The 57,671-nt window shown below is 65.1% G+C and carries 52 protein-coding genes; 16 read left to right on the forward strand and 36 right to left on the reverse strand.

Annotation, left to right across the window (positions count from 1 at the left end; genetic code table 11):
* The first annotated feature begins 87 nt into the window (after nt 1-87).
* On the forward strand, nt 88-984 hold the full coding sequence (locus C722_RS0102650) for a DMT family transporter (protein WP_017639014.1): 897 nt from the start codon (nt 88-90) through the stop codon (nt 982-984).
* Here C722_RS0102650 and C722_RS0102655 read toward each other — a convergent pair.
* Nucleotides 981-1,715: a tRNA-uridine aminocarboxypropyltransferase gene (locus C722_RS0102655; RefSeq protein ID WP_017639015.1), complete on the reverse strand. Its 735-nt coding sequence runs from the start codon at nt 1,713-1,715 to the stop codon at nt 981-983. The two genes, C722_RS0102650 and C722_RS0102655, sit on opposite strands and share 4 nt — an antisense overlap.
* A 141-nt stretch (nt 1,716-1,856) precedes the next feature.
* Here C722_RS0102655 and C722_RS0102660 point away from each other — a divergent pair, with 141 nt between their 5' ends.
* Nucleotides 1,857-2,264 (forward strand): quorum-sensing-regulated virulence factor family protein, encoded by a 408-nt coding sequence (locus tag C722_RS0102660; RefSeq protein WP_017639016.1) that lies wholly within the window; start codon nt 1,857-1,859, stop codon nt 2,262-2,264.
* Nucleotides 2,265-2,279: 15 nt separating this feature from the next.
* Complete coding sequence (locus C722_RS0102665) at nt 2,280-3,359, forward strand: TIGR00730 family Rossman fold protein (RefSeq protein WP_017639017.1); 1,080 nt, start codon at nt 2,280-2,282, stop codon at nt 3,357-3,359.
* Between the two features lie 450 nt (nt 3,360-3,809).
* Here the strand turns inward: C722_RS0102665 and recX are convergent, their stop codons facing one another.
* From recX to C722_RS0102680, 3 genes are all read right to left on the reverse strand, one after another.
* Entirely contained in the window at nt 3,810-4,262 is a 453-nt protein-coding gene (gene recX, locus C722_RS0102670) for a recombination regulator RecX (protein ID WP_017639018.1), read from the reverse strand.
* A gap of 64 nt (nt 4,263-4,326) precedes the next feature.
* Entirely contained in the window at nt 4,327-5,370 is a 1,044-nt protein-coding gene (gene recA, locus C722_RS0102675; protein WP_017639019.1) for a recombinase RecA, read from the reverse strand.
* A gap of 86 nt (nt 5,371-5,456) precedes the next feature.
* Nucleotides 5,457-5,957, reverse strand: a complete 501-nt coding sequence (locus C722_RS0102680) for a CinA family protein (protein ID WP_017639020.1) — start codon at nt 5,955-5,957, stop codon at nt 5,457-5,459.
* A 165-nt stretch (nt 5,958-6,122) separates the two neighbouring features.
* On the opposite strand from C722_RS0102680, the gene C722_RS0102685 reads away from it, so the two are divergent.
* The 9 genes from C722_RS0102685 (at nt 6,123) to fdxA (ending at nt 16,588) form a co-directional block, all read left to right on the forward strand.
* Nucleotides 6,123-7,160, forward strand: coding sequence for a LacI family DNA-binding transcriptional regulator (locus C722_RS0102685; RefSeq protein ID WP_017639021.1), 1,038 nt, complete (start codon nt 6,123-6,125; stop codon nt 7,158-7,160).
* A 57-nt stretch (nt 7,161-7,217) separates the two neighbouring features.
* A complete protein-coding gene (locus C722_RS0102690; protein ID WP_017639022.1) occupies nt 7,218-8,000 on the forward strand; it encodes a sugar phosphate isomerase/epimerase in 783 nt (260 codons plus the stop codon).
* Complete coding sequence (locus C722_RS0102695; protein ID WP_017639023.1) at nt 7,993-8,922, forward strand: sugar kinase; 930 nt, start codon at nt 7,993-7,995, stop codon at nt 8,920-8,922. Before C722_RS0102690 ends, C722_RS0102695 begins: the two co-directional genes overlap by 8 nt.
* A 37-nt stretch (nt 8,923-8,959) precedes the next feature.
* Complete coding sequence (locus C722_RS0102700; protein WP_026083602.1) at nt 8,960-10,243, forward strand: MFS transporter; 1,284 nt, start codon at nt 8,960-8,962, stop codon at nt 10,241-10,243.
* Between the two features lie 14 nt (nt 10,244-10,257).
* A complete protein-coding gene (locus tag C722_RS0102705) occupies nt 10,258-11,241 on the forward strand; it encodes a bifunctional glyoxylate/hydroxypyruvate reductase B (protein WP_017639025.1) in 984 nt (327 codons plus the stop codon).
* Between the two features lie 53 nt (nt 11,242-11,294).
* Entirely contained in the window at nt 11,295-11,501 is a 207-nt protein-coding gene (locus C722_RS0102710) for a hypothetical protein (RefSeq protein ID WP_007159388.1), read from the forward strand.
* A gap of 76 nt (nt 11,502-11,577) precedes the next feature.
* On the forward strand, nt 11,578-13,527 hold the full coding sequence (locus C722_RS0102715) for an ATP-binding protein (protein ID WP_017639026.1): 1,950 nt from the start codon (nt 11,578-11,580) through the stop codon (nt 13,525-13,527).
* 92 nt (nt 13,528-13,619) lie between these two features.
* Complete coding sequence (mutS, locus tag C722_RS0102720) at nt 13,620-16,196, forward strand: DNA mismatch repair protein MutS (RefSeq protein ID WP_017639027.1); 2,577 nt, start codon at nt 13,620-13,622, stop codon at nt 16,194-16,196.
* 68 nt (nt 16,197-16,264) lie between these two features.
* Nucleotides 16,265-16,588 carry a ferredoxin FdxA gene (fdxA, locus tag C722_RS0102725; protein ID WP_017639028.1) on the forward strand — a complete coding sequence of 108 codons (324 nt, stop codon included), beginning with the start codon at nt 16,265-16,267 and terminating at the stop codon, nt 16,586-16,588.
* A 407-nt stretch (nt 16,589-16,995) separates the two neighbouring features.
* Here fdxA and rpoS read toward each other — a convergent pair whose 3' ends face one another.
* The 8 genes from rpoS to C722_RS0102765 form a co-directional block, all read right to left on the reverse strand.
* Nucleotides 16,996-17,988 carry an RNA polymerase sigma factor RpoS gene (rpoS, locus tag C722_RS0102730; protein WP_017639029.1) on the reverse strand — a complete coding sequence of 331 codons (993 nt, stop codon included), beginning with the start codon at nt 17,986-17,988 and terminating at the stop codon, nt 16,996-16,998.
* Nucleotides 17,989-18,098: 110 nt separating this feature from the next.
* On the reverse strand, nt 18,099-18,935 hold the full coding sequence (locus C722_RS0102735) for a peptidoglycan DD-metalloendopeptidase family protein (protein WP_017639030.1): 837 nt from the start codon (nt 18,933-18,935) through the stop codon (nt 18,099-18,101).
* Nucleotides 18,936-19,105: 170 nt separating this feature from the next.
* Nucleotides 19,106-19,744: a protein-L-isoaspartate(D-aspartate) O-methyltransferase gene (locus C722_RS0102740; RefSeq protein WP_160923793.1), complete on the reverse strand. Its 639-nt coding sequence runs from the start codon at nt 19,742-19,744 to the stop codon at nt 19,106-19,108.
* Nucleotides 19,745-19,782: 38 nt separating this feature from the next.
* The gene (gene surE, locus C722_RS0102745; protein WP_017639032.1) at nt 19,783-20,538 is read right to left on the reverse strand and encodes a 5'/3'-nucleotidase SurE; all 756 of its coding nucleotides are present in this window, start codon (nt 20,536-20,538) and stop codon (nt 19,783-19,785) included.
* On the reverse strand, nt 20,526-21,584 hold the full coding sequence (truD, locus tag C722_RS0102750) for a tRNA pseudouridine(13) synthase TruD (RefSeq protein ID WP_017639033.1): 1,059 nt from the start codon (nt 21,582-21,584) through the stop codon (nt 20,526-20,528). Before truD ends, surE begins: the two co-directional genes overlap by 13 nt.
* Nucleotides 21,581-22,054, reverse strand: coding sequence for a 2-C-methyl-D-erythritol 2,4-cyclodiphosphate synthase (ispF, locus tag C722_RS0102755; RefSeq protein ID WP_017639034.1), 474 nt, complete (start codon nt 22,052-22,054; stop codon nt 21,581-21,583). The genes truD and ispF overlap by 4 nt, the downstream gene beginning before the upstream one ends.
* A 209-nt stretch (nt 22,055-22,263) precedes the next feature.
* Nucleotides 22,264-23,118 carry an S-formylglutathione hydrolase gene (gene fghA / locus C722_RS0102760; protein WP_173150493.1) on the reverse strand — a complete coding sequence of 285 codons (855 nt, stop codon included), beginning with the start codon at nt 23,116-23,118 and terminating at the stop codon, nt 22,264-22,266.
* Between the two features lie 41 nt (nt 23,119-23,159).
* On the reverse strand, nt 23,160-24,272 hold the full coding sequence (locus tag C722_RS0102765; RefSeq protein WP_017639036.1) for an S-(hydroxymethyl)glutathione dehydrogenase/class III alcohol dehydrogenase: 1,113 nt from the start codon (nt 24,270-24,272) through the stop codon (nt 23,160-23,162).
* Nucleotides 24,273-24,376: 104 nt separating this feature from the next.
* Between C722_RS0102765 and C722_RS0102770 the strand changes: the two genes are divergently transcribed.
* Nucleotides 24,377-25,276, forward strand: coding sequence for a LysR substrate-binding domain-containing protein (locus C722_RS0102770; RefSeq protein WP_017639037.1), 900 nt, complete (start codon nt 24,377-24,379; stop codon nt 25,274-25,276).
* A gap of 48 nt (nt 25,277-25,324) precedes the next feature.
* Here the strand turns inward: C722_RS0102770 and ispD are convergent, their stop codons facing one another.
* The 23 genes from ispD to rpsB form a co-directional block, all read right to left on the reverse strand.
* Nucleotides 25,325-26,026, reverse strand: a complete 702-nt coding sequence (gene ispD, locus C722_RS0102775; protein WP_017639038.1) for a 2-C-methyl-D-erythritol 4-phosphate cytidylyltransferase — start codon at nt 26,024-26,026, stop codon at nt 25,325-25,327.
* Nucleotides 26,026-26,304: a septum formation initiator family protein gene (locus C722_RS0102780; RefSeq protein ID WP_007159473.1), complete on the reverse strand. Its 279-nt coding sequence runs from the start codon at nt 26,302-26,304 to the stop codon at nt 26,026-26,028. Before C722_RS0102780 ends, ispD begins: the two co-directional genes overlap by 1 nt.
* Nucleotides 26,305-26,469: 165 nt before the next feature.
* Entirely contained in the window at nt 26,470-27,759 is a 1,290-nt protein-coding gene (eno, locus tag C722_RS0102785; RefSeq protein WP_007159474.1) for a phosphopyruvate hydratase, read from the reverse strand.
* A gap of 79 nt (nt 27,760-27,838) precedes the next feature.
* On the reverse strand, nt 27,839-28,687 hold the full coding sequence (kdsA, locus tag C722_RS0102790) for a 3-deoxy-8-phosphooctulonate synthase (protein WP_017639039.1): 849 nt from the start codon (nt 28,685-28,687) through the stop codon (nt 27,839-27,841).
* A gap of 2 nt (nt 28,688-28,689) precedes the next feature.
* A complete protein-coding gene (locus C722_RS0102795) occupies nt 28,690-30,318 on the reverse strand; it encodes a CTP synthase (protein ID WP_026083605.1) in 1,629 nt (542 codons plus the stop codon).
* Nucleotides 30,319-30,460: 142 nt separating this feature from the next.
* Nucleotides 30,461-31,777, reverse strand: a complete 1,317-nt coding sequence (gene tilS / locus C722_RS0102800; RefSeq protein WP_017639041.1) for a tRNA lysidine(34) synthetase TilS — start codon at nt 31,775-31,777, stop codon at nt 30,461-30,463.
* A gap of 10 nt (nt 31,778-31,787) precedes the next feature.
* Entirely contained in the window at nt 31,788-32,738 is a 951-nt protein-coding gene (locus C722_RS0102805) for an acetyl-CoA carboxylase carboxyltransferase subunit alpha (RefSeq protein WP_017639042.1), read from the reverse strand.
* 140 nt (nt 32,739-32,878) lie between these two features.
* Nucleotides 32,879-36,400, reverse strand: a complete 3,522-nt coding sequence (gene dnaE, locus C722_RS0102810) for a DNA polymerase III subunit alpha (protein WP_017639043.1) — start codon at nt 36,398-36,400, stop codon at nt 32,879-32,881.
* Nucleotides 36,401-36,476: 76 nt separating this feature from the next.
* On the reverse strand, nt 36,477-37,112 hold the full coding sequence (gene rnhB / locus C722_RS0102815; RefSeq protein WP_017639044.1) for a ribonuclease HII: 636 nt from the start codon (nt 37,110-37,112) through the stop codon (nt 36,477-36,479).
* Nucleotides 37,112-38,239: a lipid-A-disaccharide synthase gene (lpxB, locus tag C722_RS0102820; protein WP_177323648.1), complete on the reverse strand. Its 1,128-nt coding sequence runs from the start codon at nt 38,237-38,239 to the stop codon at nt 37,112-37,114. The genes rnhB and lpxB overlap by 1 nt, the downstream gene beginning before the upstream one ends.
* A 16-nt stretch (nt 38,240-38,255) precedes the next feature.
* A complete protein-coding gene (gene lpxA, locus C722_RS0102825) occupies nt 38,256-39,032 on the reverse strand; it encodes an acyl-ACP--UDP-N-acetylglucosamine O-acyltransferase (RefSeq protein WP_017639046.1) in 777 nt (258 codons plus the stop codon).
* Entirely contained in the window at nt 39,029-39,469 is a 441-nt protein-coding gene (gene fabZ / locus C722_RS0102830; protein ID WP_007159483.1) for a 3-hydroxyacyl-ACP dehydratase FabZ, read from the reverse strand. Before fabZ ends, lpxA begins: the two co-directional genes overlap by 4 nt.
* Before the next feature lie 45 nt (nt 39,470-39,514).
* A complete protein-coding gene (gene lpxD, locus C722_RS0102835; RefSeq protein WP_017639047.1) occupies nt 39,515-40,588 on the reverse strand; it encodes a UDP-3-O-(3-hydroxymyristoyl)glucosamine N-acyltransferase in 1,074 nt (357 codons plus the stop codon).
* The gene (locus C722_RS0102840) at nt 40,588-41,091 is read right to left on the reverse strand and encodes an OmpH family outer membrane protein (RefSeq protein ID WP_017639048.1); all 504 of its coding nucleotides are present in this window, start codon (nt 41,089-41,091) and stop codon (nt 40,588-40,590) included. The genes lpxD and C722_RS0102840 overlap by 1 nt, the downstream gene beginning before the upstream one ends.
* Before the next feature lie 38 nt (nt 41,092-41,129).
* The gene (bamA, locus tag C722_RS0102845) at nt 41,130-43,517 is read right to left on the reverse strand and encodes an outer membrane protein assembly factor BamA (RefSeq protein WP_026083607.1); all 2,388 of its coding nucleotides are present in this window, start codon (nt 43,515-43,517) and stop codon (nt 41,130-41,132) included.
* 73 nt (nt 43,518-43,590) lie between these two features.
* Nucleotides 43,591-44,943 carry an RIP metalloprotease RseP gene (rseP, locus tag C722_RS0102850; protein ID WP_017639050.1) on the reverse strand — a complete coding sequence of 451 codons (1,353 nt, stop codon included), beginning with the start codon at nt 44,941-44,943 and terminating at the stop codon, nt 43,591-43,593.
* 66 nt (nt 44,944-45,009) lie between these two features.
* Nucleotides 45,010-46,191 (reverse strand): 1-deoxy-D-xylulose-5-phosphate reductoisomerase, encoded by a 1,182-nt coding sequence (ispC, locus tag C722_RS0102855; RefSeq protein WP_037062975.1) that lies wholly within the window; start codon nt 46,189-46,191, stop codon nt 45,010-45,012.
* Nucleotides 46,188-47,003, reverse strand: a complete 816-nt coding sequence (locus C722_RS0102860) for a phosphatidate cytidylyltransferase (protein ID WP_017639052.1) — start codon at nt 47,001-47,003, stop codon at nt 46,188-46,190. The genes ispC and C722_RS0102860 overlap by 4 nt, the downstream gene beginning before the upstream one ends.
* Nucleotides 47,003-47,752, reverse strand: a complete 750-nt coding sequence (gene uppS / locus C722_RS0102865; protein ID WP_017639053.1) for a polyprenyl diphosphate synthase — start codon at nt 47,750-47,752, stop codon at nt 47,003-47,005. Before uppS ends, C722_RS0102860 begins: the two co-directional genes overlap by 1 nt.
* An 18-nt stretch (nt 47,753-47,770) precedes the next feature.
* On the reverse strand, nt 47,771-48,328 hold the full coding sequence (gene frr / locus C722_RS0102870; RefSeq protein WP_007159491.1) for a ribosome recycling factor: 558 nt from the start codon (nt 48,326-48,328) through the stop codon (nt 47,771-47,773).
* A complete protein-coding gene (gene pyrH / locus C722_RS0102875) occupies nt 48,325-49,068 on the reverse strand; it encodes a UMP kinase (protein WP_017639054.1) in 744 nt (247 codons plus the stop codon). The genes frr and pyrH overlap by 4 nt, the downstream gene beginning before the upstream one ends.
* A gap of 191 nt (nt 49,069-49,259) precedes the next feature.
* Complete coding sequence (gene tsf / locus C722_RS0102880) at nt 49,260-50,129, reverse strand: translation elongation factor Ts (protein ID WP_017639055.1); 870 nt, start codon at nt 50,127-50,129, stop codon at nt 49,260-49,262.
* Between the two features lie 131 nt (nt 50,130-50,260).
* The gene (gene rpsB, locus C722_RS0102885) at nt 50,261-50,998 is read right to left on the reverse strand and encodes a 30S ribosomal protein S2 (RefSeq protein WP_017639056.1); all 738 of its coding nucleotides are present in this window, start codon (nt 50,996-50,998) and stop codon (nt 50,261-50,263) included.
* 287 nt (nt 50,999-51,285) lie between these two features.
* On the opposite strand from rpsB, the gene map reads away from it, so the two are divergent.
* Genes map through dapC form a run of 3 tightly spaced genes read left to right on the forward strand, consistent with a single transcriptional unit; the run spans nt 51,286 to nt 56,011 of the window.
* The gene (map, locus tag C722_RS0102890; RefSeq protein ID WP_017639057.1) at nt 51,286-52,068 is read left to right on the forward strand and encodes a type I methionyl aminopeptidase; all 783 of its coding nucleotides are present in this window, start codon (nt 51,286-51,288) and stop codon (nt 52,066-52,068) included.
* A gap of 10 nt (nt 52,069-52,078) precedes the next feature.
* Nucleotides 52,079-54,778 (forward strand): [protein-PII] uridylyltransferase, encoded by a 2,700-nt coding sequence (locus tag C722_RS0102895; protein WP_017639058.1) that lies wholly within the window; start codon nt 52,079-52,081, stop codon nt 54,776-54,778.
* A 39-nt stretch (nt 54,779-54,817) separates the two neighbouring features.
* Nucleotides 54,818-56,011: a succinyldiaminopimelate transaminase gene (gene dapC / locus C722_RS0102900; protein WP_017639059.1), complete on the forward strand. Its 1,194-nt coding sequence runs from the start codon at nt 54,818-54,820 to the stop codon at nt 56,009-56,011.
* Here the strand turns inward: dapC and C722_RS0102905 are convergent.
* Nucleotides 56,008-57,642, reverse strand: a complete 1,635-nt coding sequence (locus C722_RS0102905; protein WP_017639060.1) for a Na+/H+ antiporter — start codon at nt 57,640-57,642, stop codon at nt 56,008-56,010. The genes dapC and C722_RS0102905 overlap by 4 nt on opposite strands.
* Nucleotides 57,643-57,671 lie beyond the last annotated feature (29 nt).

A 57,671-nucleotide genomic window follows, 5' to 3' on the forward strand; every position in this document is an offset into this window, starting at 1 on the left:
GGACGGGAGCAAGGCCGGGCGGACCGCGGACGGTAGGCAAGACCCGGCGGTTTGCGGCACAGTTGCCGTTTTGCCCAAGAGACGCCCATGCCCAGCGCCGCCCTGCGTGCCGATCTGCTCATGCTGCTCACCGCCCTCATCTGGGGCAGCGCCTTCATCGCCCAGACCGGCGGCATGGAGCACATCGGCCCCTTTCTCTATACCGGCCTGAGATTCGCCCTGGGTGCCCTCACCCTTCTTCCGCTGCTGCTGTACCTGCGCCGCCATGGCCGCCAGCGGCGCCTGACCCGCGACACCTTCAAGGGCGGCCTGTTGATGGGCCTGGTGCTGACCCTGGGGATCAATCTGCAGCAGGTCGGCCTGCTGTTCACCAGCGTGACCAACTCCGGCTTCATCACCGGTCTCTATGTCATCGTGGTGCCGCTGCTGGGACTGCTGCTCGGCCAGCGCAGCCATCTGGGCACCTGGATCGGCGCCAGTCTGGCGGTGGTGGGCATGGGGTTGCTGAGCATCGGCGACAACTTCCAAGTGGCGTCCGGCGATCTGCTGCAACTGGCCGGCGCCCTGGCCTGGGGCGTCCATGTGCTGCTGGTGGGACACTATTCCAGTCGTCACGACGCCACGGTGCTATCGATCCTGCAGTTCGGGGTCTGCACGATCCTCAGCCTGGCGTTGGCGTTGGCCTTCGAGCCGATCCAGTCGACCGGGATCGTCCTCGCCCTACCCGAGTTGCTCTATGGCGGCGTGATCGCTGCCGGCATCGGCTACACCCTGCAGGTGTTCGCCCAGCGCGGCGCCATCGCCTCCCATGCGGCGGTGATCTTTTCCCTGGAGGCGGTATTCGCCGCCTTCTTCGGCGCCTGGCTGCTGGGCGAGGCCCTCAGCGGTCGTGGCTACCTCGGCTGCATGCTGATGTTCGCCGGCATGCTGGCCGCCCAGCTCTGGCCGCGCCAGGCGCCGGTGGAGATCAAGCCGGTCAACTAATCCCGCAGGGCCTTCAGTTGCCTACTGGCTGGGCTGTCCGCCGCCAGCGGCAGATGATGCTTGGCGTCCAGGTAGCGCTCGCTGAACACGTCCAGATAGGCCTCCAGCAGCCGCCCGGCCGGCGCCTCGCCAGCCAGTTCCAGGCACAGGGCGGCGACCTCGGCGGTGCAGAGGTGCTCGCCGCGGGTGGAGCGCCGCAGGCGATAGCGCGACAGAGCAGTGGGCTGGAAACTCAACACCGGCAGGCGGTCCAGGTAGGGACTCTTGCGAAACATCTTGCGCGCTTCGGTCCAGGTGGCATCCAGCAAGACGAACAGCGGTCGCTGGCCGGGTGCCAGCGGCAGGGTCTCGACCACCCGCTCGGGGGCCGTGTATTCGCCAGGAAACACCAGCAGCGGTTGCCATTCTGGCTGCGCCAGCAGCTCCGGCAGCCCCGGGTCCACCGTCGTGCGACTCCAGCCGAAGGCGTGGGTATCGGCCACCACGTCGGCGATCAGCCAACCGGTGTTGCTCGGTTTGAGCGGCTCGACATCGTGCATCAGCAGGCACATGCCGGCGTGGGTCTGGCGCAGGGGGCGCAGGTCGCAGAGGCAATGACTGGGGGCCAGGCGGCAATTCGGGCAGCGCGCCATGCGCGAGCCCCGGGCGATGAAGGGCTTGATGCTGCGCGCCAGGCGCTCCTGGCGCAGACGGGCCACGGCATGCAGAGGGGTATCGCTGATCGGGGTCATGCCGGGCTCGCGGGTAAAAGCGCAGTTTACCAGAGCGATCGGGATGCCCGCGGCGGCCAGGCAGGTTACCCTGCGTAGACGCCTTGCGAACCCCCGCCCGCGACCACGGTCGAAACGGGCTCCTCTACGCTGGAGAACACGATGCCTCGTTTTGCTTTGCTCGCCCTGACCCTCGCCCTGCCCTTCACCGTCCAGGCGGCCGAGTCGCTCAAGGACCACGAGCTCAACCAGATGCTGCGCAAGGTAGCCACCGAGAGCAGCCAGGGCACGCCACGCGCCATCAACGAGGACATCCTCGACCGCGGCTACACCGTGCAGGGCAAGCAGCTGGTCAACAACCTCAGCGTGCGCCCGGCGCATGCCGCGCGCATGCGCGAGAATCCGGCCACGGTGCGGGTGCAGCTCGCCGAGAGCGTCTGCCAGAACAACGGCTATCGCCAGTTGCTGGCCCGTGGCGCCACCCTGGTCTATGACTTCACCGAATACCAGACCAACAAGCCGGTCATGGTCGAGCGCTTCCAGGCTGCCGACTGCGGCCTGGGCAAGTAAGCGGAGGGTCGCGGCATGACCGAGGACAACGACGACAGCTACCTGGCCCGCCATGTGGAGCCCAGCGCCGCCGATCTCGGTCAGCGCATCGACGAATTGCTGGAGCACGCCCTGCCGGGCGGCAGCCCCAACCTGGGTCTCTATCGCGAAATGCTGGTGACGGTGGTGCGCATGGCGCAGACCAATCCGGCGCGCTGGGACGCCAAGATCATGCTGCAGACCCTTAAGGAGCTGGAGCAGGCCTTCCGTACCCTGGAGCGCTTTCGCCGGCGGCGCAAGGTCACGGTATTCGGCTCGGCGCGGACCCGCATCGACCACGGTCTCTACACCCTCGCCCGCGAACTGGGCAGCGCCCTGGCCCGCCGCGACATGATGGTCATCACCGGCGGCGGCGCCGGCATCATGGGCGCCGCCCACGAGGGCGCCGGGCCCGAGGCCAGCCTGGGCTTCAACATCACCCTGCCCTTCGAACAGCGCGCCAATCCCACCATCGAAGGCACGGATCACCTGCTGTCCTTCCACTTCTTCTACGTGCGCAAGCTGTTCTTCCTCAAGGAGGCGGACGCCCTGGTGCTCTGCCCCGGCGGCTTCGGCACCCTGGACGAGACCTTCGAGGTGCTCACCCTGATCCAGACCGGCAAGAGCCCGCTGGTACCGCTGGTGTTGCTGGATACCCCCGACGGCCACTTCTGGGACGATACCCTGGCCTATCTAGAGCGCAATCTGCTGGACGAAGGCTACATCCTGCCCGCCGATCTCAAGCTGGTCCGGCTGGTACGCTCACCGGAGGCCGCCGCGGCCGAGATCGAGCGCTTCTATGGCAACTACCACTCCACCCGCCGACGCGACGGCCTGCTCCATATCCGTCTCAAGCACGCCGTGACCCCGGCCTGCCTGGAGCAATTGGGCAGGGATTTCGGCGACCTTTGCCGCACCCCGGGCTTCACCCAGCTGGCCCCGGGCGAAGGCCAGGCCGACGAAGCGGAATTCGCCCACCTGACGCGCCTCACCTTCGACTTCCATGGCCGCCACTACGGCCGCCTGCGCGAACTGGTGGACGAACTCAATCGCCCGGAGCATTGGTTATCCACGTAGGTTGGCGCTGAGCACAGCGAAGCCCAACGCATCCAGACCCTGGAATCCCTGTTGGGCTTCGACGATGGAGCCGTCTCAACCCAACCTACCCAACTGCCCCGTAGGTTGGCGCTGAGCGCAGCGAAGCCCAACGCATCCAGACCTCGGAGTCTCTGTTGGGCTTCGACGATAGAGACGTCTCAACCCAACCTACGCAGCTGCCCCGTAGATTGGCGCTGAGCGCAGCGAAGCCCAACGCATCCAGACCCTGGAGTCCCTGTTGGGCTTCGACGATAGAGCCGTCTCAACCCAACCTACCCCAGTTGCCCGTAGGTTGGCGCTGAGCACAGCGAAGCCCAACAGACCCTGGAGCCCGTGTTGGGCTTCGACGATAAAACCGTCTCAACCCAACCTACCCAACTGCCCCGCAGGTTGGCGCTGAGCACAGCGAAGGCCAACAGAACAGGCTGCCTACCCCCGACTCAGCACCCGGTTGATCCCATCCATGGCATAGCCCCGATAGGCCAGGAAGCGACCCTGCTTGGCGCGTTCCTTGGCATCAGCTGGGGGCGTACCGAATTTCCTGCGCCAGACATCTTCGAGGTGCGCCTGCCAGTCCACGTCCGCTTCACGCAGTGCGGCTTCCACCTGATCCCGCTGCAAGCCGCGCTGACCCAGTTCTTCGCGAATGCGCATGGGCCCGTAACCGGAACGGGCACGGCTGGCGATGTAGCTTTCCAGATAGCGACTCTCGTCGAGCAGGCCATCCTCGACCAGGCGATCCAGCACCGGGCCGAGCAGGCTTTCCTCGGCCCCGCGCCGCCGCAGTTTGCGCGATAGCTCCTCGCGACCATGTTCGCGACGGGCCAGCAGATCCATGGCGGCGAAACGAATGGCAGCGGTGGTATCCAGTGGATTGCCCAAGGGTGATCCTCCTTATGCAAAAACCCCCGCACGAGGCGGGGGTTGTGTCAAACGTGGCACCCGATCACAGATCGATGTCAGCGTCTTCTTCGGCGGCCACTTCGGCCTTCTGATTGGTCGGCTGACTCAGCAGCTTCTCGCGAATCGCCTTGTCCACGGCACCCTTGATCTCGGGATTGTCTTCCAGGAACTTGGCGGCATTGCCCTTGCCCTGGCCGATCTTGCTGCCCTGGTAGCTGTACCAGGCACCCGACTTCTCGATCAGACCCAGCTGCACGCCCAGATCGATGATCTCGCCGTTCAGGTAGATGCCCTTGCCGTAAAGAATCTGGAACTCGGCCTGGCGGAACGGCGGGGCCACCTTGTTCTTGACCACCTTAACGCGGGTTTCGCTGCCGATCACCTCGTCGCCTTCCTTCACCGCGCCGATGCGACGGATGTCGAGACGGACCGAGGAGTAGAACTTCAGGGCGTTACCGCCGGTGGTGGTCTCGGGGTTGCCGAACATCACGCCGATCTTCATGCGGATCTGGTTGATGAAGATGACCAGGCAGTTGGCGTTCTTGATGTTGCCGGTGATCTTGCGCAGCGCCTGGGACATCAGACGCGCCTGCAGACCCACGTGCATGTCACCCATCTCGCCTTCGATCTCGGCCTTGGGCACCAGGGCCGCTACCGAGTCGACGATGATGACGTCGACCGCGTTGGAGCGCACCAGCATGTCGGTGATTTCCAGGGCCTGTTCGCCGGTATCCGGCTGGGACACCAGCAGGTCGTCGACGTTGACGCCCAGCTTGCCGGCGTAGTCCGGATCGAGCGCGTGCTCGGCGTCGACGAAGGCGCAGGTGGCGCCCTGCTTCTGCGCCTGAGCGATGACCGACAGGGTCAGGGTGGTCTTACCCGAGGATTCGGGACCGTAGATTTCGACGATCCGGCCCTTGGGCAGACCACCGATGCCGAGGGCGATGTCCAGACCTAGGGAGCCGGTGGAAATCGCTGGAATGGCCTGGCGCTCGTGATCGCCCATGCGCATCACGGTGCCCTTGCCGAATTGCTTTTCGATCTGTCCCAAGGCCGCGGCCAGGGCACGCTTTTTGTTGTCGTCCATTAGATTCCTCTCGGAGAAAGAAGGGCCAGACGGCCGTGGATACCTGTATAAGTGAACAGTATTAAACCATAGTCGCCCTCTGGTTGCTACACCCGAGGGCCTTTTTCCTCGGCCAGCAAGGCCAATAAAACCTGCAGGGCACGGACCTGGGTCTGCTGGCGGACCGCGGCGCGATCGCCGGCAAAGACCTGCCGTTCGGTGCGCAAATTTTCTCCATCGCGCCAGGCTAGCCAGACCGTGCCGACCGGCTTGCCCGGCACCGCGCCACCCGGCCCGGCGATACCGCTCACCGCGACCGCAAAGCGAGCACCGGCGCGCTGTTGCGCACCCAGCGCCATGGCCGTTACCACCTCTTCGCTGACCGCGCCGACCTGCTCGAACAGCGCCTCGGGTACGTCCAGCTGCAGGGTCTTCTGCCGGTTGGAATAGGTGACGAAGCCGGCCTCGAACCAGGCCGAGCTGCCGGCGACGCGGGTGATCGCCTCGGCGATGCCGCCGCCGGTGCAGGATTCGGCGGTGGTCACCTGGGCACCCGCCGCCTGCAGGGCGTCGCCCAACCGCTGGGCGAGACTATCGAGGGAATCCATCGAGACCTTCCTGTGCGAAAGAGAACATAAGAGGTGACCGCGGCAAGCGAGCGCCTGCAGCGACCACTGGTCGGCCTGCACCTTAGACCGGCTTGCCGGCCCGCGTAAGAAAAGATTTACTGAAACCGGTTTCAGGCACCTACAAAATCCTAACAGCGGTACGCCATGAACGATGTCTTCATCCCCGGTCCGCGCGCCACCCGTGCGACCATCGCCGAAGTGGCCGCCGTCGCCGGCGTGTCCAAGGCCAGCGTGTCCCGCTATATCAGCGGCGATCGTCGCCTGCTGTCAGACGCCCTCGCCACGCGCATCGAGCAGGCCGTGGTCGCCCTCGATTTCCAGCCCAACCAGATGGCCCGTGGCCTCAAGCGTGGACGCAGTCGCCTGATCGGCATGCTGGTGGCCGACCTGCTCAATCCCTACTCCACCGCCGTGATGCACGGCGTGGAAACCGCCTGCCGCCAGCAGGGCTATTCGCTGCTGATCTGCAACACCGATCAGGACGCCCGCCAGGAGCGCCAGCAACTGGCCGCGCTGCAGTCCTACAGCATCGAAGGCCTTATCGTGAACACCTTCGGCCAGCATGCCGCCGACCTGCAGCACCTGGGCAGCCGTCTGCCACTGGTGCTGCTGGACCGCGAGTTGCCGGGCGTCGAGGCCGATCTGGTCGGCCTCGACAACCACCAAGCTATCGAGCTGGGGGTAGCGCACCTGCGCGAGCAGGGCTATCGCGACCTGCTGCTGGTGAGCGAGCCCCTGGACGGGACCAGCTCGCGCCTCCAGCGCCTGGGCGCCTTCGACGCGGCCCTGGCCGAGCACGCTGACTGTCGTGGCGGACACTGTGGCGAGGCCGACAACGCCCTGGCGCTGCAAGCCGCCCTGGCCGCCTTCCTCGCCAGCCCCGGCCCCGGCTCCAAGGCCCTGCTCACCGCCAATGGCGTAGCGACCCTGGCGACGACCCTGGCCCTGCAGGCCCTGGGTGAACCCCTGTTCGAGCGCCTTGGCCTGCTGGCTCTGGATGATCTGGATTGGTTTCCCCTGGTTGGTGGTGGCATCAGCGCCCTGGCCCAGCCTACCCATGCCCTGGGCGTAGCCGCCTTCGAGCGCCTGCAGCGACGCATCGACGGTGACCGCAGCGCGCCATTCCAGCAGACCTTCGGCGCGGAGCTGCGCGTCCGCCAGTCGACTCGCGCCAGGGCCTGAGGGCACCTTTCGCATTTTTATCCGTCATTTGTTGAAACCGGTTTCAGGAGAACAACAATGCCACCGGAGATCGCCATCACCACCTCGGCCTTTGGCGCCGACGGGGTCCGTGCCCAGGGTCAGGCCGCCTGGCTCGATCTGATCGCCGCCGCGGGAGCCTCCCATGTGGAGATCCGCGCCGAACTCTTTACCGAGGCTCCCGACTTCGCGGCCCTGGGCGCCGCCATCCGGGCCGCCGGCCTGGGCTGCGTCTATTCCGTACCCCTGGAGCTCTGGCCCGAAACCGACGCCGCGCTCTCGCCGCGCCTGCCCGAAGCCCTCGCCGAGGCCCGACTGCTGGGCGCCGACACGCTCAAGGTGTCCCTCGGGCACTATCGCGCCGCAGCCGAGCTGGCGGCGCTCGCCCCCCTGCTGACCGACGCCGGCCCTCAGCTGCTGGTGGAAAACGACCAGACCGCCCAGGGTGGCCGGATCGAACCGCTGCGCGCCTTCATCCAGGCGGCGCGGGCAGCGCAGCTGCCGGTGGGACTGACCTTCGATGTCGGCAACTGGCGCTGGCAGGACGAAGACCCGCTGCAGGCCGCCCGCCTGCTCGGCCCGGACGTCCGTTACCTGCATTGCAAGGCGGTACGCCGGCGTGCCGGTGGCCTGCATGCCGTGCCGCCGGAAGCCGCGGACCTGCTGGCCTGGCAGGGGCTGATGACGCACTTCCCCAGCGGCCTGCGACGGGCCATCGAATTTCCCCTGATGGGTGCGGATCTGCTGGCCGAGACCCGTCGCCAGGTGGCGGCGTTGCACACCCTGGATACCCAGGTCCAGGAGGCGCGCCGGCATGGCTGACATCGACATCCTCGCCTTTGGCGAAACCATGACCATGTTCGTCGCCGAGACACCGGGCGAGCTGGCCACGGTCGGCCAGTTCGGCAAGCGCATCGCCGGTGCCGACAACAACGTGGCCATCGGCCTGAGTCGCCTGGGCTTCAAGGTCGCCTGGCTGTCGCGGGTCGGCGATGACTCCTTTGGCCGCTTCGTGCGCACCAGCCTCGAAGCCGAGGGGCTGGACTGCCGCCGCCTCACCGTCGATCCGCGGCACCCCACCGGCTTCCAGCTCAAGTCTCGCGCCACCGATGGCAGCGATCCGGTGGTCGAGTACTTCCGCCGCGGCTCGGCGGCCAGCCACCTCAACATCGAGGAAGACTTCGACCCCAGCCTGCTGCGGGCGCGTCACCTGCATGCCACAGGTATTCCGCCAGCGCTGTCGCCCAGCGCCCGCGACTTCAGCCGCCACCTGCTGCAGGCCATGCGCGACGCCGGCCGCAGCATCTCCTTCGACCCCAATCTGCGGCCTTCCCTCTGGGACAGCGAAGACCAGATGCGCCGTGAACTCAACGACCTCGCCGCCCTGGCCGACTGGGTGCTGCCCGGCCTGGCCGAGGGCCGTCTGCTGACCGGCTACGACACCCCGGCGGACATCGCCGCCTTCTACCTCGACCGCGGCGCCAAGGCCGTGGCCATCAAGCTCGGCCCCGAGGGCGGCTACTGGCGCACCCCCGAGGCCGAGGGTGAGGTGCCCGGCGTCGCCGTGGCCGAGGTGGTCGACACCGTCGGCGCCGGCGATGGCTTCGCTACCGGATTCGTCAGCGGCCTGCTCGATGGCCTCGATGTCGCCGCCGCCGTCGCCCGCGGCAACTGGATCGGCGCCCGCGCCGTGCAGGTGGTCGGCGACATGGAAGGACTGCCCTACCGACACGAACTGCCCTGATCTACACCTTTACAAGAACAATCAAGCAGGTGACCCCATGAACGCCTCTTCTCTCGCTCCACGCCGCTGGTGGTATCTGATGCCAGTGGTCTTCATCACCTACAGCCTGGCCTACCTCGACCGGGCCAACTATGGCTTCGCCGCCGCCTCGGGCATGGCCGACGACCTGGGCATCACCCCGGCGATGTCCTCGCTGCTCGGTGCGCTGTTCTTTCTCGGCTACTTCTTCTTCCAGGTACCCGGCGCCATCTATGCCGAGAAGCGCAGCGTCAAGCGGCTGATCTTCTGGAGCCTAATCGCCTGGGGCGGCCTGGCCACTCTGACCGGCATGGTGCCCAACGTCACCTTGCTCATCGCCATCCGCTTCCTGCTCGGCGTCGTCGAAGCGGCGGTGATGCCGGCGATGCTGGTCTATCTCTGCCACTGGTTCACCAAGCGCGAGCGCTCGCGGGCCAATACCTTCCTGATCCTCGGCAACCCGGTGACCATTCTCTGGATGTCGGTGGTCTCGGGCTATCTGATCCATGCCCTGGACTGGCGCTGGATGTTCATCATCGAAGGCCTGCCGGCGGTGATCTGGGCCTTCATCTGGTGGCGCCTGGCCGCCGAGCGGCCCAAGGATGCCACCTGGCTCGCCGCCGAGGAAAAGGCCCGTCTGGAAGAGGCGCTGAAGGCCGAACAGCAGGGCATGAAGCCGGTCAAGAACTATGCCGAAGCCTTCCGCTCGCCCAAGGTCATCCTGCTGTCGCTGCAGTACTTCTGCTGGAGCATCGGCGTCTATGGCTTCGTCCTCTGGCTGCCGTCGATCCTGCGCCAGGGTGCCCAACTGGACATCGTCCAGGCCGGCTGGCTGTCTTCCCTGCCCTATCTCGCCGCCGTGCTGGCCATGCTCGGCGTGTCCTGGGCCTCGGATCGCATGCAGAATCGCAAGCTGTTCGTCTGGCCGCCGCTGCTGATCGCCGCGCTGGCCTTCCTCGGCTCCTTCGCCCTCGGCCCTCACCACTTCTGGTGGTCCTATGCGCTGCTGGTGGTGGCGGGGGCCTGCATGTACGCCCCCTATGGCCCCTTCTTCGCCATCGTCCCGGAGATCCTGCCCGTCAACGTCGCCGGTGGCGCCATGGCGCTGATCAACAGTATGGGCGCCCTGGGCTCCTTTGCCGGCTCCTACCTGGTGGGCTATCTCAACGGCGTGACCGGCGGTCCCGGCGCGTCCTTCGGCTTCATGGGCGGCGCCCTGCTGGTGGCCGTGGTCCTCACCCTGCTCCTGCGCCAGGAACCGGTCGCTCGCGCCGCGGCGCTCAAGCCCGCCACCAGTCACTAGAGGAAGACTCATCCATGAAAAAGAAGGTGATCCACTACAAGGCCCTGTCGCCAGTGCTGACCGCGCGATTGAGCGAGGCCTTCGACCTGGAGTACATCGACGTCAAGGCCCCGGGCGGCGAAGCCCGGTTGCGCGAACGCCTGCCCGAGGCCCAGGGCCTGCTCGGCTCCAGCTTCAAGCTGACGCCCGAACTACTGGATTTGGCGCCCCGGCTGGAAGCCATCGCCAGCGTCTCGGTGGGTTTCGACAGCTACGACCTGCCCTATCTGCAACGGCGCGGCATCCTGCTCTGCAACACCCCGGATGTGCTCACCGAAAGCGTCGCCGATGCCGCCTTCGCCCTGCTGCTCGCCACCGCGCGGCGCATCGTCGAGCTGGCCGACTGGGTCCGCGCCGGCCAGTGGCAGGCCAGTCTGGGCGAGGACCATTTCGGCTGCGACGTCCATGGCAAGACCCTGGGCCTGGTGGGCATGGGCCGCATTGGCCAGGCCATCGCCCGCCGCGCCCACCTGGGCTTCGGCATGCAGGTCAACTACACCGCCCACGCCGCCAAGCCGGAGGTGGACGAACGCTTTGGCGCACGCTTCCTGGCGCTGCCGGAGTTGCTGGCGAGCTGCGACTTCCTCTGCGTCACCGTGCCCCTGAGCGACGAGACCCACCACCTGTTGGGCGCTGCCGAACTGGCGCGGTTGCCAGCCCATGCCATCCTGATCAATGTCTCGCGCGGCCCGGTGATCGATGAAGCCGCGCTGATCGCCGCCCTGCAGCAAGGCCGCCTGCGTGGCGCCGGGCTGGACGTCTTCGATCGCGAACCCGTGGCGCCGGACTCACCCTTGCTGCGCCTGCCCAACGTGGTACCGACGCCACACCTGGGCTCGGCGACCCAGGAGACGCGCGAGGCCATGGCCCGCTGCGCGGTGGACAACCTGCTGGCCGCCCTGGACGGTCGCCGGCCGGCGAATCTGGTCAACCCGGAGGTCTGGCAGCACCGCGAGTGAGCCTTGGCGCTCATTTGTGGTCAGACCATTATCAGCCCAACGGAGAACGCCCCATGACCGCCTTCGACGATCCCCAAGCCTTCGTCAACCGCGTGCGCGAGCAGGCCGCCGATGCCGAGCGCAGCGGCGACATCCCCCGCCTGCTGCAACTGGTCAACGAACTGGCCACCGCCTTCGAGCGCCAGGCCCGCAGCACGGCGGCGGACAACGCCGAGGTGGCGCGCGCCGTCGAGGAGTTCGAGCGGCACGAGGGCACCTGAACCGCCGGTCCGCCCGCCTTTCGGTCGTGCGCCCTTTCGGTACCGTGACGGACCAGCGTCCCGAGGTCTAGCTCTAGTGCCCATCGCCACCCACACCCTGCTCGGCCGGCTACTCAAGCTGGTCCCGCGGGACGCCCCCGCCCCCTGGCGCTATCTGGGCGCCGCCCTGCTGATCGCCATCGCGGCCGGGATCCGGTTGAGTCTGGGCATCGACAGCCTGCCCTATCTGCTGTTCATCCCCTTCATCATGGCCGCGGCCTTCTGGTTCGGCCTGGGTCCCGGTCTCTGTGCCATCCTGCTGTCGGTGCTGCTGGCCGAGACCCTGTTCGTCAAGGCGCCGGCCTATTTCGCACTGTTCTCCGAGCGCTGGGTGTCCCATGCGCTCTTCGTGCTGGTCAACGTGATCATGGCGATGGTCTGCGCGGCCCAGCGCCGCAGCCTGGAGTCCCTCTATCGCTTCGCCGGCAATCTCGGCGAAGAGGTGACGCTGCGTACCCGCCAGCGCGACCTGATCTGGCAGGCCAGCCCCGATCTGCTCTGCACGGCAAGCCTGGACGGCCAGTTGCTGGACCTCAATCCGGCCTGGACCAGCACCCTGGGCTGGAGCATCGAGCAGCTGCACCACGAGCCCTTCATGGCCTTTGTCCACGTCGAGGATCGCGCCCGCACCGAGGCGGCACTGGAACGTCTCACGCGCGGTGAGCCGGTGTTCGGCTTCGAGAATCGCTATCGGCATCGCACGGGCGGCTATCGCTGGCTGTCATGGAACGCGGTGCTGCAGGACGGCCTCATCTATGCCGCGGTGCGTGAAGTCACCGCCATCCGCGAGCAACAGGAAGCCCTGCGCCAGACCGAGGAACAGCTGCGCCAGAGCCAGAAGATGGAAGCCGTGGGCCAGTTGACCGGGGGCATCGCCCATGACTTCAACAATCTGCTGACCGGCGTGATCGGCAGCCTCGACATGCTCAGTCTGAGACTCGAACAGGGTCGCTTCACTGACCTCGAGCGCTATGCCACCGGCGCCAAGGGTGCCGCCGAACGCGCCGCGGCCCTAACCCACCGGTTGCTCGCCTTTTCCCGCCGCCAGGCGCTGGATCCCTCGGCCACCCAGACCAACGCCCTGGTGCAGGGCATGGAAGAGCTCATCCGCCGCTCGGTAGGCCCCCAGGTCGAGATCCATATCGAACTGGCCGAGGCGCTCGACCTCACCCTGTGCGATCCCCACCAGCTGGAAAACGCCCTGCTCAATCTGTGCATCAACGCCCGGGATGCCATGCCCGAGGGTGGCACGCTGCGCATCGTCACCGCCAATCGCCGCCTCAACGACGCCCAGGCCACCGCGCTGGAATTGCCGGCTGGCGACTACGTGACCCTGGCGGTGCTCGACACCGGTTCCGGAATGCCGCCCGAGGTCCTGGCGCGCGCCTTCGATCCCTTCTTCACCACCAAGCCGGTGGGCATGGGCACTGGCCTGGGCCTGTCGATGATCTATGGCTTCGCCAGGCAGTCCGGTGGCGTTGCCCATATCGCCTCGGCTCCGGGCCGAGGCACTACCGTGACGCTCTATCTGCCACGCCTGGTGGAAATCCCACCGCCGTCGGTCGAGACAATGCGTACCTCGCCGTTACGCTATCCCGCTGGCATGACGGTGCTGGTGGTGGACGACGAACCCCTGGTGCGGACGCTGGTGGACGAGGCCCTGCGCGAACACCGCATCCGCACCCTGGAGGCGACCGATGCCGCCACCGCGTTGCAGGTGCTGGAATCGGATACGCCGCTGGATCTGCTGATCGCCGACGTCGGCCTGCCGGGCGGGTTGAGCGGCTGCCAGCTCGCCGCCCTGGCCCGGGAACGTCGCCCGGGTCTGATGACCCTGCTGATCACCGGCTACGCCGAGGCGGAGCTACCCGGCGAACCCCTGCCCGCTCCTGGCGTCGAGGTGCTGGCCAAGCCCTTCACCCTGGAAAGGCTCATGACCCAGATCGATCTGCTGCTGGCCGCCCGCGAGCAAAAGCCGCAGGCCTGATGCCGCTCCCTTGAGCCGAGTGGGGCCGACAAACGCCACGAGTTGGTGGACAATACGCGGCTATCCCAAGGCAACCGGATCGAAACACCCGCATGAGCGATCTCTCCGCGCACACGCCCATGATGCAGCAGTACCTGAAGATCAAGCATCAGCACCCCGAACAGCTGCTGTTCTATCGCATGGGCGATTTCTACGAGCTGTTCTATGATGACGCCCGGCGTGCCGCCAAGTTGCTCGACATCACCCTGACCGCCCGCGGCGCCTCGGCCGGCAAGTCCATCCCCATGGCCGGCATCCCCTTCCATTCCGCCGAGGGCTACCTGGCCAAGCTGGTCAAGCTCGGCGAATCCGTGGTGATCTGCGAGCAGATCGGCGACCCGGCCACCAGCAAGGGCCCGGTGGAACGCCAGGTGGTACGCATCATCACCCCCGGCACCGTCAGCGACGAGGCGCTGCTCGACGAGCGCCGCGACAACCTGCTGACCGCCGTGCTGGGCGACGAGCGCCTGTTCGGCCTGGCCGTGCTGGACATCGCCAGCGGCCGCTTCACCGTGCAGGAACTAGCCGGCTGGGAAACCCTGCTGGCGGAGCTGGACCGCCTCAATCCCGCCGAGCTGCTGATCCCCGACGACTGGCCCGTCGGCCTGCCCGCCGAGAAGCGCCGCGGCGTGCGTCGTCGGGCGCCCTGGGATTTCGACTGCGATTCGGCGCTCAAGAGCCTCTGCCAGCAATTCGGCACCGGCGACCTCAAGGGCTTCGGTTGCGACAAGCTGGGCCTGGCCCTCGGCGCCGCCGGCTGCCTGCTGGCTTACGCCAAGGAAACCCAGCGCACCGCCCTGCCCCATCTGCGCAGCCTCAGGCACGAGCGTCTGGACGACACCGTCATCCTCGACGGCGCCAGTCGCCGCAACCTGGAATTGGACGTCAACCTGGCCGGTGGTCGCGACAACACCCTGCAATCGGTGGTGGACCGCTGCCAGACCGCCATGGGCAGTCGCCTGCTGACCCGCTGGCTGAATCGCCCGCTGCGCAATCGCGCGGTGATCGAGGCGCGTCAGGACGCCATCACCTGCCTGCTGGAAGGCTATCGCTTCGAGACGCTGCAGCCGCAGCTCAAGGACATCGGCGACCTGGAGCGTATCCTTGCTCGTATCGGCCTGCGCAACGCCCGCCCGCGTGACCTCGCCCGTCTGCGCGATGCCCTGGCCGCGCTGCCGGCGCTGCAGGACGGGCTGACGCAGATGATCGCCCCGCACCTGCTCGATCTGGCCAAGAGCATCCAGACCTATCCGGAACTGGCCGCGACCCTGGCCCGCGCCATCATCGACAACCCGCCGGCGGTGATCCGCGACGGCGGCGTCATCAAGCGCGGCTACGACAGTGAGCTGGACGAGCTGCAGACCCTGAGCGAGAACGCCGGCCAGTTCCTCATGGACCTGGAGGCCCGGGAAAAGGCCCGTACCGGCCTGCAGGGGCTCAAGGTCGGCTACAACCGCGTCCACGGCTATTTCATCGAGATCCCCAGCCGCCAGGCCGAATCGGCACCGGCCGACTACATCCGCCGCCAGACCCTCAAGGGCGCCGAGCGCTTCATCACCCCGGAACTCAAGGCCTTCGAGGACAAGGCCCTGTCGGCCCAAAGTCGCGCCCTGGCGCGGGAAAAGGCCCTCTACGAGGCGCTACTGGACGAACTCATCGGCCACCTGGCGCCGCTGCAGGACAGCGCCGCGGCCCTGGCCGAGCTGGACGTCCTGGCCAACTTCGCCGAACGCGCCCTCAACCTGGACCTCAACAAGCCGCGCTTCGTCGCGGAGCCCTGCCTGAAGATCGGCCAGGGGCGCCACCCGGTGGTGGAGCAGGTGCTGGAAACCCCCTTCGTCGCCAACGACGTCACCCTCGACAACGACACCCGCATGCTGGTGATCACCGGTCCGAACATGGGCGGCAAGTCCACATACATGCGCCAGACCGCGCTGATCGTGCTGCTGGCCCATGTCGGCAGCTTCGTCCCGGCGGCCAGTTGCGAACTGTCCCTGGTGGACCGCATCTTCACCCGCATCGGCTCTAGCGACGACCTGGCCGGTGGCCGCTCCACCTTCATGGTGGAGATGAGCGAGACCGCCAACATCCTGCACAACGCCAGCGAACACAGCCTGGTGCTGATGGACGAGGTCGGCCGCGGCACCAGTACCTTCGACGGCCTGTCCCTGGCCTGGGCCGCCGCCGAGCAACTGGCGCGCCTGCGCGCCTGGACGCTGTTCGCCACCCATTACTTCGAGCTGACCGTGCTGCCGGAAGGCCAGCCGAGCGTGGCCAACGTCCACCTCAACGCCACCGAGCACAACGACCGCATCGTCTTCCTGCACCATGTGCTGCCGGGTCCGGCCAGCCAGAGCTATGGCCTGGCCGTGGCCCAACTGGCCGGCGTGCCGGAGGACGTCATCCTGCGCGCGCGGGAGCATCTCGCCCGCTTGGAAGCGGCCAGTTTCAACGGTGAGGTGGGTACGCCACTGCCGATAAGTATCTCTTCCAAGGACCGCCCCTTGCAGGCCGATCTGTTCGCCAGCGCCGTCCATCCTCTCATCGAGGAACTGGAACGCCTGCAGCCGGACGACATCACACCCAGACGGGCCCTGGAGCTTATCTACGAATGGAAAAAGCGTATCTGAGTTAACGGATACGAGGGTTCCGGCAATGCTGCTAGAATCCGCCGCCTTAGCCTGAGGAGAACGAGCAGATGACCTTCGTCGTCACTGACAACTGCATCAAATGCAAATATACCGACTGCGTGGAAGTCTGCCCGGTGGACTGCTTCTACGAAGGCCCCAACTTCCTGGTGATCCACCCGGACGAGTGCATCGACTGCGCCCTTTGCGAACCCGAATGCCCGGCCCAGGCGATCTTCTCGGAAGACGAGGTACCGGCCGGCCAGGAAGCCTTCATCGAACTCAACAGTGAGCTGGCCAACATCTGGCCGAACATCACCGAGAAGAAGGAAGCCCTGCCTGACGCCGCCGAGTGGGATGGCAAGCCCAACAAGCTCCCCCAGCTCGAACGCTAGGCCTTGCCTGGAATCTCCAGGCAATAAAAAAGGGGGCGGATCGCTCCGCCCCCTTCGTCCCTGTCCCTGTAATCCTGCCACCGTCCTGGTGAACCTCGTCCTGAGGTGATCCCGATCCGCTTCCTGCCGATCCGTGTCGTCCCAGACACAGAGCCGATAGTACTCTCCTCCCGAGCAATGGCAATCTGCCACAAGCCGCCCTCTCAGGCCGCTTCGCTGCTCCGCCCGAAACAAAAAATCGTTATGCGGCAATCACTTGAAGATTAGCCATGCTGATCAAGCGATGCTTTCCGGCAGTCTCAAGCGATCCATGCTTACGCGGCCTGTAAGCCGAGGCTTACAAGAACACGCAGAAAAAAGCCCGGATGAATCCGGGCTTCGTTTGGTTGATATTCAGCTAGGGCTGGTCAGAACAGCGAATCACTGGACAGGCCGTTGCGCTCGAAGATCTCGCGCAATCGCTTGAGTGCCTCGACCTGGATCTGCCGCACCCGCTCGCGGGTCAGTCCGATCTCCTGCCCGACCTCTTCCAGGGTGCAGGCTTCATGACCCCGTAGGCCGAAGCGGCGTACCACCACTTCGCGCTGCTTTTCCGGCAGCTCTAGCAGCCACTGGTCGATGCTCTGGTTGAGATCCGAATCCTGCAGCAATTCGCAGGGGTCGGTGGGGCGATCGTCGGTCAGGGTATCGAGCAGGGTCTTGTCGGAATCGGGACCGAGCACCATGTCCACCGAGCTGATCCGCTCGTTAAGGCCCATCACCCGCTTGACGTCCGCCACCGGTTTTTCCAGCAGCGCGGCGATCTCCTCGGGCGAAGGCTCGTGGTCGAGCTTCTGGGTGAGTTCGCGTGCCGCGCGCAGATGCAGGTTGAGTTCCTTGACCACGTGGATCGGCAGGCGAATGGTGCGGGTCTGGTTCATGATCGCCCGTTCGATGGTCTGCCGGATCCACCAGGTGGCATAGGTGGAGAAGCGGAAGCCCCGTTCGGGGTCGAATTTCTCCACGGCGCGAATCAGGCCCAGATTGCCTTCCTCGATCAGATCGAGCAGCGACAGGCCGCGATTGATGTAGCGGCGGGCGATCTTGACCACCAGGCGCAGGTTGCTTTCGATCATGCGCTTGCGACCGGCGGGATCACCGCGCTGCGCGAGACGCGCGAAATGCACCTCTTCCGCCGGTGACAGCAGTGGCGAGAAGCCAATTTCGTTGAGATAGAGCTGAGTGGCGTCTAGTGCTCGGCCATAATCGGCCAGCTTGGCGCCGCGCAAGACCTGGTTACCGCGCCCGGAGAGCGCCTTGGTCATGGCGGATTCGGTGGATTCCTCACCGAAGGGATTGGAATCGAGAAGCAGGACATCGTCGCCGAGATCGTACTCGGTTTCTTGTTTGTTCTGGATCATCTTGAGTAACCCTTGCTCGTCTGTGCTTCGAGCCAGGGCGTATCGATACGTTGCCGATGCGCCATGACTCGCCCCCAAAGAGCTGCGGGATCGAGTCGGCGCCTAGCGAATCAGCGATTGGGCAAAAACTGCAAGGGATCCACCGGCTTGCCCTGACGGCGAATCTCGAAATGAAGCTTGACCCGGTCGGTCCCGGTCGAACCCATCTCGGCAATCGTCTGCCCTATCTTGACACGCTCACCTTCCCGAACCAGCAACCTACGATTGTGACCGTAGGCACTGACGTAGGTTTCGCTGTGTTTGACGATAACCAGTTCACCATAACCCCGCAGACCGTTTCCGGCATAGACCACGGTGCCATCGGCGGCGGCCATCACGGGCTGGCCTTCCTGGCCGGCGATGTCTATTCCCTTGTTTAGACTGCTGCTGGCGGAGAAGCGACTGATCAGGGTGCCTTTCGTCGGCCAGGCCCAACCGGAGGCCGATTGGGGGACGTCACGGGTCGGCGTCTGGGCTGGCGTCACCGGGGTCGGCGGTGGCGCCGTAGGCAGATTCGGGGTCACCACCGGGGTGGCGGCGGTGGGACTGGAGGTGACGGGCGGCGGGATGGGTACCGGGGTGGCCACCGGACTGCCCGGTGCCGGAGCGGAAGCTACCGTGGCCGGTCGACGGATGATGCGACTGGAACCACTGGCGATGGAACCGTTGCCGAAACGAATGACCTGGCCGACATGGATGACATAGGGCGCACTGAGACCATTCTGGGCCGCCAGGGCACGCCATTCCCAGCCGTTGCGGGAAGCGATCGAAAACAGGGTGTCACCGCGCTTGACGCGATATTGCCCGGAAGTGACCTGGGGCACGCTGCCGCGACCATCGCCGCGGTCGACCACCGGCGCTCGCGAACCATTGCTCGAACAACCCGTCAGCAGCAGGGCCACGAGCACTGTCGCCAGCCAGCCTGATCGCCCTCGTCCTGGAAATCCTTGCGCTCGGGCCTTCACCCGTTCCTCCCGCAGAGTCTGATCATCTACCGTCCGGCCATCCCGCCGGCCTCAAGCGGCCAAAGCCGCCAGGCAGCCTTGGAGCGTGGCACCGGGGTAACGTTCCCTATCGCTCACTGGGCCAGAGGTCCGTTGAGCAGGGGCACGAAACGGACGGCGTTGAGTTCGTGGCGGACGAAGCCGTCGTCTTCGCGCACGATCAGCAGGAGCTTCTGCTCCTCGTCGACGCCCACCGGGATCACCAGGCGACCGCCGGGTGCCAGCTGGTCGAGCAGCGCCTGGGGGACTTCCCGCGCGGCCGCGGTGACGATGATGCCATTGTAGGGCGCCAGCGCCGGCCAGCCCTCCCAGCCATCGCCCCAGCGGAACACCACGTTGCGCAGGTTGAGTTCGAGCAGCCGCTCCTTGGCCCGGTCCTGCAGCGACTGGATCCGCTCCACGGAAAACACCCGCTCCACTGTCTGCGCCAGGATGGCGGTCTGGTAGCCGGAGCCGGTACCGATCTCCATGACCTTGTCCAGCGGCCCGCCGGCGAGCAGGAGCTCGGTCATGCGCGCCACCATGAAGGGCTGGGAGATGGTCTGGTTGTGGCCGATGGGCAGCGCCGTGTCTTCGTAGGCGCGATGGGCCAGGGCCTCGTCGACGAACAGATGACGCGGCGTACGGCGGATCACCTCCAGCACCTGGGCGTTGGACAGCCCCTCTTCGTAGAGGCGCTGGATGAGCCGCTCCCGGGTGCGCTGGGAGGTCATGCCGATGCCGTGTCTTTGCATATGCTCTTGCCCCTGAGTCATGTCAGCAGCTCCGTCAGGGCCGACAGGCCGGCGAAACCCTCGCGGAAGGTGCGATCGAACTGCAGCGGCGTCACCGACACGTAGCCTTCCAGCACGGCATGGAAATCGGTGCCTGGTCCGCCATCCACGGCATCGCCGGAGACCGAAATCCAGTAGCCGGCCTTGCCCCGCGGATTGATCTCGCGCACCGGCGGCTTGGCCTGGGCACGGTGCCCTAGACGGGTCAGCTGCAGGCCCTTGATCTGCTCGAGCGGCAGATCCGGGATGTTGACGTTGAGCACGGTGCGCGGCGGCAGGTCGAAGCGCTCGTGCAGGGCGACGATGCGGGTCGCGATCTCGGCCGCCACCGCCATGTTGTCTGGGCTGCGCGAGACCAGCGAAAAGGCCAGGGCCGGACGATCGAGGAAACGCCCTTCCATGGCTGCGGCCACGGTGCCGGAATAGAGAACGTCGTCGCCCAGGTTGGCACCCAGGTTGATGCCGGCCACCACCATGTCCGGCGTCTCGTCCAGCAGGCCGTTGAGGCCGAGGTGAACGCAATCGGTAGGCGTGCCGTTGACGCCCAGGAAGCCATTGGGCAGGCGCTGCGGATGCAGGGGGCGGTCCAGTGTCAGGGCACTGCTCACGCCGCTCATGTCATAGAGCGGCGCGACTACCTGGCACTCGTAGTCCGCACGAGCGGAGAGCGCGGCATGCAGCGCGGCGATACCGGGGGCCAGCACCCCATCGTCGTTGGCGATCAGAAGTCGCATGGATGTTCCGTCTGCCCTGCCTCGCCAAGCGTTACCAGCTCGCGAACCACTGCGGTGGCGAAACAGCCGGCCGGCAGGACGAATTCGAGTTGCAGAATGTCAGGAGCGGGATAATGCCACGTCAGGCCGCCGATGGGGAGGCGCAGGATGCGCCGTTCATGCGAGAGGCCGGCACCGGCCAGCCAGGCGGGCAGCTCTCCGGCGGCCTTCGCCACCGCCTGTTCCAGGGCGGCGGCCGGCCCCTGCACCGGTGACTCGCCGGCGCCCCACAGGGGGCCGGTGGGGTGCAGATCGAGCGCCGCCAGGCGCGGATCCTCTAGATCGGCGGTGGTCGCTGGAAAGTGGCTGCGGCTGTCGGTGAAGGCCAGCAGGTCGCCCTCCTGCGCCCGCTGCCACGAGCCATCGGCGACACGACCGGCCAGCACCTGATTGAACAGCCAGCTGCGCGCGGCGGACAGGGTCCGCGAACGCCGGTTGCGCTGCTCGGGCAGGCGCTGGTCGCGGGCGCACGCTTGAGCATCGGCCAGATTGCCGCCCTCATGGCCGAAACGCTGCGGACCGAAATAGTTGGGTACGCCCTTGGCGGCGATGGCCTGCAACCGCGCCTCCAGCGCCACGGCATCAGCCTTGAGCCCGGTCAGGCGCAGGCGGAAGCCATTGGCGGCATGGGCGCCGCGTTGCAGCTTGCGCCGGTGCCGCCCCTGCTGGAGGATCACCAGCGTCTCGTCGCAGGCGGCCGCGAGGTCCGGATCGGCCTTGCCGGGCAGGTGCAGGCTGAACCACTGACGGGTCAAGGCCTGGCGATCCTTGAGGCCGGCGTAGCTGATCGCCCGCTGGGGCACGCCAGCGGCACGGGCGAGGCGGCGCACGGCCTCCTCGGTGTTGAGGCCGCGCTTCTCGACCCACAGCCAGAGGTGCTCGCCATCACCGCTCAGCGGGATGTCCAGTACCTCGTCCACCTGGAAGTCCTCGGCGCTGGCCTTGAGGATCGCCTGGCCACAGGGCTCGCCATGGGCGCGCGGCCCGAGCAGCTGGTCTTCGGTCATAGCGGCAGCAACAGGGCCACGGCGTGCACGGCGATGCCTTCTTCGCGCCCGACGAAACCCAGACGCTCGGTGGTGGTGGCCTTGACGTTGACCTGGCCCAGTTCGACCTGCAGGTCCTCGGCGATAGCCTGGCGCATGGCCTCGATGTGCGGCGCCATCTTCGGCGCCTGGGCCGCGATGGTGCCGTCGACGTTGCCGACCTGCCAGCCCTGCTCGCGCACCAGACCGACCACATGACGCAGAAGCACCCGGCTGTCGGCGCCCTTGAAGCGCGGATCGGTATCGGGGAAATGCTTGCCGATGTCGCCCAGGGCGGCCGCGCCCAGCAGGGCGTCGGCCAGGGCGTGCAACAGCACGTCGCCGTCGGAGTGGGCGACCAGGCCGTGGTGGTGGGGAATGCGAATGCCACCGAGGGTGATGAAATCGCCCTCGCCGAAGGCGTGAACGTCGAAACCGTGACCTATGCGCATGAAGAGAGACGCCCTGGAAAATGACAGGGCGTCGATTCTACCGGCTGGCAACAGCTTCCGTCGCCCTTAGGCTCTGTACCAAAAGTGCCTGCGCTCGGTAATGCTTCGTTGAAAAACGCTTCGGAATGCTCATTTACCGTTAATAAACTCCGCTTCCTCAGCGCTTTTCGCCTTGCCTGACCTTCGCTCGGCAACTTTTCGTACAGAACCTATGGGGTCGACAGGGCCGCCGCGTGATGCCGCAGATGGTCGTCGATGAAGCTGGCGACGAAGAAATAGCTGTGGTCATAGCCGGGTTGCAGCCGCAGTTCCAGCGGATGACCCGCGGCTTCCGCCGCCCGCTGCAGCGCCTGGGGCTTGAGCTGTTCGGCGAGGAAGCTGTCCTGCTCGCCCTGGTCGACCAGCAGCGGCAGCCGCTCCTCGGCCTTGGCCAGCAGCGCACAGGCATCCCATTCCGCCCAGGTACTGCGGTCTTCGCCCAGATAGTTCGAAAAAGCCTTGTGCCCCCAGGGGCAATCCAGCGGATTGACGATGGGCGAGAAGGCCGACACCGAACGATAGCGACCCGGATGGCGCAGGGCGCAGATCAGGGCCCCGTGGCCACCCATGGAATGACCGCTGACGCCGCGGCGATCGGAGACCGGAAAGTTGGCTTCGATCAGCGCCGGCAGTTCCTCGACCACATAGTCGTGCATGCGGTAGTGCCGGGCCCAGGGCTGCTGGGTGGCGTTGATGTAGAAGCCGGCACCCAGACCGAAGTCCCAGGCCTTGTCGGGGTCGTCCGGCACGTCCTCGCCCCGCGGACTGGTGTCCGGCGCCACCAGCACCAGGCCCAGCTCGGCGGCCAAGCGCTGGGCACCGGCCTTCTGCATGAAATTCTCGTCGGTACAGGTCAGGCCCGACAGCCAGTAGAGTACCGGCAGATCGCTGCGGGCTTCCGCCTGGGGCGGCAGATAGACGGCGAAGGTTATGTCGCAGTCGAGGCTGCGGGCGCGGTGGCGATAGCGCTTGTGCCAGCCGCCGAAACTCTTGTTGCTGGAGAGCAGTTCGAGACTCATGGTCATCTCCCTCGGAAAGAACGCGCCCGTGGGCGCCCTCTCGGCGATCAGTAGTGGACGACGGTGCGGATGCTCTTGCCTTCGTGCATCAGCTCGAAGGCCTCGTTGATCTGCTCCAGGCCCATGGTGTGGGTGATGAAGGTATCCAGCGGAATCTCGCCGCTCTGCGCCTTACGCACATAGCCGGGCAGCTCGCTACGGCCCTTGACGCCACCGAAGGCGCTGCCGCGCCAGACGCGACCGGTCACCAGCTGGAACGGCCGGGTGCTGATCTCCTGGCCAGCACCGGCCACGCCGATAATCACCGACTCGCCCCAGCCCTTGTGGCAGCACTCCAGGGCCGCCCGCATCAGGTTGACGTTGCCGACGCACTCGAAACTGTAGTCGACGCCGCCATCGGTCAGCTCGACGATGACCTCCTGGATCGGCTTCTGGTGATCCTTGGGATTGACGAAGTCGGTGGCGCCCAACTCGCGGGCGATGTCGAACTTGGACGGATTGATGTCGATGGCGATGATGCGGCTGGCCTTGGCCATCTTGGCGCCGATGATGGCCGCCAGACCGATGCCGCCCAGGCCGAAGACGGCCACGGTCGCGCCCTCTTCCACCTTGGCGGTGTTGAGCACGGCGCCGATGCCGGTGGTGACGCCACAGCCCAGCAGGCAGACCTTTTCCAGGGGCGCCTCGGCGGGGATCTTGGCCACCGAGACTTCCGGCAGCACCGTGTACTCGGAGAAGGTCGAGCAGCCCATGTAGTGATAGATCGGCTCGCCATTGTAGGAGAAGCGGGTGGTGCCATCGGGCATCAGGCCCTTGCCCTGGGTCGCGCGCACCGAGCTGCAGAGGTTGGTCTTGCCGGACTTGCAGAATTTGCACTGGCCGCATTCGGCGGTATACAGCGGGATGACGTGATCGCCGACGGCGACCGAGGTCACGCCCTCGCCCACCGCTTCGACGATGCCACCGCCCTCGTGACCGAGGATGCAGGGAAAGACGCCCTCGGAGTCCTGGCCGGACAGGGTGTAGGCATCGGTGTGGCAGACGCCGGTGGCGACGATGCGGATCAGCACCTCACCGGCCTTGGGCGGCTCGACGTCCACTTCGACGATCTTCAGAGGCTCATTGGGCGCGAAGGCTACGGCGGCGCGGGACTTGATCATGGTCGACTCCAGAGGGACGAAAAAACGAGGTGACCAGTTTAGACGCCAGAAATCCTGGAACAATCGGGCATACTGGAATTCATTTTTGCCATAGGGAAACAATCATGGGCTGGGAAGGCATCGACGAATTCGTCGCCGTGGCGAGCACCCTGCACTTCGGCCAGGCCGCCGATCGTCTCGGCACCTCGACTTCCCATGTCAGCCGTCAGGTCGCCCGCCTGGAAGAACGCCTGCAGGCGCGGCTGCTCTATCGCAGCACCCGCAGCGTGGCCCTCACCGAAGCCGGCCACACCTTCCTGCAGCACTGCCGCCGTCTGCAGGAGGCGCGCGACGAAGCCCTGCGCGAGGTCAGCGACCTCTCCAGCCAGCCCAAGGGACTGATCCGCATGACCTGCGCCGTGACCTATGGCGAGCGTTTCGTCGTGCCCCTGGTCAACGACTTCCTCGCCCGCCATCCCGAGGTGAGTCTGGAGCTGGACCTGACCAATCGCACCGTCGACCTGCTGCACGAAGGCTACGACCTGGCCATCCGCCTGGGCCGTCTGGCCGATTCCCGCCTGGTGGCGACCCGGCTGGCGCCGCGGGAGCTCTATCTGTGCGCCGCACCCAGCTATCTGGAGCGCTTCGGCGCGCCTCACACCCTGTCGGAACTCGCTCGCCATCGCTGCCTGGTCGGCACCAGCGACATCTGGAGCTTTCGCGAAAACGAGCGCGAGGTGCTGCACCGGGTCCAAGGCTCCTGGCGCTGCAACAGCGGCCAGGCGGTATTGGACGCCGCGCTGCGCGGCTTCGGCCTGTGCCAGCTGCCTGACTACTATGTGCTGCCGCATCTGGCCCGGGGCGAACTGCGTGCACTGCTGGACAACCGCCAGCCGCCCAATAGCGCGGTCTGGGCGCTCTATCCGCAGCGGCGTTTTCTCTCACCGAAGATTCGCCTGCTGGTGGAACACCTCAAGCAGGGCCTGGGCACCCCGCGCCCAGGCGTTCGTCCCCCAGCGGGTTGAACGCAGCGAGCGAGTCTTTTAAGCGATGGGCCACTGCGGGCCTGGATCCTAGGCCTCGGTGAAGACCCGTTGCAGCCGCTGCAGGTCTTCGGGGGTGGTGACCTTGATGTTGTCCGCGCGGCCTTCAACCAGGCGCGGCGCATGCCCGGCCCACTCCATGGCCGAAGCCTCGTCGGTGATGGCGGCGCCCGCTGCCAGGCCGGCGCTCAGGGCGTCACGCAGGGCACCGAGGCGAAACATCTGCGGCGTATAGGCCAGCCAGACCTGGCTGCGATCCACGGTCTCGCTCACCCGGCCATCGCGGCCGACGCGCTTGAGGGTATCCCGCGCTGGCACGCCCAGGAGGCCACCCACCGGGTCCTGGGCTAGCTCGGCCAGCAGCCGGTCGAGATCCTCGCGGTGGAGATTGGGCCGCGCGGCATCGTGCACCAGCACCCAGTCGCCAGCGGTGGCGCCCTGCTCGCCTAGCAGCAGCAGGCCGCCCAGCACCGAGTCGGCCCGTTCGCGACCACCGGGGGCGCGCAGGATGCGGGCATCGCGGGCGCAGGCCAGGGTCGGCCACCAGGGGTCTTCCGGCGCCAGGCTCACCGCCAGTCCACGCAGGCGCGGATGGTCGAGAAAACAGTCGAGAGTGCGCTCCAGCAGGCTGCGGCCGCACAGGTCGAGGTATTGCTTGGGTCGGTCGGCACGCATCCGCGCGCCTATGCCCGCGGCGGGAATGACCGCCCAGAAGGAAGGCAGAAGGGACATTATTTGGATTGCAGGAAAAGGGTTTCGCCTTGTTTGACCATGCCGAGTTCGTGGCGGGCACGCTCCTCGACGGTCTCCATGCCTTTCTTGAGCTCGACGACCTCGGCTTCGAGGATCTCGTTGCGCTCCAGCAGGCGCTTGTTCTCGCCATTCTGGTCGGCGATCTGCTGCTTGAGTTCGCGCACCTGGGCGAAGCTGCCATCACCGACCCACAGGCGATACTGGAGACCGCCGAGCAGCAGGAGCAGGAAGGGGAACAGCCAGTAGGGACTTCGCATGGGAGGTAACGGATTCGCGGACGGCGGATGCCGCAAGGACGGCGGCAGAGACGAAAACAGGATAGAAGCCCAGCTCTACGCTTGTAAACTGGGCATCTATCCTGTGGTCCGTCGGACGTGGTGGGAGGTGACGACCTAGGTCATCGCCTCCCGGTCACACAGATTTTAGCTGCGGAACTCGGCACGACCACGGTAAGGCGCCTTGGCACCCAGCTGCTCTTCGATGCGCAGCAGCTGGTTGTACTTGGAGACGCGATCGGAACGGCACAGCGAACCGGTCTTGATCTGACCGGCGGCGGTGCCTACGGCCAGGTCGGCGATGGTGGAGTCTTCGGTCTCGCCGCTGCGGTGGGAGATCACCGCGGTGTAGCCGGCGGCCTTGGCCATCTGGATGGCTTCCAGGGTCTCGGTCAGGGAGCCGATCTGGTTGAACTTGATCAGGATCGAGTTACCGATGCCCTTCTCAATGCCTTCCTTGAGGATCTTGGTGTTAGTGACGAACAGGTCGTCGCCCACCAGCTGCACCTTGCTGCCGATCTTGTCGGTCAGGGCCTTCCAACCGGCCCAGTCGGACTCGTCCATACCGTCTTCGATAGAGATGATCGGGAACTGCTCGGTCAGCCCGGCCAGGTAGTCGGCGAAACCGTTGGCGTCGAAGGCCTTGCCCTCGCCGGACAGGTCGTACTGACCGTCCTTGTAGAACTCGCTGGAGGCGCAGTCCAGGGCCAGGGTCACGTCGGTGCCCAGCTCGTAGCCGGCGTTCTTCACCGCTTCGGCGATGGCGGCCAGGGCGTCGGCGTTAGAGGCCAGGTTGGGCGCGAAGCCGCCTTCGTCACCCACGGAGGTGCTCAGGCCACGGGCCTTGAGCACGGCCTTGAGGTGATGGAAGATCTCAGCGCCCACGCGCAGGGCGTCGGCGAAGCTCTTGGCGCCGACCGGCTGGACCATGAATTCCTGGATGTCGACGTTGTTGTCGGCATGCTCGCCGCCGTTGATGATGTTCATCATCGGTACCGGCATGGAGTACTGACCGGGGGTGCCGTTCAGGTTGGCGATGTGGGCGTAGAGCGGCAGGTCCTGGTCTTCGGCGGCGGCCTTGGCGGCGGCCAGGGACACGGCCAGGATGGCGTTGGCGCCCAGCTTGGCCTTGTTGTCGGTGCCATCCAGCTCGATCATGGCGCGGTCCAGCGCCTTCTGGTCGCTCGGATCCTTGCCCAGCAGCAGGTCACGGATCGGGCCGTTGATGTTGCCCACGGCCTTCAGCACGCCCTTGCCCAGGTAGCGGCTCTTGTCGCCGTCGCGCAGCTCCAGTGCCTCGCGCGAACCGGTGGACGCGCCGGACGGCGCAGTGGCGCGACCGACGATACCGTTGTCCAGGATCACGTCCGCTTCAACGGTGGGGTTGCCGCGGGAATCCAGGACTTCACGTCCCTTGATGTCGACGATGTTAGCCATTTTTGTATCGATCTCCATGTTACCGGTCATTGACGGATCAGCCTTCGGCTACCCGCGAGCCTTTTGGTTCAGCCGCCGCTCAGGCAGTTTCGATCGGCGTGAACGACTTCACCAGCTCGTCCAGCGCCTTGAGCTGGGCCAGGAAGGGCTCCAGCTTGTCCAGGCGCAAGGCACAAGGGCCATCGCACTTGGCGTGTTCGGGATCCGGATGGGCTTCCAGGAACAGACCGGCCAGGCCCTGGCTCATGCCGGCCTTGGCCAGGTCGGTGACCTGGGCGCGGCGGCCACCGGCGGAATCGGCGCGCCCACCCGGCATCTGCAGGGCATGGGTCACGTCGAAGAACACCGGGTAGCCGAAGCTCTTCATGATGCCGAAGCCGAGCATGTCGACCACCAGGTTGTTGTAGCCGAAGGAGGAACCACGCTCGCAGAGGATCAGCTGGTCGTTACCGGCTTCTTCGCACTTGGCGAGGATGTGCTTCATCTCCTGGGGCGCAAGGAACTGCGCTTTCTTGATGTTGATCACGGCGTCGGTCTTGGCCATGGCCACCACCAGGTCGGTCTGCCGCGAGAGGAAGGCCGGCAGCTGGATGATGTCGCACACCGCCGCCACCGGAGCCGCCTGGTAGGGCTCGTGGACGTCGGTGATCACCGGCATGCCGAAGGTGGCCTTGAGCTCTTCGAAGATGCGCAGGCCGGCTTCCATGCCCGGGCCGCGATAGCTGGTCACCGAGGAACGGTTGGCCTTGTCGAAGCTGGCCTTGAAGACATAGGGGATGCCCAGCTTCTCGGTCACCTTGACGTATTGCTCGCACACCTGCATGGCCAGGTCACGGGACTCCAGCACGTTCATGCCGCCGAACAGCACGAAGGGCTTGTCGTTGGCGATCTCGATGTTGCCGACGCGGACGATCTTCTGAGCGGTCATGATCAATCCTTCTTGGCGTAGCGCAGGGCGGCGTTGACGAAGCCGCTGAACAGCGGATGGCCATCACGCGGGGTGGAGGTGAACTCCGGGTGGAACTGGCAGGCGACGAACCAGGGATGATCCGGGGCCTCCACCACTTCCACCAGGGCACCATCGCCCGAACGACCGGAGATCTTCAGGCCGGCGGCCTGGATCTGCGGCAGCAGATTGTTGTTGACCTCGTAGCGATGACGATGGCGCTCGACGATGACGTCCTGGCCATAGCAGTCGTGCACCTGGGTGCCACCGATCAGCTGGCACTCCTGGGCGCCCAGGCGCATGGTGCCGCCTAGGTCGGAGCCTTCGGTACGGATCTCGGTGGCGCCGGTGGAATCCTGCCATTCGGTGATCAGGCCGACCACCGGGTGGCCGCTGGCCTTGTCGAATTCGGTGGAGTTGGCGTCTTTCCAGCCCAGCACGTTACGGGCGAATTCGATGACCGCCACCTGCATGCCCAGGCAGATGCCCAGGTAGGGGATCTTGTTCTCGCGGGCGTACTGCACGGTGGCGATCTTGCCTTCCACGCCACGCAGGCCGAAGCCGCCGGGCACCAGAATGGCGTCCACGCCCTTGAGCAGATGGGTGCCCTGCTGCTCGATGTGCTCGGAGTCGATATAGCGCAGGTTGACCTTGGTGCGGCTCTGGATGCCGGCGTGGGTCATGGCCTCGATCAGCGACTTGTAGGCGTCGAGCAGTTCCATGTACTTGCCGACCATGGCGATGGTGACTTCCTGCTCGGGATTGAGCTTGGCGTCCACCACGCGATCCCACTCGGACAGATCGGCCGGCTTGCACTCCAGGCCGAAGCGCTCGACGACGAACTCGTCCAGGCCCTGGGCGTGCAGCACCGAAGGAATGCGGTAGATGGTGTCGACGTCTTCCAGGGAGATGACCGCACGCTCTTCGACGTTGGTGAAGAGGGCGATCTTGCGGCGGGAGGAGCTGTCGACGGTGTGGTCGGAGCGGCAGATCAGCACATCGGGCTGCAGGCCGATGGAGCGCAGTTCCTTGACCGAGTGCTGGGTCGGCTTGGTCTTGGTCTCGCCGGCGGTGGCGATGTAGGGCACCAGGGTCAGGTGCATCAGCATGGCGCGGCGCGCCCCGATCTCCACCCGCAGCTGGCGGATGGCCTCGAGGAAGGGCTGCGACTCGATGTCGCCGACGGTACCGCCGATCTCCACCAGGGCCACGTCGGCATCGCCGGCGCCCTTGATGATGCGCCGCTTGATCTCGTCGGTGATGTGCGGAATCACCTGCACGGTGGCGCCCAGGTAATCGCCGCGGCGCTCCTTGCGCAGCACGTCCATATAGATGCGCCCGGTGGTGAAGTTGTTGTTCTGGGTCACCGTGGTGCGGATGAATCGCTCGTAGTGACCCAGGTCCAGGTCGGTCTCGGCGCCGTCATGGGTGACGAACACCTCGCCGTGCTGGAAGGGACTCATGGTGCCGGGATCCACGTTGATGTAGGGATCCAGCTTGAGCATGGTGACCTTCAGCCCTCTCGCTTCCAGAATGGCGCCCAGGGAAGCCGAGGCGATGCCTTTCCCCAAAGAAGAAACAACACCGCCCGTGACGAAAATAAAGCGCGTCATGAAAATTCCTAGAATCTGCGTTGAGGCGGAGAGCCGCCGATGAAAGCGAGAGCGGTCGGCCTGGCGCCGGACCAATGCACACCGTCCACTCGGGGCGAGCGGAAAATGCGGTATAAGACGGGAGCGTAGTCTAGCCTAAAGGTCATCCCAGCTCAAACCCGCCCATGCCGTCTGCGGGCTGCCACTCAAGCCGCCCTCCCCCCGGCAGGCCATTCAGGCCGGGCAGGTTGGCCACCGCCAGCAGTTCGTCGCCGCGCCAGAGCAGCGGCAATCGGCCGCGCAGGAACGGCGGCACCCCCTGCTCGTTGAACAGGCGCTTGAGCTCGCGCGAGCCGCGACCCGGTACGACCAACCGCTCGCCTCCCTGGCGATAGCCGATCCGCCAGCCGGATTCGGCGGCCTGTTCGAGGAAGTTCAGGCGGCCATTGCCGGCCAGCTCCAGGCTGGTTTCCTGTCCGGTGATGGCAAGGGATTGCGGCGCGACCTGCCAGGCGTCGGGCACCCACCAGATCCGTCCTGCCCCCCGGCGCACCTGGCCGCCTTCGAGACGCCAGAGGGGATCGCTGGCCGCGCCCGCCTCGCACACTGCCTGCCAACCAGCCCAGTGGGCGCTGTCGGGCTGGCGCGTCAGCGGATCCAGCCAGGCGCGCAAGGCATTGCGTTGGCGCGCCTCGCTCAAGGTTTGCAAAGGCGCCAGGGCCAGACTGGGCAAGGGAATCCAGGCGAACCCGTGATCGACACACCGGGCCCGCTGCAGATCCAGATCGGCCAGCTCGCCGAGCAATTCGTCGGCTTCGGCCAGATGCCGGGCACCGCGCGCCATGACCTGATCGACGCCCGGCCAGCGGTCGCGTAGCCGTGGCAGCACCTCGTGCCGCAGATAGTTGCGATCCAGTCGGGTATCGGCGTTGCTGGGGTCTTCGATCCAGTCCAGCCCTTCGGCTTCGGCATAGGCCAGCAGCGCACTACGCGGCTCGTCCAGCAGGGGCCGCCAGAGGCGACCGGCAGCCAGCGACCGGGTTTCGGGCATGCCGGCCAGCCCCTTCACACCCGCGCCCCGTACCAGCCGCTGCAGCAGGGTTTCCAGCTGATCGTCGCGATGCTGCCCCAGCACCAGGCAGCCATCCTGGGGCAGCACCTGGGCAAAGGCCGCATAGCGCGCCTCGCGCGCAGCCCGTTCGAGACTGGCCGCGCCATCGGCATGGACGTGCAGGGTATCGAGAGGGACAGCCAACTTCTGGCAGACCTGGGCGCAGTGCTCGACCCAGGCATCCGCCGCGGCTTGCAGGCCATGATGCACATGCACCGCCTGCAGATCGCCCGGCAGGCCATGTTCGCGCAGCCGCGCGAAGAGGTACAGGAGAACGGTGGAGTCGAGTCCGCCGGAGAAGCCCACCCGCCAGTGACGGGTGAGCGGCTGCCGCTCCAGGCGGGCGTGCAGCCGATCCAGCAGACTCATGAGAGCGGAATCAGGCGATGCCGTAGCTCATCAGGCGCTCGTAGCGACGCTCCAGCAGCGCCGGCATATCGTAGCCCTTGAGCTCGTCCAGCTGCTCCAGCAACGCAGTGCGCAGGCTGTTGGCCATGGCCTGGGGATCGCGGTGCGCGCCACCCAGGGGTTCATCGATCACCTGATCGACGATGTTCAGGCTCTTCAGCCGCTCGGCGGTGATGCCCATGGCCTCGGCGGCATCGGGGGCCTTCTCGGCGGTCTTCCACAGGATGGAGGCGCAACCTTCCGGCGAGATCACCGAATAGGTGGAGTGCTGCAGCATGTTGAGCTGGTCGCAGACGCCGATGGCCAGGGCGCCACCGGAACCACCCTCGCCGATCACGGTGGCGATGATGGGGGTCTTCAGCCGCGCCATGACGCGCAGGTTCCAGGCGATGGCCTCGCTCTGGCCACGCTCTTCGGCGTCGATGCCCGGGTAGGCACCGGGAGTGTCGATGAAGGTCAGGATCGGCATCTTGAAGCGCTCGGCCATTTCCATCAGGCGACAGGCCTTGCGATAGCCTTCCGGACGCGGCATGCCGAAGTTGCGGCGGACCTTCTCGCGGACTTCACGACCCTTCTGGTGACCGATGATCATCACCGGACGACCTTCCAGGCGGGCGATGCCCCCGACGATGGCCGGATCGTCGGCGAAGTGACGATCGCCGTGCAGCTCTTCGAAATCGCTGAACAGGTAGTTGATGTAGTCGAGGGTATAGGGACGCAGCGGATGCCGGGCCAGACGGGCCACCTGCCAGCTGGACAGGTCGCTGAAGATGCTCTTGGTGAGCGCCTGACTCTTCTCCTGCAACCGGGCGATCTCGTCACTGATGTTCAGCGCATTGTCGTTACCGACCAGTCGAAGTTCTTCGATCTTGGCCTGGAGATCGGCGATGGGCTGTTCGAAATCGAGATAGTTCGGGTTCATGGGCATCCGTTATTACAATCTAGAGCCAGGGGCCGGGGCGCCTACCTTAAGGGATCGGACGAGGCAGGTCGAGACTCCTGCCACGTCACCGGCACCCGCCGCTGGCGAGGGTTGGGACGGAGCGCACGAGGCGCTCGGACTTAACGATAGTTGAGAAAGACGTTCTCCCTGCCGAACTGGTCACGCAGGGTTTGAATCAGGCCATCGGCCGGATCGATCCGGTAGTTCTCGCCGAACTGCAGCAGCGCCCGCGCGGTGGGCCCCTGGTAGTCGATGGTGACCGGACAGGCGCCGCGATGGCGACCGCACAATTCGCCCAGCCAGCGCAGCCGATCGCCGGCCAGCGCCTCGCTACGCACGGCGATCCTGAGGCTCTCCGCCAGGGCGGTACGGGCCTCTTCCAAGCCCAGCACCCGCTTGGCGCGCAGGCGCAGACCACCGGAAAAATCGTCCTGGCTGACCTCGCCCTCGACGATCACCAGGGCATCGGTCTGCAGCAGCGCCTGGGCGGCGTTGAAGGCTTCGGCGAACAGCGAGGCCTCGATGCGCCCGGAGCGATCGTCCAGGGTGACGAAGCCCATCTTGTCGCCACGCTTGTTCTTCATCACCCGCAGGTTGACGATCAGCCCGGCCACGGTCTGGGTCTCCCGCGACGGCTTGAGGTCGACGATGCGCTGGCGCGCCAGCCGCCGCACCTCGCCTTCGTATTCCTCGATGGGATGCCCGGTCAGGTACAGCCCCAGGGTTTCCTTTTCCCCGCGCAGGCGCTCCTTGAGATTGAGCTCCCGGGCGCGACGATGGTTGGCATAGACGTCGGCCTCGGGTTCGGCGAAGACGCCACCGAAGAGATCCACGTGACCACTGTTGTGGCTGCGGGCGGTCTGCTCGGCCGAGGCGATGGCCTCTTCCATGGCCGCCAGCAGCACGGCGCGATTCTGGTCGATGGTCGCCTGATAGGCCTTGAGTTCGTCGTGGTAATGCGGCCCCAGGCGGTCCAGGGCACCGGAGCGGATCAGGGCTTCCAGGGTGCGTTTGTTGATGCGCTTGAGGTCCACCCGCGCGCAGAAATCGAAGAGATCCTTGAAGGGGCCTTCGGCACGGGCCTCGACGATGGCCTCCACCGGTCCCTCGCCCACGCCCTTGATGGCGCCCAGGCCGTAGACGATGCGCCCCCCTTCGTTCACGGTGAACTTGAACTCGGAGATGTTCACGTCCGGCGTATCGATGCGCAGCTTCATGTGGCGGCATTCCTCGATGAGGATCACCACCTTGTCGGTGTTGTGCATGTCCGCCGACAGCACCGCGGCCATGAAGGGCGCCGGATAGTGGGTCTTCAGCCAGGCAGTCTGGTAGGAGACCAGGCCGTAAGCGGCCGAGTGCGACTTGTTGAAGCCGTAACCGGCGAATTTTTCCACCAGGTCGAAGATGTTGCCCGCCAGCTCACCATCGATGCCGTTATTGGCGCAGCCCTCGATGAAGCCGCCGCGCTGCTTTGCCATCTCCTCGGGTTTCTTCTTGCCCATGGCCCGGCGCAGCATGTCCGCCTGGCCCAGGGTGTAGCCGCCCATGACCTGGGCGATCTGCATCACCTGTTCCTGGTAAAGGATGATGCCGTAGGTAGGCGCCAGCACCGGCTGCAGGCCATCGTACTGGTAGTCCGGATGCGGATAGGCCAGCTCGGCGCGGCCGTGCTTGCGGTTGATGAAGTCGTCCACCATGCCCGACTGCAGCGGACCGGGGCGGAACAGCGCCACCAGGGCGATGAGGTCTTCCAGGCAGTCCGGCTTGAGCTTCTTGATCAGCTCCTTCATGCCGCGGGATTCCAGCTGGAAGACGGCGGTGGTCTCGGCCTTCTGCAGCAGGGCATAGGTCGGCTTGTCGTCCAGCGGGATGAAGTCGATGTTGAGCGGCTCGCGCCCCTCCTCCACTTCCGTGCGGTTGATGGTCTCCAGCGCCCACTTGATGATGGTCAGGGTACGCAGACCGAGGAAGTCGAACTTGACCAGACCGGCCTGTTCGACGTCGTCCTTGTCGAACTGGGTCACCAGACCGTTGCCGTCCTCGTCGCAGGCGATGGGCGAGAAGTCGGTCAGCTTGGTCGGCGCGATCACCACGCCCCCGGCGTGCTTGCCGGTGCCGCGGGTGATGCCCTCGAGCTTGAGGGCCATGTCCCAGATTTCCTTGGCGTCCTCGTCGGTCGCCAGGAAGTCGCGCAGCACCTCTTCCTGCTCGAAGGCCTTCTGCAGGGTCATGCCCACTTCGAAGGGGATCATCTTCGACAGGCGATCGGCCAGGCCATAGGACTTGCCCTGCACCCGCGCCACGTCGCGCACCACCGCCTTGGCGGCCATGGTGCCGAAGGTGATGATCTGGCTCACCGCCTCGCGACCATAGAGATCGGCCACGTATTCGATCACCCGGTCGCGCCCGTCCATGCAGAAGTCGACGTCGAAGTCGGGCATGGAGATCCGTTCGGGGTTGAGGAAGCGCTCGAACAGCAGGTCGTAGGCCAGCGGATCGAGGTCGGTGATCTTGAGCACATAGGCCACCAGGGAGCCGGCACCCGAGCCCCGGCCGGGGCCAACCGGCACGCCGTTGTTCTTCGCCCACTTGATGAAGTCCATCACGATGAGGAAGTAACCGGGGAAGCCCATCTGGATGATGATGTCGAGCTCGAAGTTGAGTCGGTCGACATACTCCTGGCGCTTCTCTTCGTAGTTCGGCGTGGTCTCGCGCGGCCAGAGCACGGCCAGGCGCTCTTCCAAGCCCTCGAAGGACACGTGGCGCAGGTAGTCGTTGATGGTCATCCCGTTGGGAATCGGGAAGTTGGGCAGGAAGTACTTGCCCAGCTGGATTTCGATGTTGCAGCGCTTGGCGATCTCGACGGTGTTTTCCAGCGCCTCGGGCAGGTCGCTGAACAGCTCGGCCATCTCGGCCGCCGACTTCAGGTACTGCTGGTCGCTGTACTTGCGTTCGCGCCGGGGATCGTCCAACGGTCGGCCTTCACCGATGCAGACGCGGGTCTCGTGGGCCTCGAAGTCCTCGGCCTTGAGAAAGCGCACGTCGTTGGTCGCCACCAGCGCGCCACCGCAACGATCGGCCAAGGCCACGGCGGCATGCAGATGCTCTTCGTCACCGGCTCTTTCGGTGCGCTGCACCTCCAGATAGAAGCGCTCCTGGAAGACCTGCTGCCATTCCTCGAACAACTGATCGGCCAGGGCCAGATCGCCTTCGAGCAGCGCCAGGCCGATCTCGCCCTCCTTGGAACCGGACAGGGCGATCAGACCTTCATTGGCTTCCTTCACCCAGTCGCGCTGGATGACGATCTGGCCGTCCTGCTGACCTTCCTGGAAACCCCGGGACAGCAGCTCGGTGAGGTTGCGATAGCCCTTGGCGTTCATGACCAGCAGGGTCATGCGGGTCAGGGGCGCGTCGCCTTCGCGACCGGCCAGCCAGATATCGGCGCCGGCAATGGGCTTGATCCCGGCGCCCATGGCGGCCTTGTAGAACTTGACCAGCGAACAGAGGTTGCCCTGGTCGGTCACCGCCACGGCCGGCATCCCGGCGGCTTCGGCAGCCTTGACCAGCCCCTTCACCCGCACGATCCCGTCGACCAGGGAATATTCCGTGTGGAGACGCAGGTGGACGAAGGATGCGGACATGGCAGAGACCCCTTGATGCATGAGGCGCGAGATTGTACTGGATTGTCAACCCGGGGTCAGACCGCCGCGACGGCTGTCAGTAGGTGGCGATGATCTGGGTCGAGGCCTGGGTCTCGAGGGCGTGCCAGGCGTCACGCACCGGCGCGAAGGAACGCCGATGGATCGGCGTGGGCCCCAGGCGCCTGAGCGCGTCCAGGTGTTCGGCGGTGGGATAGCCCTTGTGCCCGGCCAGGCCATAGCCCGGATAGAGGGTATCCAGCACCTGCATCTCGCGATCGCGGGTCACCTTGGCCAGGATGGAGGCCGCGGCGATCGCCGGGACCTGGCTGTCGCCCTTCACCACCGGTGAACTGGGCACCGCCAGCCTGGGACAGCGATTGCCATCGATCAGGGCCAGCCGCGGCTGCACCCTCAGGCCTTCCACCGCACGCTGCATGGCCAGCATGGTGGCGTGCAGGATGTTGAGCTGGTCGATCTCGGCGACCTCGGCGCGGGCCACGCACCAGGCCAGGGCCTTTTCCTTGATCTCGTCGAACAGGGCTTCGCGGCGCACCAGTGACAGCTTCTTCGAATCGTTGAGGCCGAGGATGGGCTTGCCCGGATCGAGGATCACCGCGGCCGTGACCACGGCGCCACACAGCGGACCGCGGCCGACTTCGTCAACTCCGGCGACCAGCGCCTCGACCAGATTGAAATCCAGTCCCAACTGCATCAGCTGCGCTGCCGCAGGAGATCCAGCACGGCCCCGGCTGCCTGGACCGAGGCATCGCGCCTCAGGCTGTGATGGATGGCGGCGAAGCTGTCGGTCTGCTGCTGCGGCCGCTCCAGCAGCGGCAGCAGTTCGGCGACCAGCCGCTCCGGTGTCGCCTCGTGCTGGATCAGCTCGGGCACCAGCTTGCGCCCGGCCAGCAGATTGGGCAGCGAAATGTAGGGACTCTTCACCAGCTGCTTGAGAATCAGATAGGTCAGGGGCGCCACCCGATAGGCGACCACCATGGGTCTCTTGAACAGCAGCGTCTCCAGGGTGGCAGTGCCCGAGGCGATCAGCACGCCATCACAGGCGGCCAGCACCTCATGGGAACGGCCATCGGTCAGCAGCAGCGGCAAGGGCGGCCGCCCTTCCAGCAGCTGCTCCACCTGCGCCCGTCGTGCGGCGTTGGCACAGGGCAAGACGAAACGCACACCAGGACGCACGGCCAGCAACTGGGCAGCGGCGTCGAGGAACAGCGCACCGAGGCGCCCTACTTCGCCACCGCGACTGCCCGGCAACAGGGCGATGACCGTACCCTCTTCCGGCAGGCCCAAGGCCTGTCTGGCCGCCAGGCGGTCGCTGTCCAGAGGAATGGTATCGGCCAGCGGATGCCCGACGAAGCGCACGGGCACCTGCTGCTCTTCGTAGAAACGGGCTTCGAAGGGAAACAGGGTCAGCATCAGGTCGCAGCCGTCGCGGATCTTGAGCACCCGCTTCTGGCGCCAGGCCCAGACTGAGGGACTGACGTAGTGCACCGCCGGAATGCCCGCGCGATGCAGCTGGGCTTCGATTTCGAGGACGAAATCCGGAGCATCGATACCGATGAAGACGTCGGGACGGGCGTCGAGCAACTGAGCGATCAGCGCCTTGCGCCGACCCAGGAGTTCACGCAGGCGGCCGAGTACCTCGACCAGCCCCATGACCGCCAGGCGTTCCATGGGAAATTCGGACACCAGCCCTTCGGCTTCCATCCGCGGACCGCCCACGCCCATGAAGGAGATATTCGGGTGCTGTTCACGCAGCGCCTGCATCAGGCCGGCGCCGAGCAGATCACCCGACGCCTCCCCTGCCACCAGCGCCACGCGCAGCGGGCGTTGGGCGAACTCAGCGGGTGATGCCACGCGTCGCACTCAGGATGGAATCACGGAACACCGCCACCTCGGGAAACTGCTGGGCCACTGGCTCCAGCTCACGCAGGGCGTCATCGACGGTCAGCCCCTGGCGGTAGACCACCTTGTAGGCGCGGCGCAATTCCTTGATGGCTTCGGCCGAGAAGCCCCGGCGGCGCATGCCTTCGAAGTTCATGCTGCGGGCTTCGGCCGGATTGCCGAACACCGTGATATAGGCCGGCACATCCTTGCCGATGGCCGTGCCCATGCCGGAAAAGCTGTGGGCACCGATGCGGCAGAACTGATGCACCAGGGTATAGCCGGACAGGATCGCCCAGTCGTCGACATGCACGTGCCCGGCGAGGGCCGTGTTGTTGACCAGGATGCAGTGATTGCCGATCACGCTGTCATGGCCGATGTGCACATAGGCCATCAGCAGATTGTGATCGCCAATAGTCGTCTCTTCCCGATCCTGCACGGTACCGCGATGGATGGTGACCCCTTCGCGAATGGTGTTGTGGTCGCCGATCCGCAGCCGGGTCGGTTCGCCCTGGTACTTGAGATCGGGCGTATCCTCGCCGATGGACGAGAACTGGAAGATACGATTGTGACGTCCGATCACCGTCGGACCCTTGAGGATGACGTGAGGCCCGATGACGGTCCCTTCGCCAATCTCGACATCCGGTCCGATGATCGACCAGGGGCCAACCTGGACATCGGCGGCGAGCCGTGCCTTGGGGTCGACGATAGCCCTGGGGTCAATCAACGTCATAGCTTGCGTTCCGCACAGATGATTTCAGCCGAACAGACCGGCTTGTCGTCCACACTAGCGTGGCATTCGAATTTCCAGATGCCGCGCTTGGTACTGATGAAGCGGGCGTCGAGCATCAGCTGATCGCCCGGCGTCACCGGCTGGCGAAAACGCAGCTTATCCGATCCGACGAAGTAGTACAGGGTGCCATCGGCCGGCGAGGAATTCATCATCTTGAAACCGAGGACGCCAGCGGCCTGCGCCATGGCTTCGACGATCAGCACGCCCGGCATGATCGGGTGCTGGGGGAAGTGGCCGGTAAAGAACGGTTCATTGATGCTGACGTTCTTGTAGGCACGAATGCGCTTGGCTTCGATATCCAGCTCCAGCACGCGATCCACTAACAGAAAGGGATAGCGATGCGGGAGATATTCACGGATCTCGTTGATGTCCATCATGGTCGGGGAAGGCCTGTTCAGAAAGGGGAAACATCCGATGCAGAATCAAGCATCAGAAGCAGCGTCATCCCGCGAGGTCACGGTAGCAACGATTTTTTCCAGATGTTGCAGACGGCGGGCCATGTCGTCGAGGTGACGAATCCGCGCGGCGCTCTTCTTCCATTCACCGGCAGGCTGCATCGCCGTACCGGAGGAATAGGCGCCGGGCTCGGTAATCGAGCGGGTCACCATGGTCATACCGGTGACGAACACGTGGTCGCACACCTCGATATGACCGACCATGCCCACGCCGCCGGCGATGGTGCAGTGTTTGCCGATCTTGGTACTGCCAGAGATGCCCACGCAGGCGGCCATGGCGGTGTGCTCACCGACCTGGACGTTGTGCGCGATCATGATCTGGTTGTCGAGCTTGACGCCATTGCTGATGACCGTGTTCGCCAGGGCGCCGCGGTCGATGGTGGTGTTGGCACCAATCTCGACGTCATCGCCGATCAGCACCCCACCCAGCTGGGCGATCTTCTGCCACTGGCCACCCTCGTTGGCGAAGCCGAAGCCCTCGGCACCGATCACGGCACCCGATTGCACCACGGCGCGCTCGCCAATGGTCACGTCGTGATAGAGCGTGACCCGGGGCGCCAGCCAACTGTCGGCGCCAATGACGCTCCGCGCGCCCACCACGCAGTGGGCGCCCAGACTGACGCCCGCGCCGATGCGCGCCTGCGCCTCGATCACCACATAGGGACCGATGGCCGCCGTCGGATCGACCTCGGCATCCGCCGCGACCAGCGCCGTGGGATGGATGCCCGCCGCGCTGCGCGGCTTGCGATCGAACAGATGGGAAAGCCGCGCGTAGGCCAAATAGGGATTCGCCAGGATCAGGGCGTCACCGGCATAGCCATCGGCGTCCTTTTCCGTCAGCAGCACGGCCCCGGCCTGGGTATCGGCCAGGTAGCGGCGGTACTGCGGATTGGCGAGAAAACTCAACTGCTCAGGACCGGCCTCGGGCAGAGTAGCCAGACCGGTTACCAGGCGCTCGGACGAACCGCGTAACTCCACGGTCAACTGGCGGCTTTCCAGCCACTGCGCCAGTTCGCCCAGCGTAAAGGTGGTATGGCTCATCAACGACCCGCGTTCATGCGCTCGATCACCTGACGGGTGATGTCGTATTGCGGCTTCACGTCCACCACGGCACCGCGCTCGAGCACCAGATCGTAATCGCCCTTCTTCAGCACCTCTTCCACGGCCTTGTCCAGACGCGGCTTGAGCAGCTTGAGCATGTCACGATCCGACGCCGCCTTGGCATCGTTGAGTTCCTTGGACTGGAACTGGAAGTCCCGAGCCTTCTGGCGGAAGTCGTTCTCCAGACGGGTACGCTCGGCCTGGGCCAGCTTGTCACCGCCCTTGTTGAGCTTGTCTTGGATGTCCTTGGCGGAGCTTTCCAGACCCTTGAGCTTGTTCAGCTGGGGACCGAACTTCTTCTCGGAATCCACCGCGTACTTCTTGGCGGCATCGGATTCCAGCAGGGCCATCTGGTAGTTTAGGACAGCGATCTTGGTATCGGCGAACACCGGAGCGGCGACGAGAACGGCAGCGAACAGAGCGTAACGGGTGTACTTGTGCACAGTTGACTCCTGCGTAAAGCGCAAAGGTGTAGCCTGGGTCAGAACGTCTGACCCAGCGAGAACTGGAAGACCTGCGGATCGGAGTTGGTCGGCTTCTTGACCGGAACGCCCAGGCTGAAGCTCAGCGGACCCAGGGCGGTAACCCAGGTCACACCGACACCAACGGAGCTGGCCATGTTGGAGAAGCTGATGTCTCCGCAATTCTTCGTTCCATCTTGGCCATCGGGCGTCTTGTAGCAATTTCCAGTCGAGAACACATTACCCACGTCCCAGAACAACACGGTACGCAAAGATTTCTGATCCTTCACAAAGGGCAGTGGGAACAGGTATTCCACACCACCGGTGATCAGGACGTTGCCACCGAAGGCCTCGTCGTTCTCCCGATCACGGTAGCCTTGTCCTTTACCTACGTAAGTCGGCGGATTCTTAGGCGGCGTGGTCCGCGGCCCCAGGCTGCTGTCCTCGAAACCCCGTACCGAGTTGAAGCCACCGGCGTAGTAGTTCTCGTAGAACGGCAGGCCATCGGTGCCACCATAGCTGTCGCCGTAACCCAGCTCGGTATGGAAGCGCAGCGCGGTAGTGTCGGTCAGCGGCGTGAACAACTGGCCGCGGTAGTCGAGCTTGTAGAAGCTCAGGTCGCTGCCCGGAATGGTGATCTGGCCGGTCATGCTCTGGGAGGCACCCCGGGTCGGCAGCACACCGCGGTTCAGCGTCGAGCTGGACCAGCCGATGCTAGCCTTGAAGTTGGTGAAGTTGTCCCCTTCGCGATCTACGAAATCGTAGATCTCGTCGGCGCTGTAGGTACCGGGGTTGATCTCGTCCTTCTGCACGCTCAGACCATAGGTCAGGCGCGAGGTCTCGCTGATCGGATAGCCCAGGGTGACACCGGTACCCAGGCTGTTGATCGAGTAGTAGGAGACGTCACTGTCGTACAGCTTGCTGTAGTCGGTGCTGCGATAGAAGATGTTGTAGCCCAGACTCACGCCATCCGGCGTGAAGTAGGGATCGGTGAAGCTGAAGTTGTAGCGACTCTGGTACTGGGAACGGGTCAGACCGATGCTGACCTGGTTGCCGGTACCGAGGAAGTTGTTCTGGCTGATGGAACCGCCGAGGATCAGACCGGCGCTCTGGGCGAAGCCGATGCTGGCGGTAATAGAGCCCGACGGCTGCTCTTCGACGTTGTAGTTGACGTCGACCATGTCGTCGGTGCCAGGCACCTGGGGCGTCTCGACCTTGACTTCCTTGAAGTAGCCCAGGCGTTCGAGACGGGTCTTGGACTGGTCGATGAGGTAGGTGGACGCCCATCCGCCTTCCATCTGGCGCATCTCGCGACGCAGCACCTCGTCCTCGGTCTTGGTGTTGCCGCGGAAGTTGATGCGATTGACGTAGGCACGCTTGCCCGGATCGACCACATAGGTCAGGGACACGCTGTGGTCGTCGTCATGGGGCTCGGGCAGACCGTTGACGTTGGCGAAGGTATAGCCTTCGTTGCCCAGGCGGCGGGTGATCAGATCCGAGGTGCTGGTCATGACCTTGCGCGAGAAGACCTGGCCCGGCTGGACCAGCATCAGTTTGCGCAGCTCTTCCTCCGGCACCTTGAGGTCGCCGGACAGCTTGACTTCACGAACGGTGTACTTCTGCCCTTCGTTGACGTTGACCGTGATGTAGACGTGCTTCTTGTCGGGCGTGATGGACACCTGGGTCGAGGTGATGTCCATGTTGATGTAGCCGCGGTCCAGGTAATAGGAGCGCAGGCGCTCCAGGTCACCCGCCAACTTTTCCCGGGAGTATTTGTCATCGTTACGGAAGAACGACAACCAGTTGCTCGGCTTGAGTTCGAACAGCGAGGTGAGGTCATCCTCGGCGAAGACCGTGTTGCCCACCACATTGACGTGGGAGATGGTCGCGACCTCGCCCTCGTTGACGGTGATCTTGAGCTGCACCCGGTTACGGGGCTGCGGCACCACTTCGGCGTCGATGCTGGCGGAATAACGGCCCTGGGCGACGTACTGGCGCAGCAGTTCGTTGCGCACGCCTTCCAGCGTCGCACGCTGGAAGATCTCGCCCTCGGCGAGACCGGCCTGCTTGAGGCCCTTCATCAGGTCGTCGCTGGAGATCGCCTTGTTGCCTTCCAGGGTGATGCTGGAAATGGAGGGACGCTCGACCAGATTCACGACCAGGACGTTGCCGTCACGGCCCAGCTGGATGTCCTGGAAGAATCCGGTACGGAAGAGCGAGCGGGAGGCTTCGGCCAACTTGTTGTCGTCGACGGACTCGCCGACATTGAGCGGCAGGGCACCGAAGACGCTGCCGGACGATACTCGTTGCAGTCCGTTGACGCGGATATCGGAGATGGTGAAGGACTCGGCGTGTACCTCGCCGATCATCAGCGCGGCTATTACCGCAGGTAGCAGCAGGCGTTTCATGAGTCCCTTTTATTCCAACTGGCAAATAAAGAATCTGCCGCACTGGGCGGCAGATTCGGCAATCAGCAGAGTGTCAGAGGCGACCGAGGTCATTGACCAAGGCCAGCAGCATCACACCCACGACGAGGCTAATACCGATCTGCATGCCCCATGTCTGTACACGCTCGGACAAGGGCCGCCCGCGAATCCACTCGACGAAGTAGAACACCAGGTGACCACCGTCGAGCACAGGGATAGGCAACAGATTCAGAACCCCCAGGCTAATGCTCAGGTACGCCAGAAAATTGAGGAAGTCCCCTAGGCCTGACTGAGCGGAAGCGCCCGCCACTTTAGCAATGGTTATCGGCCCGCTCAAGTTTTTTACCGACAGCTCTCCCAAGAGCATCTTCTTCAGGGAAACCAGCGTCAGCACGCTCATCTGCCAGGTCCGACCGATACCCTCCCCTACGGCGGCGACGGGTCCATAGCTGATTTCGCGAACCATTTCCGCCGGCCACTTGACCGGTGCCACACCGGCGCCGAGGTAGCCGGCGTCGGTGGAATCGACCCGCCGCGCGCCCAACCGCAGGGACAGATCCCGCCGCTGACCCTCGCGTTCATAGGTGACCTTGACCTGCTGATCGGCGTGCGCCCGCACCCACTCCACCGCCTGCTGCCAATCGCTGATCGCCGTATCGTTCAGGGCGATCAGGCGATCCCCCGTCTGCAGGCCGGCCGCTTTCGCCGGACCGGCCGGATCCAGCTCGGCGAAGACTGCCGGAATCTGTGGCCGCCAGGGTTTCAGGCCCAGGGCCTGGATCGGATCGGGATCTTCCGCACCGCGCAGCCAGGCGTCGAGCTGGATGACCGTGCGCTGCTCGGCGGTGGTGCCCGGCACCCGGTAACTCAGGCGCAGCGGACCACTTTCACCCAGACGATCGACCAGGCGCAGATTGACTGCCGACCAGCTGTCCACAGCGGCGTCATCCACCGCGGTCAGCTCAGCGCCGACGGGGATGCCTGCGGTGGCAGCCAGCGTATCGGGCGTGATGCCGCCCACGACCGGCCGCGGCTGCTGGGAACCCAGCATGGCCAACACCCAGAAGAACAGGATGGCGAGCAGGAAGTTGGCGATCGGACCGGCGGCGACGATGGCGATGCGCTGGCGTACCGTCTTGCGGTTGAAGGCGGCATGCTGATCTTCAGGGGCCACCGGCGCTTCGCGCTCGTCCAGCATCTTCACGTAGCCGCCCAGTGGGATCGCGGCCACCACGAATTCGGTGCCGTGGTGATCGTGCCAGCGCAGCAGCGGCTTGCCAAAACCGACGGAAAAGCGCAGGACCTTGACGCCGCACCGGCGCGCCGTCCAGAAATGGCCATACTCGTGAATGGTCACCAGGACGCCCAGGGCGATCAGGGTTCCCAGTATCGTATAAAGGATGGACATTGGCTGCCTCCGCTACCTCAGTGTGCCGATTCTGCGGACTCGCAGGTCAGGTGTCGAGGCGCGGGATCAGCGTCTCGCCAACCACTCCCGAGCCAGCTGCCGAGCGGTATTGTCGGCTGCGAAAACCGCGTCCAGATCGGCGGCCGGACCGGGCTCGACACCCTTGAGCACCGACTCGATCAGTTGCGGGATCTCGGTAAAACCCAATTGACCCGCGAGAAAGGCCTCGACGGCGACTTCGTTGGCGGCATTGAGCGTCGCCGGCATGCAACCACCCGCCTGAGCGGCTTCCCGGGCCAGACGCAAGCAAGGAAAGCGCGCTTCGTCAGGGCGCTCGAACTCGAGCCGGCCGATTTCGAACAGATCCAGCGCCGTGACTCCGGAGTCGATTCGCTCGGGCCAGGCCAGGGCATGGGCGATGGGGGTACGCATATCGGGATTGCCCAACTGGGCCAGCACCGAACCGTCCACATAGTCGACCAGCGAATGAATCACGCTCTGGGGATGGATGACCACCTCGACCTGCTCAGGTGTCGCCTCGAACAGCCAGCACGCCTCGATCAACTCCAAGCCCTTGTTCATCAGGGTCGCGGAGTCCACCGAAATCTTCCGGCCCATGGACCACTTGGGATGGGCACAGGCCTGGTCCGGCGTCACCTCGACCAGCTGCTCGGCCGGTGTCTCGCGGAACGGACCACCCGAGGCGGTGAGCAGGATGCGTCGTACGCCCTTGCGCGCCAGGCCGGGTGTCGCCGGATCGGCCAGGCACTGGAAGATGGCGTTGTGCTCGCTGTCGATGGGCAGCAGGGTCGCGCCACTGGCCTGCACCGCCTCGATGAAAAGCGCGCCGCTCATGACCAGGGCTTCCTTGTTGGCCAGCAGCACGCGCTTGCCGGCCTTGACTGCCGCCAGCGTCGGCTTCAGCCCAGCCGCGCCAACGATGGCCGCCATGACGGTATCGACCTGAGGATGAGCGGCGATAGCCTCCAGGCCACCCTCGCCCACCAGGATCTCGGGGAGCATTTCAGCCCCTCGCAGCAGGCCGGCCAAGCAGTCGGCGGACGCCTGATCCGGCACGGCCGCATAGACCGGCTGGAAACGTCGGCAGAGATCAGCCAGCTCATTCAGGCGACGATGCCCGCTCAAGGCAAAGATCCGATAACGCTCAGGGTGCCGCGCTACTACATCCAGGGTGCTGGCACCGATGGAGCCGGTCGCACCCAGCACGCAAAGCCGTTGGAGACTCACTGGACACCCCAGCCGGCCCACCAGAGCAGCAGCGCGAACAGCGGTACGGCGGCCGTGAGGCTGTCGATGCGATCCAGTACGCCACCGTGCCCTGGCAGCAACTGACTGCTGTCCTTGAGCCCGGCCTGACGCTTGAACATGCTTTCGGTGAGATCACCCACCACGGAAATCAGCACCACGCAGGCCGCGCCGATGAGCGCCTGCATGAGGTCACCCACCCCCCAGCCACGGACCAGGCCGAGCACCAGGGTCGCCACCAAAGCGGCGGCCAGGCCGCCATAGAGGCCTTCCCAGCTCTTGCCCGGACTCACCGCCGGCGCCAGCTTGCGCTTGCCAAAGGCCCGCCCGGAGAAATAGGCGAAGATGTCGGCCAGCCACACCAGCATCATCACTTCGAGAATCAGTAGATTGCCACCCGGTGCCGCCTTGAGCAGCATCAGCCCCTGCCAGGCCGGAACCAGCACCACCAGCCCGATCAGCAGGCGTCGCCAGGAGGCTTGCCAGGCCCGAGCGCTATCGGGATAGGTGAGCACCAGCACGGTCGCATAGAGCCACCAGGCCAGGCTGATGAACAGCAGTCCGTGAGCCCCCGCCGGCAACCACCAGCAGAGCAGCAGCGCCAGCGCCACGACGGCGGCATAGGCACAACGCAGCGGCTGGGTTTCCAGACCCGCCAAACGTGCCCACTCCCAGGCACCCAGGACCACGACCGCACCGATGAACAAGGCGAAGGCCGCCCCTTCCAGCCAGAAAAATCCGGCCAGGGCGATGGGCAGGAGCACCATCGCCGTGATAACTCGCTGCTTCAGCATTAGGCGCGTAGCTCCGCTTCCACCTGTTCGCAGGTCCGGCCGAACCGCCGTTGGCGGGTGGCGAAGTCGGCCAGCGCGGCGTGCATGGCCTCGTGCTTGAAGTCCGGCCAGAACAGGTCGGAAAAATACAGCTCGGCATAGGCGATCTGCCAGAGCAGGAAGTTGCTGACCCGCCGCTCGCCACCCGTGCGGATGCACAGGTCGGGCAACGGCAGGTCAGCGGTCGCCAGGCAGCCCTGCAGCAGCTCAGGCGTGATGTCACCCGGCTGCAGCGACCCCTGCTGGACCTGCGTCGCCAACTGCTGGGCGGCCTGGGTGATATCCCATTGTCCCCCGTAGTTGGCGGCGATCTGCAGCACGAACCGGGTGTGATGGGCAGTGAGTGCCTCGACTTCCGCCATGGCCGCCTGCAGTTCCGGGTGGAACAGCGAGCGATCGCCGATGATGCGCAGCCGGATGCCATTCTGATGCAGCTTCTTGGCCTCTCGCCGCAAAGCGGACAGGAAGAGCTCCATCAGGGCGCCGACCTCGTCGGCCGGACGCCGCCAGTTCTCGCTGGAAAAGGCGAACAGCGTCAGCACCTCGACGCCCGCATCGCCGCACACCTCGATGACCGCGCGCACGGCGTCCACTCCGGCCTTGTGACCGGCGACGCCCGGCAGCAACCGACGGCGCGCCCAGCGATTGTTCCCATCCATGATGATCGCCACGTGACGTGGCACCACCTTGCCTGGCTTGCTCATGCCCATGTTACGTCCCAACCGTTGTCAAACAGCCATCAAGTCGGCTTCCTTGGCCTCCAGAGCCTTGTCCACCTCGGCGACGAATTTATCAGTCAGCTTCTGGACTTCATCCTGAGCGCGACGATCCTCGTCTTCACTGATTTCCTTTTCCTTGAGCAGATCCTTGAGCTGAGCCAGGGCATCGCGGCGGATGTTGCGCACGGAGACCCGCGCCTGCTCGGCCTCGGCACGCGCCTGCTTGGTGAAGCCCTTGCGGGTCTCTTCGGTCAGGGCCGGCATCGGCACGCGAATGGTGGTGCCGGCGGTGGCCGGATTGAGGCCCAGGTCGGAGGTCATGATGGCCTTCTCGACCGCCTGGATCATGCTCTTGTCGAACACGCTCAGGGCCAGGGTCCGCGAATCCTCGACGGTGACGTTGGCCACCTGGCGCAGCGGAGTGTCGCTGCCGTAGTAGGACACCATGACGCTATCCAGGATGCTTGGATGAGCGCGTCCGGTACGGATCTTGGCAAAGGCGTGGCCCAGGGCTTCCAGGGTCTTGGTCATGCGCGTCTGCGCATCCTTCTTGATCTCGTTGATCATGCTGCTCCCTCCTCGATCAGGGTGCCCTCACCACCGCCCACCACGATGTTGAGCAGGGCGCCGGGCTTGTTCATGTTGAAAACCCGCAGGGGCATGTTGTGGTCACGGCAGAGACAGATGGCCGTGAGGTCCATGACACCCAGCTTGCGGTCGAGCACTTCGTCGTAGGTCAGGCGCTCGAATTTTTCGGCATTGGGATCCTTGAAAGGATCTGCCGTGTATACACCATCCACCTTGGTGGCCTTGAGCACCAGATCGGCTTCGACCTCGATGGCGCGCAGGCAGGCGGCGGAATCGGTGGTAAAGAACGGATTGCCGGTCCCGGCGGAGAAGATGACGACTTCGCCATCCTTCAACTGACGCAGGGCCTTGCGGCGATCGTACTGGTCGGTCACGCCGACCATGGAGATGGCGGACATCACCGTGGCGGGAATATTGGAGCGTTCCAGGGCGTCACGCATGGCCAGGGCGTTCATCACGGTAGCCAGCATGCCCATGTGGTCGCCGGTCACCCGGTCCATGCCCACGGCGGACAGCGCCGCACCGCGGAACAGGTTGCCACCACCGATCACCAGACCGACCTGGACACCGATGCCCACCAGTTGGCCAATCTCCAGCGACATGCGATCCAGCACCTTCGGATCGATCCCGAAGTCTTCACTTCCCATCAGGGCTTCGCCACTGAGCTTCAGCAGAATACGCTTGTAACGGGGTTGGCGACCACTCATCTGCTGTGCCATTCACTCTCTCCTGTGGCGATGAACATGTGCGGGGATTTTGATCCAGCGATAGGAAAGCGCAACTGCAGTTGCGTTCACTCCCATCGGCAAAAAACTCCTTGGAAGACGAGAAATCAGACCTGCCTTCCAATTTGACAAAGAGGCCGCGCGCTCGAAGCGGGCGGCCTCCTGGTCAACGGCGGATGCCGGTCTTACTGCTTGCTGGCAGCCAGCTGGGCAGCGACTTCGGCAGCGAAGTCGACTTCAGCCTTCTCGATGCCTTCGCCTACTTCGTAACGCACGAAGGAAACGATTTCGGCGCCGGCTTTCTTGGCCAGTTCACCGACCTTGACTTCCGGATCCTTGATGAAGGGCTGCTCAACCAGGCTGGCTTCGGCCAGGAACTTGTTGATACGACCCTTGACCATGTTCTCCACGATGTTTTCCGGCTTGCCGGCGATCTTGTCGGCATTCAGCGCCAGGAAGATTTCCTTTTCCTTGGCAACAGCTTCTTCGGAAACCTGGGACGGATTCAGGAACTGGGGATTACTCGCCGCGACGTGCATGGCGATTTCCTTGGCCAGCTCGGCGCTGCCACCCTGCAGGGTAACGACCACACCGATGCGGTGACCGTGGAGGTAGGCGCCAACGACATCGCCTTCGACGCGGGTCAGACGACGGATGTTGACGTTCTCGCCGCACTTGGCGACCAGGGCCTCACGGGCACTTTCCTGAGCAGCGATCAGCGGAGCGGCATCGCTCATCTTCTCGGCAAAGGCCTTGTCCAGGCTGGCGGCGACGAAGCCCTTGAAGTCGTCCTGCAGAGCCAAGAAATCGGTCTGGGAGTTGACTTCGATGATGACGGCAGCCTTGTGGTCGTCAGCGACCTTGACCGCGATGGAGCCTTCGGCAGCCACGTTACCGGCTTTCTTGGCGGCCTTGATGGCGCCAGCGGCACGCATGTCGTCGATGGCCTTCTCGATGTCGCCACCGGCAGCGGCCAGGGCCTTCTTGCAATCCATCATGCCTTGGCCGGTGCGCTCGCGCAGTTCTTTGACCAGGGCTGCAGTGATTTCTGCCATGTTTGAAATCCTCTTGAATCGGTTTCGAGGTCACTCCGCACGAAGACGGAGCCAATGAAACGCCAGTAGGCAAAAAGGGGGCTAGGCCCCCTTCTCGCACGTCGAACCGCTCGACCCTAGGGTCGACCTGCTCAGCCCTCGACGGCTTCGGCAGCGGTTTCTTCGACGAATTGCTCGTTGGCACCGCCGTTGCTGCCGCCACGGATCACGGCATCGGCAACGCTGCTCAGATACAGAGTAACGGCGCGGAAGGCGTCATCGTTGCCGGGGATGATGTAGTCAACACCTTCCGGGCTGCTGTTGGTATCGACGACGCCGATGACCGGGATGCCCAGCTTGTTGGCCTCGGTGATGGCGATGCGCTCGTGGTCAACGTCGATCACGAACAGGGCATCCGGCAGACCGCCCATGTCCTTGATACCACCCAGGCTGCGCTCGAGCTTCTCGAGGTCGCGGGTACGCATCAGGGCTTCTTTCTTGGTCAGCTTGTCGAAAGTACCGTCCTGGGACTGAACTTCCAGATCGCGCAGACGCTTGATCGAGGCACGGATGGTCTTGTAGTTGGTCAGCATGCCGCCCAACCAGCGATGATCAACGAAGGGCTGACCGCAACGCGCGGCTTCTTCGCGAACGATCTTGCCGGCAGCGCGCTTGGTCCCGACGAACAGGATCTTGTTCTTGCCGGACGCCAGGCGCTCAACGAAGGTCAGGGCCTCGTTGAACATCGGCAGGGTCTTTTCGAGGTTGATGATGTGGATCTTGTTACGCGCGCCGAAGATGTACTTGCCCATCTTCGGGTTCCAGTAACGGGTTTGGTGGCCGAAATGCACGCCGGCTTTCAGCATGTCACGCATGGAGACTTGAGACATTTAGATGTTCCTCGTAGTCGGGTTGGGCCTCCACGCATCCCAATGACCAACTTCCCATCGGGAAGCACCCAGGTCATCGTGTCGATGCGTGTGTGGGGTTAGGAGCGCTAAAGGGAATAGCCCCGAAAAAGCGCGCGACTTTATATCACGCCTTGCCGGATACCACCAGCGGCGATTGCCGCCTAGCGGAGATCCAGGGGTACCGCCGGTAGCCACAGCGCGGGCGACGGCTCTGATAGAATAGCGGATCGAAAGCTAACGCCCGGCGTGATACCTAGAGATTTCCGATGACCGTCATCCTCAAGACCCCTGAAGACATCGCCAAGATGCGCATCGCCGGCCAACTGGCCGCCGAGGTGCTCGAAATGCTGGACGAGCACGTGCGTCCCGGCATCACCACCGAAGAACTGGATCGACTGGCCCATGACTACATCGTCAACGTGCAGCAGGCCATCCCCGCCCCGCTGAACTACAAGGGCTATCCCAAATCCATCTGCACCTCGCTCAACCACGTGGTCTGCCACGGCATTCCCAATGACAAGCCGCTCAAGAGCGGCGACATCATGAACGTGGACATCACCGTGATCAAAGACGGCTACCACGGCGACACCAGCAAGATGTATCTGGTGGGCGACGTACCCGAGTGGGCGGACCGCCTCTGTCAGATCACCCAGGAATGCCTCTACAAGGGTATCGAGCTGGTCCGCCCGGGCGCGCGCCTGGGCGATATCGGCGAAGTCATCCAGAAGCATGCGGAGAAGAACGGCTTCTCGGTGGTGCGCGAATACTGCGGCCACGGCATCGGCAAGGGCTTCCACGAGGAGCCGCAGGTAGTGCATTACGGCCGTGCCGGTACCGGCCTCGAGCTGCAGGCCGGGATGATCTTCACCATCGAGCCGATGATCAACCAGGGCCGCTACGAGACCCGCCTGCTGGGCGACGGCTGGACCGCCATCACCAAGGACCGCAAGCTGTCCGCGCAGTGGGAACACACGGTGCTGGTCACCGAACAGGGTTACGAGATCCTGACCCTGAGAAAGGACGAAACCTTTCCCCGCGTTTCTGCGTGAGTGAGCGCCCATGCCCCAGGTCGATTCGGAGTTGTTCGACGCCGGCCAGTTCCAGGCTGAGCTTTCGCTGAAAGCCAGCCCCCTCGCGGCCTTCAAGAAATTCATCCGGGCCGCGAACGCCACCCTCGATGCCCGCTTCCTGGCCGGGCGCAGCGTGCGCCGGTTGGTCGAGGACCGTGCCTGGTTCATCGACCAGATGCTGATCGCGGCCTGGAGTCGCTTCAGCTGGCCGGACGACGGCATCGCCCTGCTCGCGGTGGGCGGCTATGGCCGTGGCGAACTGCATCCGCACTCGGACATCGACCTGCTCATCCTGCTCGCCGAAGAAGAGCAGGAGCGCTTCCGCGATTCCATCGAAGGCTTCCTGACCCTGCTGTGGGACGTGGGCCTGGCCGTGGGGCAGAGCGTCAGATCGCTGCGCGAGTGCACCACCGAGGCGCTGGCCGACCTGACGGTGATCACCAACCTGATGGAAAGCCGTACCCTCGCCGGCCCCGAGCACCTGCGCCAGGCGATGCTGGCGGCCACCAGCGTCGAGCACCTCTGGCCGGGACGGGCCTTCTACCTGGCCAAGCGTGCCGAGCAGAGCGCCCGACACGCCAAGTACAATGACACCGAGTACAACCTGGAACCCAACGTCAAGGGTTCCCCCGGCGGCCTGCGCGACATCCAGACGCTGCTGTGGATCGCCCGGCGGCAATTCGGCACCCTCAATCTGCAGGCCCTGGTGGGCCAGGGCTTTCTCACCGAAAGCGAGTGCAGCCTGCTGATCTCGGCGCAGGAGTACCTGTGGAAGGTTCGCTATGCCCTGCACATGCTGGCCGGTCGCCCGGAGGATCGCCTGCTGTTCGACCACCAGCGACGCATCGCCAACCTGCTCGGCTACGAGGACAACGACGCCAAGCTGGCGGTCGAGCGCTTCATGCAGAAGTACTACCGGGTGGTGATGGACGTCTCCCAGCTCAGCGACGTGGTCATGCAGCACTTCGAGGAAGTGAATCTGCGCGACGAGCAGGTGCCCGCCGCGGTGACACCGATCAACAACAGATTCCAGATCCGCAACGGCTACCTGGAGGTGGTGCATCCGCAGGTGTTCCTGCGCACGCCCTTCGCCCTGATGGAACTGTTCGTCCTGCTGGCGCAGAACCCGGCGGTCAAGGGCCCCAGCGCTGGCACCATCCGCTTGCTGCGTGACAGCCGTCACCTGATCGACGACGCCTTCCGCCAGGACATCCGCAATACCAGCCTGTTCATCGAACTACTCAAGAGCGAATCCGGGATCCATCGCAATCTGCGGCGGATGAATCGCTACGGACTGCTGGGGCTCTACCTGCCCGAATTCGGCCAGATCGTCGGCCAGATGCAGCATGACCTCTTCCACATCTATACGGTGGACGCCCACACCCTCAATCTCATCAAGCATCTGCGCAAGATGAGCTACGACGTCCTGGCGGAGAAGTATCCGCTGGCGACGCGGGTGATCCACAAGCTGCCCAAGCCGGAGCTGATCTATATCGCCGGTCTCTACCACGACATCGCCAAGGGCCGCGGCGGCGATCACTCGGAGCTGGGCGCGGAAGACGTGGAAGCCTTCGGTCGCCGCCACCAGCTGCCGGAATGGGATACCCGCCTGGTCAGCTGGCTGGTGCGCAACCACCTGGTGATGTCCACCACCGCCCAGCGCAAGGATCTCTCCGATCCCCAGGTGATCCACGACTTCGCCCTGACGGTGGGTGACCACACCCACCTGGACTATCTGTACGTCCTCACCGTGGCCGACATCACCGCGACCAATCCGTCGCTGTGGAATTCCTGGCGCGCCACCCTGCTGCGCCAGCTCTACACCGAGACCAAGCGTGCCCTGCGCCGCGGCCTGGAGAATCCGGTCAATCGCGAGGAGCAGATTCGCAGCACCCAGCAATCGGCCCTCGATACCCTGATGCGCCGCGGCATCGATGCCGATGACGCCGAGCAGCTGTGGTCGCAGCTGGGCGACACCTATTTCCTGCGGCATACGGCGCTGGACGTGGCCTGGCACACCGAGGCCATCCTCGGCCATGGCGATACCGCGGAGCCCCTGGTGCTGATCCGCGAGACCACCCAGCGGGATTCCGAAGGCGGCACCCAGATCTTCATCTATGCCGCGGACCAGCACGACTTCTTCGCGGTGACCGTGGCGGTGATGGACCAGCTCAACCTGAACATTCAGGACGCCCGCATCATCACCTCCAGCAGCCAGTTCACCCTGGACACCTATATCGTGCTGGACACCGATGGCGGCTCGATCGGCAACAATCCCGCGCGCGTCGCCCAGATCCGCGCCGGCCTGATCGAGGCGCTCAAGCACCCGGAAGAGTACCCGAGCATCATCAACCGGCGCGTGACCCGCCAGCTCAAGCATTTCGCCTTTTCGCCCCAGGTGAACATCTATACCGACACCACGCGTTCGGCGAGTCTGATCGAACTGACGGCGCCGGACCGACCCGGGCTGCTGGCACGGGTGGGTCGCATCTTCCTCGACTTCGACCTGTCCGTGCTCAACGCCAAGATCGCCACCCTCGGCGAGCGCGTGGAAGACGTCTTCTATGTCACCGACGCCGATGGTCGCCCCTTGGCGGATCCCGCTCTGTGCAGCGCCCTGCAGCAAGCCCTGATCAAGCAACTGGGCGAGTCGGACAGCCAGACGCCACTCAGCCGCATCAGCATCTAGCGCCTTGATCTAACGCCTCGAACGAAGGACCACCCGACGATGAATCCCACCCTCGACCTGCTGCAGCCCTATCCGTTCGAGAAGCTGCGCGCCCTGCTCGCCGGCGTGACCCCGCCGGCGGCGATCAAGCCGATCCCGCTGTCGATCGGCGAGCCCAAGCATCCGTCACCGGCCTTTGTCGCCGAGGCCCTGACCGCGAACCTGGATCAGTTGGCGGTCTACCCGACCACCCTCGGTATCGCCGAGCTGCGCGAGGCCATCGCCAGCTGGGCCGGCCAGCGCTTCGGCGTACCCGAGGGCTGGCTGGATCCGGCGCGCCACGTGCTGCCGGTGACCGGCACCCGCGAAGCCCTGTTCTCCTTTACCCAGGCGGTGGTGGATCGCAGCAAGCGCGGCCTGGTGCTGAGTCCCAACCCCTTCTATCAGATCTACGAAGGCGCGGCCCTGCTGGCCGGCGCCGAGCCGCATTACCTGCCCTGCCTGGCGGACAAGGGTTTCAATCCCGACTTCGACAGCGTGCCGGACGAGGTCTGGCAGCGCTGCCAGCTGCTGTTCCTCTGCTCGCCCGGCAACCCGACCGGTGCCCTGCTGCCTGTGGCAACGCTGAAAAAGCTCATCGCCCTGGCCGATCGCCACGACTTCGTGATCGCCGCCGACGAGTGCTACAGCGAACTCTATTTCGACGAAGCCAGCCCGCCACCCGGCCTGCTGACCGCCTGCGCCGAACTGGGTCGCAGCGACTTCGCCCGCTGCGTGGTCTTCCACAGTCTGTCCAAGCGTTCCAACCTGCCGGGCATGAGATCGGGTTTCGTCGCGGGCGATGCCGCCATCCTCAAGCGCTTCCTGCTCTATCGCACCTACCATGGCTGCGCCATGCCGGTGCAGGTGCAGAAGGCCAGTGCGGTGGCCTGGCAGGACGAGGCCCATGTCCGCGAGAACCGCGAACTCTATCGGCAGAAGTTCGCCGCCGTGCTGGATATCCTGCAGGGCAGCCTGGAGGTGTCACTGCCGGACGGCGGCTTCTATCTCTGGGCCAAGACCCCGGGCGATGACGAAGCCTTCGCCCGCGATCTGTTCGCCCGTGAGCACGTGACCGTGGTGCCGGGCTCCTATCTGTCGCGAGAGGTCGCGGGCGTCAACCCGGGCGCCGGACGGATCCGCATGGCGCTGGTCGCGCCCCTGGCCGAATGCGTGGAAGCGGCGGAGCGCATCCGCCGCTTCTGCCTGGGCTAGCGATTGCCCTGATCGCGCATCAGCGCGGTTTCCTGGATGTCCAACTCGCGCAGGAACTCGCTGACCACCAGGTCATCGATTACCCCTGCGATCCGCAACCGATAGAGTTCGCGGCGCTGGGCGCGGATGGCGAGCAGGCGCAGCTCGCCGTCCAGGCTATCTCGCAGGCGCGCCAGGGAACGGGCGTCCTCGCTGTCATCGGCAGAACTCAGCTCGTCGCGGAATTCGGCGATGATGCCAGCCTTGATCTCCGCCTGCAGCGCCGCCCGCGCCGGCTCGTCGGTGTCGCTCGACTCCACGTCTTCCAGGGCCACGATGGCGGCCCGGGCGGCATTGATCCGCACCTCGCAGCGCTCCCGCTCCAGCAGGTCGTTGGATTGCTCCGGCAGCCGCGCCAGCAGTAGCGGTATGCCGATGCTTGCCACCACCAGCGACAGCAGGATCACCCCGGCGGCGATGAATACCAGGACGTCACGCAGGGGAAAGGGTGTGCCATCCGAGAGCAGCAGCGGCAGCGACAGCACACCGGCCAGGGTCACGGCGCCGCGCACCCCGCTGAGGGAGGCGATGGCGGCGATCAGACGCGGATCGCCCGCGATGGTCATGGGTCCGCTGCCAGGCTGGGTCAGGTGCCAATAGCCGAGGATGACCCCGAAGCGGATGGCCATGATCACCAGATAGGCACCTAACACATAGAGCGTCAGCCAGCCCGCGGCCGGCCAGAGCGCCTGGGAGGCTGGCAGCGCGGCCGCCAGGATGTCCGGCAGTTGCAGCCCCAGGATCAGGAACACCAGGCCGTTGAAGGCGAATTCCACCAGTCCCCAGACGCTGTGGTTGAGCAACCGGGTGGCGGTCTGCCGGGGCAGCATGTCGACCCGGCTTTGCATCATCCCGGCGGCCACGGCGGACAGGATGCCGGAAACCCCCAGTCGCTCCGCCAGCACATAGGCGGCGAAGGGCAGCAACAGCATGAAGACCACATGGGGCGCGGCGTCGCTCCAGCCGCGCTTCACCACCATCCAGGCGCGCGCCCGCCCGACCAGCCAGCTCAGCACCCCGCCGACCAGCACGCCGCCCACCGCGACGATGACGAATTCCAGGCTGGCCTGGCTCAGCGAAAAGGCGCCGGTCAGGGCCGCCGCCACGGCGAACTTGAAGGTCACCAGACCCGAGGCGTCGTTGAGCAGGGCCTCGCCCTGGATCACGTGCAGCAGGGCGCTGGGCAGCCGGCCACGGACGATGCTGGACACCGCCACGGCATCGGTGGGCGACAGCACCGCCGCCAGGGCGAAGGCCACCGCCCAGGGCAGGTGCAGCATCCAGTGCAGGAACCAGCCGGCACCCAGCACCGTGAGGAACACCAGGCCAAAGGCCAGAACAAAGATCGGTCGGCGCAGCCGCCAGAATTCCCGCTTGGGCATGCGCCAGCCATCGGAGAACAGCAGCGCCGGGATGAACAGCAGCAGGAAGAGTTCCGGGTCCAGGGCCACGTGCAGTCCCAGGGTGGGCCAGGCGAGCAAGGCGCCGACCACCACCTGGATCAGCGGCAGCGGGATGGGAATCAGATGGGCGCTGAGTCGGGTGGCACCCACCATCAGCAAGAGGATCAGAGCGGTATAGAGAATCTGCACGGTGGTCTCGTGGTCAGGGCACCGTTCGC

Origin of the sequence: Pseudomonas sp. 313 (assembly GCF_000316965.1) — a bacterium.
Classification (GTDB): Bacteria; Pseudomonadota; Gammaproteobacteria; order Pseudomonadales; family Pseudomonadaceae; genus Chryseomonas; species Chryseomonas benzopyrenica.

Bases quoted from the DNA above. Each gene is read 5' to 3' on its own strand.
- C722_RS0102650 (WP_017639014.1), top strand. From the start codon at position 88: ATGCCCAGCGCCGCCCTGCGTGCCGATCTGCTCATGCTGCTCACCGCC.
- C722_RS0102655 (WP_017639015.1), bottom strand. From the start codon at position 1,715: ATGACCCCGATCAGCGATACCCCTCTGCATGCCGTGGCCCGTCTGCGC.
- C722_RS0102660 (WP_017639016.1), top strand. From the start codon at position 1,857: ATGCCTCGTTTTGCTTTGCTCGCCCTGACCCTCGCCCTGCCCTTCACC.
- C722_RS0102665 (WP_017639017.1), top strand. From the start codon at position 2,280: ATGACCGAGGACAACGACGACAGCTACCTGGCCCGCCATGTGGAGCCC.
- recA (WP_017639019.1), bottom strand. From the start codon at position 5,370: ATGGACGACAACAAAAAGCGTGCCCTGGCCGCGGCCTTGGGACAGATC.
- C722_RS0102680 (WP_017639020.1), bottom strand. From the start codon at position 5,957: ATGGATTCCCTCGATAGTCTCGCCCAGCGGTTGGGCGACGCCCTGCAG.
- C722_RS0102685 (WP_017639021.1), top strand. From the start codon at position 6,123: ATGAACGATGTCTTCATCCCCGGTCCGCGCGCCACCCGTGCGACCATC.
- C722_RS0102690 (WP_017639022.1), top strand. From the start codon at position 7,218: ATGCCACCGGAGATCGCCATCACCACCTCGGCCTTTGGCGCCGACGGG.
- C722_RS0102695 (WP_017639023.1), top strand. From the start codon at position 7,993: ATGGCTGACATCGACATCCTCGCCTTTGGCGAAACCATGACCATGTTC.
- C722_RS0102700 (WP_026083602.1), top strand. From the start codon at position 8,960: ATGAACGCCTCTTCTCTCGCTCCACGCCGCTGGTGGTATCTGATGCCA.
- C722_RS0102705 (WP_017639025.1), top strand. From the start codon at position 10,258: ATGAAAAAGAAGGTGATCCACTACAAGGCCCTGTCGCCAGTGCTGACC.
- C722_RS0102710 (WP_007159388.1), top strand. From the start codon at position 11,295: ATGACCGCCTTCGACGATCCCCAAGCCTTCGTCAACCGCGTGCGCGAG.
- mutS (WP_017639027.1), top strand. From the start codon at position 13,620: ATGAGCGATCTCTCCGCGCACACGCCCATGATGCAGCAGTACCTGAAG.
- fdxA (WP_017639028.1), top strand. From the start codon at position 16,265: ATGACCTTCGTCGTCACTGACAACTGCATCAAATGCAAATATACCGAC.
- rpoS (WP_017639029.1), bottom strand. From the start codon at position 17,988: ATGATCCAGAACAAACAAGAAACCGAGTACGATCTCGGCGACGATGTC.
- C722_RS0102740 (WP_160923793.1), bottom strand. From the start codon at position 19,744: ATGACCTCCCAGCGCACCCGGGAGCGGCTCATCCAGCGCCTCTACGAA.
- surE (WP_017639032.1), bottom strand. From the start codon at position 20,538: ATGCGACTTCTGATCGCCAACGACGATGGGGTGCTGGCCCCCGGTATC.
- truD (WP_017639033.1), bottom strand. From the start codon at position 21,584: ATGACCGAAGACCAGCTGCTCGGGCCGCGCGCCCATGGCGAGCCCTGT.
- ispF (WP_017639034.1), bottom strand. From the start codon at position 22,054: ATGCGCATAGGTCACGGTTTCGACGTTCACGCCTTCGGCGAGGGCGAT.
- fghA (WP_173150493.1), bottom strand. From the start codon at position 23,118: ATGACCATGAGTCTCGAACTGCTCTCCAGCAACAAGAGTTTCGGCGGC.
- C722_RS0102765 (WP_017639036.1), bottom strand. From the start codon at position 24,272: ATGATCAAGTCCCGCGCCGCCGTAGCCTTCGCGCCCAATGAGCCTCTG.
- C722_RS0102770 (WP_017639037.1), top strand. From the start codon at position 24,377: ATGGGCTGGGAAGGCATCGACGAATTCGTCGCCGTGGCGAGCACCCTG.
- ispD (WP_017639038.1), bottom strand. From the start codon at position 26,026: ATGTCCCTTCTGCCTTCCTTCTGGGCGGTCATTCCCGCCGCGGGCATA.
- C722_RS0102780 (WP_007159473.1), bottom strand. From the start codon at position 26,304: ATGCGAAGTCCCTACTGGCTGTTCCCCTTCCTGCTCCTGCTGCTCGGC.
- eno (WP_007159474.1), bottom strand. From the start codon at position 27,759: ATGGCTAACATCGTCGACATCAAGGGACGTGAAGTCCTGGATTCCCGC.
- kdsA (WP_017639039.1), bottom strand. From the start codon at position 28,687: ATGACCGCTCAGAAGATCGTCCGCGTCGGCAACATCGAGATCGCCAAC.
- C722_RS0102795 (WP_026083605.1), bottom strand. From the start codon at position 30,318: ATGACGCGCTTTATTTTCGTCACGGGCGGTGTTGTTTCTTCTTTGGGG.
- tilS (WP_017639041.1), bottom strand. From the start codon at position 31,777: ATGAGTCTGCTGGATCGGCTGCACGCCCGCCTGGAGCGGCAGCCGCTC.
- C722_RS0102805 (WP_017639042.1), bottom strand. From the start codon at position 32,738: ATGAACCCGAACTATCTCGATTTCGAACAGCCCATCGCCGATCTCCAG.
- dnaE (WP_017639043.1), bottom strand. From the start codon at position 36,400: ATGTCCGCATCCTTCGTCCACCTGCGTCTCCACACGGAATATTCCCTG.
- rnhB (WP_017639044.1), bottom strand. From the start codon at position 37,112: ATGCAGTTGGGACTGGATTTCAATCTGGTCGAGGCGCTGGTCGCCGGA.
- lpxA (WP_017639046.1), bottom strand. From the start codon at position 39,032: ATGACGTTGATTGACCCCAGGGCTATCGTCGACCCCAAGGCACGGCTC.
- fabZ (WP_007159483.1), bottom strand. From the start codon at position 39,469: ATGATGGACATCAACGAGATCCGTGAATATCTCCCGCATCGCTATCCC.
- lpxD (WP_017639047.1), bottom strand. From the start codon at position 40,588: ATGAGCCATACCACCTTTACGCTGGGCGAACTGGCGCAGTGGCTGGAA.
- bamA (WP_026083607.1), bottom strand. From the start codon at position 43,517: ATGAAACGCCTGCTGCTACCTGCGGTAATAGCCGCGCTGATGATCGGC.
- rseP (WP_017639050.1), bottom strand. From the start codon at position 44,943: ATGTCCATCCTTTATACGATACTGGGAACCCTGATCGCCCTGGGCGTC.
- C722_RS0102860 (WP_017639052.1), bottom strand. From the start codon at position 47,003: ATGCTGAAGCAGCGAGTTATCACGGCGATGGTGCTCCTGCCCATCGCC.
- uppS (WP_017639053.1), bottom strand. From the start codon at position 47,752: ATGGGCATGAGCAAGCCAGGCAAGGTGGTGCCACGTCACGTGGCGATC.
- frr (WP_007159491.1), bottom strand. From the start codon at position 48,328: ATGATCAACGAGATCAAGAAGGATGCGCAGACGCGCATGACCAAGACC.
- pyrH (WP_017639054.1), bottom strand. From the start codon at position 49,068: ATGGCACAGCAGATGAGTGGTCGCCAACCCCGTTACAAGCGTATTCTG.
- tsf (WP_017639055.1), bottom strand. From the start codon at position 50,129: ATGGCAGAAATCACTGCAGCCCTGGTCAAAGAACTGCGCGAGCGCACC.
- rpsB (WP_017639056.1), bottom strand. From the start codon at position 50,998: ATGTCTCAAGTCTCCATGCGTGACATGCTGAAAGCCGGCGTGCATTTC.
- map (WP_017639057.1), top strand. From the start codon at position 51,286: ATGACCGTCATCCTCAAGACCCCTGAAGACATCGCCAAGATGCGCATC.
- C722_RS0102895 (WP_017639058.1), top strand. From the start codon at position 52,079: ATGCCCCAGGTCGATTCGGAGTTGTTCGACGCCGGCCAGTTCCAGGCT.
- dapC (WP_017639059.1), top strand. From the start codon at position 54,818: ATGAATCCCACCCTCGACCTGCTGCAGCCCTATCCGTTCGAGAAGCTG.